This is a genomic window from Crocosphaera chwakensis CCY0110, from assembly GCF_000169335.1.
GTDB classification, from domain to species: domain Bacteria; phylum Cyanobacteriota; class Cyanobacteriia; order Cyanobacteriales; family Microcystaceae; genus Crocosphaera; species Crocosphaera chwakensis.
Genome location: NZ_AAXW01000002.1, coordinates 195,001 through 238,648, shown reverse-complemented (window position 1 = coordinate 238,648; position 43,648 = coordinate 195,001). Strand labels below are relative to the sequence as shown.

Sequence of the window (43,648 nt, the reverse complement as noted above, 5' to 3'; positions counted from 1 at the left end):
TTTTATGTTAGGAGGAGCGATCGCAGGAATTGCAGGGGCTTTCTTTGCTTGGCAATTAACGACTATTTATCCTGATAAATTTGATCCTTTAATTACTTTTAACACTTGGATTATCGTGGTTTTAGGAGGGTCAGGAAGTAATGCTGGAACTATTTTAGGGGCAACCATTTTCTGGTCTTATGATTCTTTGACTCGTTTTCTTTTACCTCAATTAGGAATTTTAAGCCCTAGTCAAGCTGGTTATTTTAGGATTATGATTATTGGTTTAATTTTGATGATTTTGATGGTTTGGCGACCTCAAGGTATTTTAGGTAAAAAAGAAGAATTAACGTTAGGTCGTTAAAGTAGTTAATTAGAACCTTACAAATTATCTAGAAAGTCCTCTAGACTTGTATTTGTTTGTATTAAAATATTTTTTAAAGTGAGAGGATTAAGTTCTTGTCGAGGATGGGGAATAGGAACAGTAATCGTATGAGTTTCTATTTTCTTTAGAATAAAATGATCGCCATTATGCCTATCTTTTTCAAATCCTAATTTCTGAAAGGCTTTAATTGCTTTCCGACTCGATATGTTAGTTAAATAAGATGTAGGTATGGAGGGATAGTTACTACTATTGTTAGTATCGGTTGCATTGCTAATATAGTCTTTACCTTTTTTATAGGTGTCTAAAGCAAATTCTAAACATTTATTTTTTTCAATTTCTGAGTTTAGTTTTTCTTTAATTTCCTTATTTTGTAGCAGTATTTTTTCTTTTTCTTTTTCTATAGTTTGCGCTTCTTCAAACGCATATTCTGATTCTAACTTAATCAAATTAATTTGTCTTTCAAACTCTTTTTGGATCATTTCTTCTCTTTCTTGAATCGATGTTTCGTTAGATAACTGAACTGTTTGCAAATCATCTATTTTTTCTTCAGCTTCCTGTTTTTGAGCCATTAAAAGTTTGATTTTTTCTCTGAGGGAGTTAATTTGTTCTTTACTTTTTCTTTCTAAATTTTCGTATTCTGATAATTCTACTAATAAGTTATTTTTTTCTTGTTTAATTGTTTCTAATTCTTGAGACCTTTCTTGCCATACTTCTAAAATTAAAATTTCTTGTTCATATTCTTTAATAATCTTTTGGAGATTTTTAATTTTTTGAGTTTGCTTATTTTCTAATTCTTCTAATTTTTGCTGTTCTTTCTCTCTTTCCTCAATCAAACGCGAATTTTGATTGATTTTTTCTTTCAAGTTGTTTTGAAGAATAGCTATCTCTTTTTGCAATTTACTTTGTTTATTTCTCAATATATCTTGATTCTGATCAGCGATTTTTCTTTTTTCTATCTCTTGTTTTACTAATTCTTGCTCTAGTTCAAGTCTTCGGGATAGTTGTTCTTTTTCCCTGTGGGTTAAAATTCTATAAGTTAGGAAAAACTCTGTAAAACTCCAAATAAATAGCCCGCCAATAATAAATAATAATATTGTTAAATTATAAACAGGAAAACGACTATTATTTTGAAGAGGATTATTTAACCATTGCCATAATTCCTGTTGAAAGCTTTCTGAAATTATGTTGATATAATAAACTCGACCAAGTAATAAGTTTTCGTCTTTTAAATTCTCTACATCATTAATCGTTTTAGAATTATTGAAATAATAATTCCAAGCTTTTTCTGAAGAAGGATTTAACAATAAATTATAAGGATAATTTCTAAGACTTTGGTGAGATATATTGCTAATCCACTCTCTTTCCCTGTTAAGATTTTTTTGAGAATAATTAATCACTTTCTCACCCTCTTCATCGGTCATAACCAGTTTCCATGAACCATAATCATTGCTTAAAATCTGGTTGATTTGATCTGTTTGATTATTAGTTATGGCATAAGATAAAGCTAGAGGCAATGAAGGGAAAAAATTATTATGAGCTACACTTGGCGATTGAGAAAAACTATGATATTCATAAGTATAATAATGCTTACTAACCGCTAATATCCCAAATCCCAATAATAAGAACTCGATAATAATTAATCGGCCAATAATAACCGCAACCTGTCGACACGATAACTGCTTTCTTAAGATACGAAAAATCATGCTCTTAAGATTTAACTATAAACTATAATTTTAGTCATGAAATCCACAAAATTCAAGGTTTCTTTATATTAATTAACTTATTAATGAATTGTCTTGAAATTCTCTAACGAAGACGGTATTAAATCTGACAATAGACTATTCTCCTGTAATCCAGTGACAGTCTATGTAAAAATGGTAAAGTTGTAAACTATCCCCATAATAGCCTTAATAGGAGGATCATAGAGACTTAATGAATATGAAAATTGGCGATCGCGTCCGTGTTATAGAATCTGTTATTGTTTATCATCATCCTCAACATAAGAAACAACCATTTGATATCAAAGGAATGGAGGGAGAGATAATCGATATCGTTACCAACTGGCGGGGAAGGCCCGTTAGTGCTAACCTACCCATATTAGTCAAGTTTGAAAAACGATTTCGAGCGCATTTTCGTGACAATGAAGTAGAAGTCATCGAAACAGCTTAGAAAGATAGGGGTTAAGGCGTTGAGACTTCTCCCTTATCTCCCCTTAATCCACATCTGAACTCAACCAACCAGTAGCTCAAAGTATGAGAACTCAGTAACCCATGAATTCTTTTGTCAAAAGACTTTCTGCGCTCATTCCTTTTGCCATTCCTGTCGCTTTTTGTCTATGCTTAATTTTGGTGACTATCGTTCCGAGTTTAAATGCTGCACCTACAAAGGTTACCCTACTCATGCAAGCATTAGAAGCAGCCCAATGGGGACCCTTCCTACAAGAATTTAACGAACAACACCCCGACATTGAATTAGAAATTATTGAAGGACCGAACGCAACTAACCAAGTAGAAGACTTATATACCTCCTCATTTTTATTAGGTAATTCTCCTTACGATCTCGTATTTATGGATATTGTTTGGGTTCCTAAATTTGCAGCAGCCGGATGGTTAAAAAGTTTATCGGACTTAGTGGATAGGGACAATATAAACCTAGAGGCATTTTTAGACGGAGATATTGATGGGGGAAGATACAATGGAGAATTATATCGGATGCCTGTGCGTTCTGATGGAGGAATGCTTTATTATCGCACCGACTTATTAAACCAAGGTGGATACCAACCCCCTAACACCTTCACTGAATTATTAAATATCTCTCAAACCTTACAAACAGAAGACCTAGTAGAATGGGGTTACCTATGGCAAGGAAAACAGTATGAAGGGTTATCGGCCATGTTTGTTGAAGTTTTAGCCGGATATGGGGCGTTTTGGGTCGATCCAGACACCCTAGAAGTCGGTTTAGATAGTCCCGAAGCCATAGAAGCAGCAGACTTTTTACGCACAACCTTACAAAAACGAGTGTCACCCCCTGGTATTACCACTTACGCTGAAGAAGAAGTCCGCCGTCTGTTTCAAAATGGTGATGCTATTTTTATGCGTAATTGGCCCTATGCGTTTGGACTTTTATCTGCTGATGATTCTCCTGTTCAGGGTAAATTTGCCATTAAACCAATGGTTCACACCCCTAACTACTCTAGTGGTGCTTGTCTAGGGGGTTGGGGTCTTGGCATTACCGCCAGTAGTCAACATCCCGATGCAGCTTGGGAAGTGGCTAAATTTTTTAGTAGCGAAGATATACAACGCAGATTTATCCTAGCTACAGGATATGTTCCCAGTCGTCGCTCTTTATTTAATGATCCTGAAATTTTAGCTAAATATCCCCATTATTCCCAATTATTGGAGGTAGTCGAAAATGCAGCATTACGTCCGCCTATCGCTCAATATGCCCAAGCTTCCGATATTTTGCAACGTTACTTGAGTGCAGCCATAACAGATCAGATGACTCCAGAACAAGCCATGAACAAAGCAGCTAATGAGACAAGACGGTTATTAGGGAAATAATGTATTGTCAAAATTTCCCGACTAGATCGACTTTCTACAGATAATTAGTCCAGAGTATATTTTAAAGTCTTCCCAATTATTAAGAACTTGTTTATTCTCTATAAAATTTTTATAAAAAAATAATTAATTATTTTTCTATCTAGGCAAAATTACATAAGCATCTAAGTATTTCTAGGGATAGCGTAGAAATAATAATTTCATTTTTATTAGTAGAAATAATGAAATTTTTAGTAGAAATAATAATTTTTTGCTAACAGCAAGACATTTGTTTTTTCTTGATATAAACTGGTGACATAAAGTAGTTTCAATAAGTATGTAACTGATTAAATATACCAGGATTTAATTAATTTGCCTGCCTGGAATACAGATATTTCCAAGCTTATTTTTCATTGATTAGAATTATTACATTTTTTTGGTAATAAAAAAGGTTATAGAAAATGTCAAAATTAATATTCAACCCAAAAATAAGAAAATCCATTTCACCGATAATATCATTGGGAGTAATCGCTCTATGCTCATTGCCAGCTTCAGCAGAATTATTAATTGAGCCTTTTGAACTATTAAATATTGATCCTGATGCGACCGAGCCGTCTAGCATCACATCAACCAATCCTTCTTCTTCTCAATTTTCCAATGGTGTCAATCCCAATTTATCTAATTTGAGTATTAGTGGATCTTCTTCTCCATTTGTAATTGGCGGTCGAAGTTCAGGAAATTCTTCTAATCGTAACGAAGATGATAATAGTGAAACAGAAACCAGTGACATTATTTCACCAGATTCTAGTAGTAGTAGTTCTAGTGACTCAATTCCACAGAATACTCAGATGGCTGATGTAGTTACAGTCGCATCCATGTTACAATCTAATGGCAATAATCCAAATAATTCGGACTCCGATAATCCGGACATCAATAATCCGGACATCGATAATCCTGGCGGGGATGATCCAGGAACCTCAACCCCTACTTCCATTCCTGAACCTAGCTCAGTAACTGCTTTAGCTATCATCGGGTTAGTTGGTGTTTTAGTTAAACATAACCGAAGTAATTGCTCATAGTTATAGGGGTTTCCTGTTCTTTATGTAATCAAACAAGATAACGTTGTTTTTCTATTCTTCAAAAGGAAAATCGCTGAAGTTCTTAAGTTGATCTTGCACTTAATAGATATTCTATGTTAATATAGGTAATTGTGTCGAAATTTTATATAAATTTATGCCTAAACTAAAAACGCGCAAAGCTGCCGCCAAGCGTTTTCGAGTAACAGGAAGCGGCAAGAAAATTGTTCGGCGAAAAGCTTTCAAAAATCACTTATTAAATCATAAAAGTGCTGAAAGAAAGCATCGCCGTTTATCTCACACTGCTTTAGTGAGTGAACAGGATGAACCAAACGTTCGCTTGATGCTGCCTTACATCTAAACATCAACTTAATCGCTTACGTCCATTAATATAGAAACAGGGTAACTATGACAAGGGTAAAACGGGGCAATGTTGCCCGTAAACGTCGTAAAAAAATCCTTAAACTCGCTAAAGGGTTTAGAGGAAGCCACTCTCGACTATTCCGTACCGCTAATCAACAGGTGATGAAAGCATTACGAAATGCTTACCGCGATCGCCGTAAACGGAAACGGGATTTTCGTCGCTTATGGATCACTCGGATCAATGCTGCAGCCAGACAAAATGGTTTAAGTTACAGTCAATTAATTGGTCAAATGAAAAAAGCCAATATTGAGATCAATCGTAAGATGTTAGCACAACTAGCAATTCTTGATCCTCAAGCTTTTGCCAAGGTAGTAGAAACCGCTAGTGCAGCCAAATAATGGATAATTGATAATGGATAATGGATAATTGATATTTCATTATCAATTATTCATAGGAAAACCTTAGTGCTTCGCAACAACTCATGGGACAATAGAAAAGGCGATCGCAGTAGGCAAACCATGAGTCAGCAACCAAAAATTATTGTCTTAGATGATGATCCTACAGGTTCCCAAACGGTACATAGTTGTTTACTGTTGATGCAGTGGGACGTTGAGACATTAAGATTAGGATTAAGGGATGAAGTTCCCATTTTCTTTATTTTGACCAATACAAGGGCATTAACCCCTGAAAAGGCAGCAGAAGTTACAGGGGAAGTGTGTCAGAATCTTAAAATTGCCCTCGAAGCAGAACAGATCGAAGATTTTTTAATTGTCAGTCGTTCTGATTCTACCCTCAGAGGCCATTATCCTATAGAAACCGATGTCATTGCCGAAGAATTGGGCAGTTTTGACGCTCATTTTTTAATTCCTGCCTTTTTTGAAGGGGGAAGACAAACTCTTGACAGTGTTCATTATTTAAACATTGAAGGGACATTAACCCCAGTTCATGAAACGGAATTCGCTAAAGATTCTGTTTTTGCTTATCATCATAGTTATTTGCCGGACTATGTAGAAGAAAAGACAAACCGACGTATTAAAGCAACAGAAGTTGAACGATTTTTATTACAAGATATTCGACAAGGTAATTTAGAAAGATTAATGCAACTACAAGAAAATCAATGTGGAGTAGTTGATGGAGAAAAACAAGAAGATTTAGATCAATTTGCTCAAGATTTATTAACCGCAGCAGCATCAGGAAAACGGTTTTTATTCCGTAGTGCTGCTAGTATTTTAACCTCTTTGGCCCAACTGGGTAAACAACCCATTCCAGCCGAAAAAATGGCAGAATATAAACCAACGGATAAACCGGGGGTAGTGTTAGTGGGTTCTCATGTGAAGAAAACCACCCAACAATTACAGGATTTATTAACTCAAGCAGATGTAGTGGGGATAGAAGTTGATGTTAAACAATTACGAGATCATCCTGATAAAAAAGATGAATTATTAAACAGTATTTTAGAACAAGTTAAAAGCGTTTATGAACAAAATAAAACCCCCGTCGTTTATACCAGTCGGGAAGAATTAACCTTTGAAACTGTACAAAAAAGGTTAGATTTTGGAGTCGCGGTTTCTTCTTTATTAATGGAAGTGGTTCAAGGTTTACCCCCTGATATTAGTTTTTTAATTAGTAAAGGGGGGATTACCTCTAATGATGTTTTAAGTATTGGTTTAAAATTACAAGCAGTACGATTATTAGGACAAGTGTTAGCCGGCTGTTCAATGGTAAGAACCGAAAAAGATCATCCTCAATTTCCTAATTTACCTGTCGTTTTATTCCCTGGTAATGTGGGGAATGCTCAGGGGTTAAGTACCGTTTATTCTCGTCTTAAAAAATAAAAAATCAATTATGTTATTTTAAGATTCAAAGGAAAACAAAAATTATCAACCCCTGTTTTGAGAACATATAAAACCACAGGTAAAACTAAAATATCTGGGCCGATTTTAGTGGTCATTAAATGATTAATAACCGGAATAATATGACCTTCAGACAGTTCGTTGATCAGGTTTTCTTGACAAATTTCTACCCGATATCGTTTTGCTAGTCCCTCTAACCAGTCCGTGCGATCAGGGGTTTGTCCGACACTTAAAGCAAGGTTAATGGCCGCATCATCTAAGTCCCCATCACAAACAACAATTTCATCTAAAGCAGTAATTGCATCAGGATAGTCAGCAAGTTGAGAACGATAATAAGTAATTTCTGAGAGGGTTAAAGAGGCCATGATTTACGATAAATGAGAAACAAAGTGGATGATGAATTTAATTTTTTTTATAACTATTGCTAACTTTTCAATATTATTTAGATAAAATAATAATTATTATACAGGAAAATCAAACAAAATGATTAAATTAAAATCTTGGCAATGGGTCATATTAGCAAGTCCCCTAGTCATTATTGTTAGTTTTTTTATCATTGCAGCTGGGCTACAGATTCATCAATGGGGAATTAATTGGATCTGGGGAATTTTTATCTTAATGTTGTTGGGTTGGCGTTGGTTGTTGGTGAAATGGACGAAACCCGTAGAACAACAAATTGAAACCCTCATTACTCAAGTTAACGAAGAAGTTGATAACGAACAAAAAGAAATTGCTGCAACCATTGAGGATAAGGAAACTTTTAACAAAATAGAGAGTATTTTGGCTGAGATTATCCAAGAAACTCGCAACGATCGCCCCTTTTGGGAAGACTGGGCAACGTTTTGGCAACGATGTCAAAATTTAGTTAGTGCGATCGCTCACATTTATCACCCAGAAATCAAATATCCTCTACTCAATATCTATATTCCCCAAGCTTATGGACTGATCCGAGGAACCGTTGACGATCTTGATCGCTGGATGCAAAAATTATCCCCTGTTCTCAGTCAAGTAAGTATCGCTCAAGCATACCAAGCTTATGAAGTGTATCAACAATTAGAACCCAATGCCCGTAAATTATGGCGAGTCTGGAACTGGAGTCAATGGATACTCAACCCTGCTGCAGCAATAGCGAGACAAACTAGCTTACAAGCAACAAAACAAGCCAATCAACAATTATTAGTGAATTTAGGGCAAACCTTCCGAGAAACTGCCTTAAAAACCCTGGCCCAACAAGCGATCGCCCTTTACAGTGATAAAAATCTTCTCCTCTCAGACGCTTTATCTGTCCAAGAAAAAAGTCTTTCTACTTCTAAGACTGAAACCCTAAGAGACATCATTGCTAAAGCCAAACCTGTCAAAGAAATAGAAGCCAAACCCGTTAATATTTTACTAGCAGGGCGAACCGGTGCTGGAAAAAGTAGCCTTATCAATACCTTATTTAAAACAGACAAAGCAGAGGTCGACATTTTACCCAGTACGGATAATTTTACTGCTTATCACTGGGATAGTCCCACAGGAGACTATTTAACCCTTTGGGATACGCCGGGATATGAACAAATTAACCGTCCTGAGTTTCGAGAAGAGGTCTTAAATTATTGTACAAAGGCTGATCTACTGTTATTAGTTACCCCTGCACTTGATCCCTCTTTAGACATCGATATAACCTTTTTAAAGGCAGTTAAAGAGGTCATTGCAGACTTACCTATCATTGTTATAGTAACCCAAGTGGATCGCTTACGACCAGTGAGAGAGTGGCAACCCCCTTACAACTGGCAACAGGGAACGTTATCCAAAGAAGTGAGTATTAGAGAGGCGACAACATACCGTATAGAGGTATTTGGGGAAGAATGCGATATGGTTTTACCCCTTGTTACCAGTGACGCAACCACAAACCGAGACAGTTGGGGAGTCGAAGCTTTAACGAATACTTTATTAGAGTTTATTGAACCGTCGAAACAATTAAGGTTAGCTCGTTTTTTACAACAACAAAAAGCTCGCTCTGTCGCTGCAACTAAAATCATTGAAACTTGTACTTTAAGACTGAGTACCACTCAAGGAATAACCGCTTTATTAAAAAGTCCTGTATTGCAGTTTATTTCTACCTTAAGTACAGGTTCACCTGGGTTAGCTTATGCCTTAGCTGAACAGATTCCCGTTGAACAATTACCCATTGTCATTGGTAAATTGCAAATGGCTTACGATCTCTTTTGTTTATTTGAGGATGATGATAATAAGCAAAAGTTTGATCTGTTATCTTTGTGGCCTTTATTATTAGATACTTCTGGGGATATTCAAGGCAATGCTTGGGCATTTGGTCAAGCTTTTGTAGAATTTTTAACCAAAGATTTAACAACTGAACAGTTAAGAAAGCGGTTTAACGAGTATTTAGAGTCTTAGTTTATTGGTGTTTCATGATCATTAATTTAACGGTAGAAACACAAGGTGATCGCTTGGATGTTTGGTTATCCAATCATCTAACAGACATCTCTCGATCCTATGTCCAAAAACTAATAGAACAAGGTAATATTATTCTCAATGACGAAGTTTGTACGAATAAAAAAATAAAAGTAAAAATAGGTGATCGCTTACAAATTAATCTACCTAATCCTAAACCGTTAGAACTCAAACCCGAACCCATACCACTCGATATTTTATACGAAGATGAGCAGCTAATTATTATTAATAAACAAGCTAATTTAGTTGTTCATCCAGCACCAGGACATGAAACAGGAACCTTAGTTCACGCTTTACTCTATCATTGTTCTAATTTAGCAGGAATTGGTGGCGTACAAAGGCCAGGAATTGTTCACCGTTTAGATAAAGATACCACGGGAGCAATAGTAGTTGCGAAGACAGATTTTGCTCATCAAAACCTACAAGCACAAATCAAAAATAAAACAGCGAAACGAGAATATTTAGGGATTATTTATGGTGTTTTAACCAATAAAGAATGCGATTATGATAATAATCAAGGGATAATTAACTTACCTATTGGTCGCCATCCTATTGATAGAAAAAAAATGGCTATTGTCCCTACAGAAAAACGAGGAAGAGAAGCCATAACCCACTGGGAAGTTGTAGAAAGATTAGGGAATTATAGTTTAGTTAAATTTACATTAGAAACAGGTAGAACCCATCAGATAAGAGTCCATAGTAGTTATTTGGGTAATCCTATTGTCGGAGATCCCTTATATAGTGCAAATCGTTCTCTAAAAATGAAGTTATCAGGACAAGCATTGCACGCCTATAAATTAACATTAACCCATCCCATTACTTCGGAGAAAATAGAAGCGATCGCCCCTTTGCCCCATGAGTTTACTAAATTATTAAACTATTTAAGACAAAAAAATAATTAAGAAGACTTCAAGATTTAGCAGAATGAGAAAAATTGTAATAGATTAATCGTTAAAATTGAGTTATCCTAATAATTAATTCTTAATAAGCAACCTCTATGAGAATTATCGAAACCCAAACCAATATCACAGAAGATCACCGACTAACTGTACAACTTCCTGACGACATTGAAGCAGGAGAATATGAAATTGCTATCATCATTAACCCTCAATCACAACCCCCCAAAACTAACCTTAATCAACTTCAAGGAAAAATAAAAGCCTTCCGAGAAATTGACCCCGTAACATGGCAAAAAAAAATTAGAGGTGAATGGGATGAAACTAGATTATCTGATTGATACGAATATTTTTATCTCATTATTCAATGACCAGTTATCTGAACCCATTCCCGACAGTCAATTAGGCTATTCCATTATTACAAAAATCGAGTTACTCTCCTTTACTTCTTTATCTGAAGAAGAAGAAAAACTAATCCGAACCAGTCTTAAAAGCTTATCAGAAATTTCCTTAAATTCTAATATTGCGGATATTGCGGAGAAAACCATTCAACTCAGACAAAAATATAATTTAAAAATTCCTGATGCGATCATTGTATCAAGTGCATGGGAAACCCAAAGCATTCTAATAACCAATGATCAACAATTAAAGAAAATTAATGAGATAGAAATAATTTCTTTAGGGACAAAAACACCTTAAAAAGATGTTGTCAGCAAAGGTTATTTATCTATCTTTAATTTAAAAGAACGACGATGATGAAAACAAAGCCCATATTGTTGTAAAGCAAGGCGATGTTTTTTAGTTCCATAACCTTTGTTATTTTCTAAGTCATAGTGAGGATATTTAGCGGCTAAACGAACAATTAATTGATCGCGCCAAACCTTAGCTAAAATACTAGCAGCAGCAATTAAAGGAGAAGATTTGTCACCCCCGATAATCGTTTCTTGAGGAATAGTAAGATTAGGAACTTTTTGGTTACCATCTATTAAGCATAATTGAGGAGTAATAGATAGTTTTGTGATAGATCGTTTCATCGCTAATAAAGAAGCATTGAGAATATTTAAACGATCAATTTCTTGAGAAGATGCGTAACTAATATGATAAGAAATTGCTCTATTTTTTATTGCTGTGGCTAACGTTTCACGACGTTTCGCTGAGAGTTTTTTACTGTCTTTAACCCCGATTTCTTGAAGTTGCGGAATACTACTCTTTTCCAACACTACCGCAGCAGCAACCACCGGGCCAAACAAACAACCTCGCCCCACTTCATCAACCCCTGCTATTAAGATTTGTGAATGAGAAAATAATTGAGCAGACATCAAGCTAGTTTGATATAATTTAGGAATATGTATGAATTTTAGACTTTTTATTATGGCATTCTTTCGTCAATACATTGCTCCGATGTTAATTGTTTTAATATTTTTAGTGGCTTTAGTGGCAGTGACAGCCCGCGCCTTCTTACCGTCAGATTTATCAGCTCCTGCGCCCGTAGATGATATCAGTTTTTTGTTATCAGTCCTTTAATTTCTTCAATGAAACTTACCCCAACTCTTTAAGAAAATAGACTGAATATTAGATAGTTTTATTTTTTTCTTTGCTATGGTGGAATTAGGAATGACAATTGCTGTTAACTTTTATGCTAATTTTATTCTAATTTTTTAGTTTTATTATCAATGACAGTCTATTTTGAAGTTTATCAACCCTCTGGGATGGTTGATGGGACAAAAGCTCATCAGTTTCGCCAACAAGTTCAGAAATTATTAGAAAAAAATCCCAAAGTTATTGTCATCGATTTTAAAGACGTTAGCTTTATGGATAGCTCAGGTTTAGGAGCTTTAGTTTTGTCTTTAAAAATGGTTCGGGCAGCTGGTGCTAAACTATTTTTATGTTCAGTCAATGAACAAATAATGATGTTACTTGAATTAACAGATATGTACAAAGTCTTTAGAATTTTTGAGAGTCGAGAAGAGTTAGAAAAAAATATTATGAATTTATAGAATCTATTTTTAAAGATTTTCAGTAAAATTCACTTCGATAATTGATAAATCGTCATCAAATTTTTTCTTCAGATTGCACGATTTTAGATATCCAATTAACTGATCTAAATTGTGAGAATCCCGTTTTTGATAATTACGGATCATTGCTAAAAAAGTGGTTAATCCAATTAGTGTACCATCTTTTTGTTCAATTTCATAGAGGCCATCACTAAAGATATATAACCTAGATAAACTATCAATAAACAAAGACTTATTCGTATAATTAGCTTCAGGAAACATTCCTACGGGTAAACCAGGAGTTTTTAGTTGAGTTTCAAGTAATTCTTCTTCTACATTGGGAGTGAATAAAATAGCAGGAGGATGACCAGCACTAGCATAAATAAGTTCATGATTTTTGCAATTATAAACCCCATACCAAATAGTAAAATATTTATCATTAGTATCAGTCATTTGAAAGGTTTTATTGAGTTCATTTAAAACCTCATTCGGCTGATAATAATCAACTTGACTTAAATTTTTAAACCGAAGTAAGTTAATCACAGCCAAAGCAGGTAAAGCAGCCCGAAGTCCGTGACCAGAAACATCTAAAAGATAAAGGGCTAAATGATGATCATCTAACCAAAAATAATCAAATCCATCTCCTCCCAACTGACTTGAAGGAAGAAAACGGGAATTAATCGTTAAACAATGATGCTCAAGGGGTTTAGGTAAAATAGAGCTAACATATTCGGCTGCTTCTGCTAGTTCCGCTTCTAAAAGTCGCTTTTGTTCGGTTAAATCTTGACTTAACTGATGTAATCTTAATCCGGCTCTAATCCTAGCAATAAATTCGTTCATTTCAATGGGTTTACAGAGAAAATCATCAGCCCCTGCATCCAACCCCTTGACACGATCTTCGACAGATCCCAACGAAGTCAGTAAAATAAAAAAAGTAGTCGCTAAATCAGGAATACTCTTCACCTGACGACACACTTCTAACCCACTTATACCAGGCATCACCCAATCGCAAATAATCATCGCCGGGTGTAACTCCTTAGCCTTAACTAAACCTTCTTCCCCTTCACTAACACAAACTACATCATAACCCTGGCGTTCGAGGTTTTTCTCCAAAAGCAAGCGAATACTGTGATCGTCATCAATTAATAAGATTTGAACCATAATTGATAGTTATGAGGAGTTTAAGCAAGAATTGAGCCTTGAGATTGAAGTGCAATCCAACCATATCTGAACGACTATTTTAGAAGTCGAAAGTAACAAAATCAGAAAAATACCAGCAATATCGTAACAATCCAGGTAAACTAAAGCTAGTAATTAGAATAGAGATATCTGAATCTCTAGTCTATCTGTGTCAACTATAGTTGATTGTAGAGGCTTTGAATCATTGAGCGTTCTCCAACAGGTTTCGTTCAAAGTAAAGAGCGACCTAAAAGCACTAGATGAAGTTTTAAGTAACTTTGACAACATAAATCAACCCTGGATTCCTAAAAAAGATTGGTTGCAATGTCAACTGGCTTTAGCAGAAGGCTTTACCAATGCAGTACGCCACGCCCATAAAGACATAAAGACGGATGTTTTTATAGAAATTGAAATTAAACTTACCCCTGAGAGCTTAGAAATAAGGATTTGGGACTCTGGCCCTTTTTTTGACCTGGAGAACTTCCTTAAAATTAAGTCTAATCAAGATCATGGTTTTGCTGGTCATGGCCAAGGCCTTGCTATTTTACAAAAAATCGCTGCTCAATTGAGTTATCAGCGCACTGATGATGGGCGTAACTGTTTATTAATTATCAAAAAGTTTTTCCTTCCCTAAGCTCATCAGTCTAAAATATTATTATGTCTAATGTAAATCCTGTTATTTCTAGTGAATGGCTAACTGGTCAACTTTCTAACCCCAATCTGGTTATTATTGATTGTCGCTTCCGTCTCGGAGATGGGAACTGGGGATATGAACAATATCTTACCAGTCACATCAAGGGAGCTTATTATTTAAACTTAGATCAAGATTTATCTTCTCCTGTCAATACTCATGGTGGCCGTCATCCTCTTCCCGATGCCTCGACTTTTGCGAAAAAATTAGAGTCGATGGGAATAACATCGGGGGAAACTTTAGTGATTGCTTATGATGATTTGCGCTTTGCCTTTGCGGCCCGTTTATGGTGGTTATTGCGCTATTTTGGTCATGAAAAAGTCGCGGTTTTAGATGGTGGCTGGCCCAGTTGGCAAGGGAAAGGTTATCCAACGGATACTGTCACTCCAGAGGCAAAATCAGGGTGTTTTGTCCCTAAACCTCACACCAACTGGATTGTGGATATTGATACCCTCAAACAACGCAAAGATTTACCTAATGTTACTTTGATTGACTCCAGGGACAGCGATCGCTATCGAGGAGAAAGAGAACCCATCGATCCTATCGCTGGCCATATTCAGTCCGCAGTTAATTGTCCTTGGAAGCGCGTTACTAATAATGAAGGTTATATTCTTCCTAAAGCTAAGCAAGAAGGCTTATGGCATGATTTTTTTGGGTCTAAAGAAATAATCGTTTATTGCGGTTCAGGTGTCACTGCTTGTGTCAATCTTTTATCAATGGAATCAGTCGGGATTAAAGGAGCAAAATTATATCCTGGGGGTTGGAGTGATTGGTGTTCCTACTTAGTTTCTCATTAATTCCTTAGATTTACTTAAATATAATCAATCCTACAAACTGGTAAACTTTTAAGGTAAAATTTTAGTTAAGTAACCTTATTAATTTAAACAATTAAGCTACTTATCTATTTCTTTATTTCTATTTATACTTAGGTCTTAATTTTATGGATGCTACGAATACTTGTATGTGTCAGAAAGAGCGTCTTTCTATATTTGTTGATGGCAATAATATGTTCTACGCGCAACAAAAAAACGGTTGGTTTTTCGATCCTAGGCGAGTTCTAGATTATTTTACCAATGATCCTCATGTTTCTTTAATTAATGCTTTTTGGTACACTGGCTTAAAAGATTCTCAAGATCAAAGAGGGTTCCGTGATGCCTTAATTAGTTTGGGATATACGGTGAGAACTAAAATTTTAAAAGAATACTATGATGATACTTCTGGAAGATATTCCCAAAAGGCCAATCTTGATATTGAAATTGTCGTAGATATGTTTAATACTGTTGAGCAATATGATCGTGTTATTTTATTTAGCGGAGATGGGGATTTTGAACGAGCAATTGAATTACTAAGATCAAAAAATACCCATATTACTGTTGTTTCTACAGAAGGGATGATCGCTAGAGAATTACGAAATGCTACCGATCGTTATATTGACTTAAATGATATTAAAGATAGTATAGAAAAGCAAGATTACTGACTGACCCATTATTATGGAATCTCCTAAGAAGAAACGTAGAAGAACCCTCGCTCGAAAAGTTGATGATGAAGTAGAAAAAATTATTTATAAAGTCATGACCAATGAGGGCTTAGAACAAACCATTGCTAGAGCAGTCATTAAAGGATTAATCGCTTTAATTCGACGCTATTTTTTTCTTGCTGTGGTAAGTATTTTGCTATTATTAATATTACAATCAATTTTAATTAGTTTATCCCTTAAATTTATTTTAGGGTTGAATTAAAGCTGTGAGTAAGCAATATCAATTTACTGCCATCTTTAGGCTTCTCACTTTCTTTAATCTTACATCAATACCTCTTAAGGATCGCAACGAATTTCTACCATAAAACCGTCAGGATCATAAAAATAAATACCTCTTCCTGTGGGACGACTAACGGGACCATGATCAATCATAACCTGATTATTCTTTAATACTTCAACAGCTTGGTCAAATAAATCAGCATCAATATGAAAAGCTAAATGATTTGCTCTTGTAAATTGTTGTTTAGGATCAACATTAGGGGGTGATAAATTAGGCTCTGAAAATAAGTCTAAAATTAATCCATCGGGAGTAATAAAATTAGCAACTTTTCCTTGAGCTACCAAATCTTTTAAGGTACTAGGAACTTCTTTGCCTATTAATTCGTGGAGTCCTAAAATATTACCATAAAAATGACGAGAAGCTGTCATATTTTTAACATTTAAAGCAATATGATGAACTCGTTTTAAAGTTCCGATGTTTAATCCCTGGGTTGTCTGACTTTGTTGAACTGCCATAAGATAATATACAATATCACAATAAGTTCTATAATAACGAATTATATTTAAGTTGCACTACACTAGATGGTAGTCCTGTAGAGATAGTAACTAAAAAGAATAATTAAGAATTTTATCAGATAAGAAAAATGTGGAGGAGATAAGATAGAGAAATAACAACCAGAAACAGGCTCATTGATTATTCGGGTAATTGTCCCCCTACACTAATTCCAGTGTGAAAAATTTGCGCGTCATCAATGGTTAAAGCCATCATCGATGCACCAGCAACATCAACATCATAAACCATCGCTTTACTAAGGTTAACGTTGTCAAGAATGCTATCATTAAGAGTAGCATTGGTGATCATAGACGCAGTTAGATTTGCTCCTTCTAGATTTGCTCCTGTAAGGTCTGCTCCTTCTAGGTTAGCTTCGATAAGAATCGCTCCTTCTAGGTTAGCATCTCGCAAGTCCACTCCGATTAAATGAGCAGCAGTTAAATCTGCCCCAGATAAGTCGCAACCTTGACATTCTCTAGTAGATAATAACTGTTGAATATGATCAGGGTTAGCTGCTTGAACGACAGGTGCGAATAAGATAGAACTAAGCAATCCCAAAACAGCAACAATTGACGATTTCATGGCTTGTCTCCACAAAATAAATTTGATAATAGTCTATTATAAAAATATTGACGGCGTGTCCATAACATGAGTTCCTTAAACTTTAAAGCTAAATTTATTATATTTTTTTGCTTTTTTTCCAAGAATTTACGATTGACATGATCTTAAATGTGTTAAAATAAAACTTGTTTATTATAGAAACTAATTGACATTAAATAAATTTAAGAATAAAAAAAAATAAGGCTTTTAAAAAATTAGCTATTTTATTTCTTAGAATTTACCAATTAAATTAAACATAGGAAAATCAAAATGATAGAAAAGAAGACAAATATTGATATTGCAGATTATATTGATCATTCCTTACTAAACCCTACTACTACCCCAGAAGATATAGAAAAATGTTGCAGTGAAGCCCAATATTTTGGCTTTCGTGCAGTGTGTATTTATCCTAGTGCCGTATCTCAAGCGGTTAAATTACTTCATGGTCAAAAAATTGTTATTTGTACTGTTATTGGCTTTCCGACAGGAGCGAATACCTCTGCTGTTAAACTTTATGAAGCCCAAGAAGCCACTGAAAATGGTGCCAAAGAACTTGATGTTATGCTCAATTTAGGACAAATTAAAGCAGGAAATTCTGAAGCCATTTATAACGAAATTTCAGCCATTTGCGAAGCGACAGGACAAACTATTAAAGTGATTTTAGAAACCAATTTATTAACAGATACAGAAAAGCGTTTAGCAGCAGAAATTTGTATGGATGCAGGGGCAAATTACCTGAAAACCTGTAGTGGATGGTTTGGGGGAGCAACGGTGTCCGATGTACGTTTTCTTAATAATATATCTCAAGGTAGAGTAGGAATTAAAGCATCAGGGGGAATCAAAACCTTAGAACAAGCTTATGCTTTAATCGAAGCTGGAGCAACTTGTTTAGGTACTTCTCATGGAGTGGCTTTAGTTCAGAGTCAAAATGGATAATCTTTTTATTTCATTAATTATTTTATTAGGGGTATTTATTCAAAGCCTTTCTGGGTTTGGGTTGGGGTTAGCTGTGATGCCTTTACTAACTTTAATTATCGATGTTCGGTTGGCTTCCCCGTTAATGAATTTAATTGCTTTATTGACGTTATTAATTATTTCTTTTTATTATCGAAAAAAGTTAGAAGTTAGAGAAATTTTAGGATTAATTATTGCTTCGAGTTTAGCTATTCCCTTTGGAGTTTATTTTCTAAAAAATCTGAATCAAACGGTTATGTTAATGCTTTTAGGAATGGTGGTATTAGGATATGCTATTTATTCCCTTTTGGAGTTACCTTTACCTATCATTCGTTCCCAAAAGTGGGGTTATGGCTTTGCCTTTTTCTCAGGATTATTATCCGGTGCTTACAATACAGGGGGACCTCCTATTGTTATTTATGGGAGTTGTTGTCGATGGACACCGGAACAGTTTAAAAGTAACCTAAATTTCTTCTTTTTTTGTAATGTTATTATTGTTTTAATCAATCACTTTCTGCAAGATAATTTTACCCCAGAAGTTTTGCAACTGTTTCTGAGAAATATTCCTATTATTTTTATGGGTTTAGTTTTAGGATTCTTTTTATCTAATCGAGTTAACTTATTATTGTTTCGTAAGTTGGTTTTAATTTTATTAGTTATGGCAGGATTACAATTATTAATTAAAGTTTTTTTGAGTTATTAGCTTAATGAACAGTGACTGATAAGTGATCACTGTCCACTGAAAACTGTTGAACTATTTAACCTCTAATAATTCCACATCAAAGATTAAGGTTGCATTGGGGGGAATAACACCACCAGCACCCCTTGCACCATAACCCAAGTCAGAAGGAATGATTAAAATGCGTTGGCCACCAACTTTCATCGAAGCAACCCCCTCATCCCATCCTTTAATCACTTGCCCTACCCCAATTTTAAACGAAAAGGGTTTATTGCGATCGCGGGAACTGTCGAACTTTTTGCCATTTTCTAGGGTTCCAGTGTAGTGTACTGTAACCGTTTGTCCCTGGGTTGGACTTTCTCCGTCCCCTTCTGTAACATCAATGTATTTGAGACCAGACTCTGTGGTAACGGCGTTTTCTAAGTCCATATCGGTAATTTCCTTATTATTAATATTTAAAGCCATTAACGTATCTTTGGTGATGTCGGGGGTATTTTCCGAGGCGATCGCCGTTTCTTTGTTGGAGTTACCAAAAATAAAACTAAAGAGTAACAATAAACTAAAAGCAGCAATAATCCCGAAACTAATAAGAATTTCACGCATGGATCGTTTTTTCCCTTTACTAACTGTCTTTAACGCCATAATTTGTTTTCTAAGTCCCTAACTTGTCGTTCTAAGCGATCAATTCTTCCCCGTAACTCATCCATTTCATTTTGACGGGGAACACCTAAGTCTCGCAACATATTACGCAGTTGACGTTCCATGTTGTTTTCAAAGTTACCCTGACCGGTTTTGATCTGGTCCATGATATCGTCAACGAAACCTTGAGCTTGATCTGGGTTAATTTTACCTTCTTTGACCCACTCTTCGCTGACTTCTTTTAATTTTTCCGCAGCTAGTGAGGTTGTACCAATACCCATGAGGACTAGCTGTTTAATCCAGTCAGTATCGTTTCTGTTGTTTCTATCTTCTGCCATAATGGTTACTTTTGGGGCTATTTTATCTTCTTTTTTAATTTAGCAAATAATGGAGGAGAATTTAGAATTTAGAATTTAGAATATCGAATTAGTTCATGTCTATCTATTAGATTAAAAGACTTTAACCCATCATTCGCTTAATCAATTTTTCTAAATTGGGTAGACTTTTACTAATAGCTAAAATATCAGTCCAACCGGCAGGAGACTTAAGAACCGCTTGAGAAAAGATTTTTAATGAATTGATATTATCTTCAATTTTACTGAATTGCCAGCGAGCATTTTGATCAAGGGTTCTCATATTAAATAATAGATAATCTTTACTAAGATTCACTAGAATTTTCTCTGATGGGATAAACCTATTCAAATACTTGGGATCATATTCTAAGATCAGCATCACCACTCCATTATTGAGTAAGCTTTTCATTCCTTCTAAAACCTGAAAGTCGCTGCCTTCAGCATCAATTTTAACCAATAAAGGGGAAGTAATTTGATGTTGTTTAATATAGTCTTCAAGTCTTATACTTTCTACCACCTGGCACGAAGCTAACTGTAGCTCAGGATAAAATTGACGCAAATCCTGGACACTATTGCATTCTGAATGCTCTGACATACTTTTAATTACTTGGGGATAATTTTTGTCGCTAATTGCAATTTTTTCTGGTTGGATAATATCAGAAACTTGATTGATTTTAGTATTGACTTGGAAAAGTTCGTAAACAAAACCTGGTTCAAAGGAAATAATAGGATTTTTCTGACCATATTTTTTGAAAAATTTAGCTGCAGGGATAGCAGTATTTCCGTAATTAGCCCCAATATCAATAAATACAAAATCAATATTATTGAGCCATAAATGTAAGAAAAGAATGTACTTTAATTCATATTCATGAAGATTAGGATGATTCAATGATAATTGATTATAATCTTGTAATAAATCACCTGTATTAATATAAGATTGGTTAAAATCTTCAGCCGTTGGCGTATAATTTTTAATGACTAAAGGTTCAGGGGAACGAGAAATCCACTGATAAGAAATATCTTGGGTGTACCAAAAATAAAGAGAACCATAGTAACGAATTAGATCAACTTCTTTCAGCACCGCATAATTATATAGTTCCTGTAATCTTGTTACTTCTTTCTGATGTTGTTCTAAAGTATTTTCGAGTCTATTAATTTTGTCGTTAAGTTCAATAATTTTTAGTGCTTGGTCTTGTTGTAAAGTATATTCAAGAACGTTAATTCTATCATGAATTCCTTTAATCCCAAATGCCTTTTTAAGTTGTTTTTTTAACTGAGTAGGGAGAAACTGCTTAACCATATTAATAATATACTTGCTAATTAAAATAGTATTGATAATTACTTTATATTAACATAGAATCTGCCCTAAATTTAATAATATTATAGGAACTTTTTACCAAAAAACTCCCGTTAAGATAATCCTTAACAGGAGTTTATTTATACTCTAGATACTATATAGAACTGCTTTGGGCGGACAGCAGTTTATTGCATTATTGAGTCACTTTTTCTCGATCTTTTTGAGCTAAGAATTTTTCTAACTCTGTCAAAGCATCTGCATCGACTTTTGTTTGCATCGGGCAGAATTTCGGTCCACACATCGAACAAAATTCAGCCGTTTTGTAAATATCCGCCGGTAAGGTTTCATCGTGATATTCCTTCGCCCGATCCGGATCTAACGATAACTCAAACTGACGGTTCCAATCGAAATTATAACGAGCTTTGGATAGTTCATCATCCCGATCCCTGGCCCCTGGACGATGACGCGCAATATCGGCTGCGTGTGCTGCTATTTTATAAGCAATCAAACCATTTCTCACGTCTTCAGCATCAGGCAACCCTAAATGCTCTTTCGGAGTCACATAACATAACATGGCGGTTCCATACCAACCCGCCATAGCTGCACCGATCGCCGAGGTAATATGATCATAACCTGGAGCAATATCGGTTACCAAAGGACCCAACACATAGAAAGGTGCTTCGGAACACTCTTCCATCTGCTTTTTAACATTAAACTCAATTTGATCCATCGGTACATGGCCAGGCCCTTCCACCATCACCTGTACATCATGTTCCCAAGCGCGACGAGTCAGTTGACCTAGCGTTTTCAACTCGGCCAGTTGTGCTTCGTCAGACGCATCATGGGTACAACCAGGACGTAACGAGTCCCCTAAACTAAAAGAAACATCATATTTCTTGAATATTTCGATAATTTCATCAAAATGAGTATAAAGCGGGTTTTGTTTATGATGATGTAACATCCAACGCGCAATAATACCACCCCCACGAGAAACAATACCTGTTAGACGATTTCTCACTAAAGGCAAGTGTTCAATTAAAATACCTGCATGGATAGTCATATAATCTACACCTTGTTGGGCGTGTTTTTCTATAATGTGGAGAAAATCATCAGGGGTAAGGTTCTCTATATTACCGTGAACACTCTCTAAAGCTTGATAGATGGGAACCGTCCCAATCGGAACCGAAGATGCTTTAATAATAGCCGTACGAATGGTGTCTAAGTCTCCCCCACCGGTGGATAAGTCCATAACGGTATCAGCCCCATACTTAACCGCTAGATTGAGTTTAGCCACTTCTTCATCAAGATCAGATGAGTTAGGAGAAGCACCAATATTTGCATTAACCTTACACTTAGAAGCAATTCCAATACACATCGGTTCTAAGTTAGTGTGATTGATGTTTGCAGGGATAATCATCCGTCCCCGTGCTACCTCTTCACGGATTAATTCGGGGGGTAGGCTTTCCCGTTTTGCCACATAGTCCATTTCTTCAGTAATAACGCCTTGACGAGCGTAATACATCTGAGAGACATTACTTTGTCCCCGTCGCTTGGCAACCCATTGTGTTCTCATACTTTGATTCCTCTATAAACAGCTTCCCTACGCTGGTATTACCCAGTCTCAGGTTCTAAGGGTATTTCTCAGCCTTATTCCACAGACACCCCTAGCTATGGATTATATTTTAGCATTTATGCCTCTCTGTTTTTATCTTCTCACCTAGTTTAAAAAATATTTAGATAACCTCTTGCATTGCTCAAAAATATTTGCTATGCTTGTTAAGCACTAAATAAATAAGTGCTTTAGCCGGGATAGCTCAGTTGGTAGAGCAGAGGACTGAAAATCCTCGTGTCGGCGGTTCAAGTCCGCCTCCTGGCATTTAACTATAATCAGTATAACCCACGATTGATAAGGGTTTTAAGGACTTAAGGGAGGAGCTTTTTCCTGTGAGTCCTTGAATTTTTGGGTATTTTTAGACACATTTAGACAAAAAATTGGTGTAAAAACAGTCGTTCAGTTTCGAGAGTCAGCAGTGGTGTCCGAAGATGGGGTAATCGTAAAAGTAGAACTAATTAATGACATACAGTTTGTTGATCAACTTGTCCCCCCGTAAGTTGATAGTCTTTCAACAACCAGAAAATAATCGTTATTTAAAACAATTTAACTTTACTCAAGAGATTATTTCTCCTTTAGCTTTTAGGGACATCCAGATAAACAGTCGAACAATTATAAACTGATAACTGATGACTAATCACTTATAATTGTTACAACCTAGAATTATTCAACGCATATTCAACTAGCTGACCTAATTTACTCCTTAAAGTTTCTAACCCTAATCGTTGACTGGCAGAAATAAACACAGCTAAAGGATACTCTTCTTGGGCAACCCGTAAAGTTTCTCCATCTACCGTATCAATCTTATTAAAAACTAATAAAATCGGGCCAGGAACTAAAGGCATTTCTTGTAAAATAGTCATCACCGACTGTATATGATGTTGCCAAGCAGGATGAGATAAATCAACCAAATGTAATAAAGCATCCGCTTCTGTTACCTCTTCTAAAGTTGCGCGAAACGCATCCACCAAAGATGGAGGTAACTCATGAATAAATCCTACTGTATCTGTTAACAAGAAAGTGTAAAGTTGTTGTGTATCACTATCAATACCCGATAAACGGCGAGTGGTCGGATCAAGCGTCGCAAATAATTGATCAGCAGTGTACACTTCTGCATTGGTTAACGCATTGATCAAAGTGGACTTACCCGCATTGGTATAACCGACAATGGCAATAGTAGGAACTTCCTGTTTTTGCCGTTGTTGACGCAAACGAGAACGATGAGACTGTAACTTATTCACCTCTTGTTGCAAACGAGAAATACGCCGTTGAATGCCTCGACGTTCTGTTTCTAGCTTGGTTTCCCCTGGTCCTCTGGTTCCGATACCACCCCCTAAGCGAGACATGGCTTGACCTCGACCCACTAACCGAGGCAACATATACTCTAATTGGGCTAACTCAACTTGTAATTTACCAGCACGAGACTGGGCCCGTTGTGCAAAAATATCTAAAATAACTTCAGTCCGATCAACCACTTTAACCCCTAACTGAGTCTCTAAGTTACGGACTTGAGCTGGAGATAAGTCAATGCTAAACACCACTAAGTTAGCTCCCAACGTTTGCACCCGTAAAGCCACTTCTTCTACTTTACCCTTCCCGACAACAGTTTGAGGATGGGGATGAGAACGTTTTTGTTGAATGGTTTCGACAGTTTCCCCTCCGGCGGTTTCCACCAGTCTTTCTACTTCAGCTAACTCCTCAGCAAAAGTGCGATCGCTCATTTTTTCGGTTTGTAGCCCGACAATCACAACTCGTTCGTGATCACCTTCTACTTGCTGTGCTACATATTCCCGACGAAACTCTGCTTCTAACCCTTCTACTAACCCTAAAAAGTCTTGTTCTGAGAGGGTTTCTAGGGTCATAGAAGGAGAAACAGTCCAATAATAGTTATGATTAGGATTAAACTCTGAAGCAGGCAATAAATGGGCAATATAGGCTTCTTTAACGTATCCCGTTGCCCCACCTCCCCGTCGCATTTTCCCTTCTGAGGTAACGGATAACATTACCAACGTATCGAGACGTTGCAGTACCATCGCCGTTAAACTAGATTCTTTCGGAGGATCAGCCTTCAGTTGAGTAGCAATGCAGCGAATACCGCAAAGCCGTTCAGCTCCATAACGAGGTAATTCTAGGGGAGGTATTTGAGTTTGTCGAGGAGTACCCACTCCCACACGAATCACTTGGCCACGACGATTAATATAAGCGCATACCCCTTGACCGAGATCAGAACTCACCGCGGCTAGCCGTTGGGCAAACTCTGGAGACGTGAAGCGATCGCCCCGTAGTTTTTGATGATAAAGTCGCTTTAACTGCTTAATTTGATTGGGTTTTAATCCTTGTAGGTTTCCGTAAATGGTATCGATAGGCCAACCTCCTTACTGTGGTTAGTTATTTTCTCTAATTCCTCTATTATAGTGTTCCATTTCTACACTTTGCTTCCCATAGACCCCTTCAATTTGTTGATGACAACATTCGATAGCAAATTCATTAAACTCAGAGGGATCAATATCGTACATTTGTTGAAAAATATCAGATTGTACTCGACAAAAACGAGGACGTTGTTCATAAATTGAACATTTTCGAGTTTCATGGTCAAAATGAATACACCAGCCGTCTTTTCCGATTAAACTTAAATAATGCTCTAATTCTTCTGGGGTCAAATAGTCTTCTAAGTCAGGGCGATCACCTGGATCTAATTGACAACAAGCTCCACATCCCTCTACACATTTCCATCTTCCTAGTGTCGTTTTCATGAATTTTCAACAGTTAATCTTCTTTACCTATTTTAAATAGAAATAGAGTTTTTTAACTATCTTAGAAATATTGTTGGGCAATTAAATATTAATTTACATTAACATCTGTTAATCTTTTTTTAACGAAAAATTAACATTTCAGGGGTTAAAAATACGATGATTTTTGCTTAAATTTAGTTACTATTCCAATTATTACTTAAATGAATTTATTATTTCGTTACATAAATTCATTTAAGTAATGATACTCAATATTCAGGTGCTTAAATAATCGAGGAAATAAAAAATGTTTAATAAACAACTTGGAATTATCGGCACTATGTCTATCAGTTTCATTACAGGAATGACCTTACCGACTTATGCAGCCGATTTGAACTATTTTTATAATCCTTTTGATACTGCAGCGAATAATAGTCTTAATGCTGATAGTAATGCCCTGAACGTAATTAATTATTACGAAGCATTACAGGGTGATTTATCAACAGAAGCAGAAACGATTATTACCGAAACATTTAGCAATCTTTCGGATTATATGGGATCTGATGGAGTTGATAATGCTATAGCAGCAGGTTTCCGCCCTTTTACTCCTATATTTAAAGGTCACGGCGTTCATTATGTCAAACCATTAAATATACTTGATCCTGCTGTTGCTACTGATCCCTTGGGTTTAAATTTTGATGAACACGGCAATTTAGTGGCAGCATTTTATTTTCAGGAACAATATCTAGTCAATAGAGCAGGTACAGGACTTTATAGTACGCTCGAAGGTGTTGAATCCAATGAACTTTTAACCCATTATCAAAACTTTAAAGAGAATAATACTACAACTGCCCCAGATATTTTTGAAGATTTTGGCAGTTTAGCCTCTTGGCATACTCATAACGATGTAAAAATTGATAACATTGGGTCTTTAGATTCAGAAGAAGTCATTTTTGGTCAAGATTTATCCGATGAAGAGTGGGTAAATGCACTTTTATTGGGACTGAGTAACTCTGAGATTCAGCTTGCCGTATACGAAGAGTTTGACACATCTGATCCCTCTAAATACCCTTTTTATAATACTCTTATGACTCCTGGATTTCATATGATTCATATGTGGTTAGGAGCAGAAAATCACGATGGTCTATTCGCAGGGACTCATGATAATGTCGCTCCGAATGCTGTGGACGAACATGGTGGCCATGGTAGTCACGGAAAAGGGGAGATTCCTCCAGAATCTCAAGATCCTACCAGTGTTCCTGAACCCTCTGTTTTAGCAATGTTAGCAACTGGTGGATGGTTGGGTTTAGTATCTGCTTTCAAACGCCGATTAAACAAAGCCAAATAAGTAGTATGCAACAACATAGGGATTGTCTTTAGATTATTTATCTATTTATATTTAACCAACCCAAGTTTTCAATAACCATCCTAGAATAATACCTAACCCACCAAAGCGAATAATTTGCCAAAAAACTTCCCCTAATAATCCTTGACGAATGCCTTCCCATAATAGGGTTTTTACGTCTTCTTCGGTTAATAAATTGCTTTCTAAAGTGATGGTTAACTGTTGTAGTTCTTCGTTAATTTTTTCTATTTCTGCGGTATCTTGTGGAGATACAGTATTTAGTCTTTCTTCTAAGTCTAATTTTTGCTTTTGTGCTTGCTGAACTTGTTTGTAGCGTTCTTTTAGCTTTAGGAGCGATTGCTCCACTTCCATTAAAGCGGTTTCAAATTCTTCGTCAGGGTTTGGGGACTGATTAGATTCAATGGAAGACATTCTTCGCTACGATAATTGGTTAAACTTAAAATAGAGCAATCTTAAGGTTGCTCTGTTACTATCTTAAACTGAACGATGTCTTCTATGTCTCAAGTTTTCCAAACCGAGTCTTTACAATCTGATTCGTCTCTAGAACTGGCTCAGATTTTAGCACAGCAGTTAAGTATTACCCCTAATGATTGGCACCGTCTTAAAGGCGATCGCCAAGCACAAGCTAAACAGCAACTGGCAACGGCTCTAGTCTTTTTACTCAAAAATCAACCCGATGAAGCTTTAGGCCACATTAATCAGGCTGCTGGATGGTTAGATCGCTCCGTTTCTCCTCTTCCTTGTCCCGGCCACGGAACTAAAAGTTAACAATTCAGATTAATTCTCATCTGAATTTCCAAAAGGGCGGGCTAAGGGTTCTCCAATAAAGATTCCTTGCCCAACCCAAGCGACACTTTTCCAATAAGCGTGTAATAAGGTATCTCCTTGCAAGTAATGATACATAACAACTCCAGGATGGGGAAATTTTTGTACAAAATTACAGGGTTCAACCACTGTTCCATAACTGCCAGTTGCACCAGCCTTTAACCATTCAATACTACTCATTTGACTACTATCCGTTAGTTTTCCTCCGAAGGACGTGAGATGATCAGCGATCGCTCCTGGTAAAAAAATATTAGTTTCTAACTGTCTTACTCTAGTTGTACCAGTAAAATAAAATAAAACATCGTTTTTATCGTTTAAAACATTCCCTTTAATGACTTCAATCGGTATTTTTGCAGATAATTGTTTAATAATGGTTGAATACATACCAGAACGCACGTTACGGGCTTTGTCTTTAGTATCCATTAAATAAGCAGTCCCTTGAGGATGACTATTATCTGAAGCAATTCCGCGATCAATTAAAGCTTTTGCTTTGTCGAAACTTGTAGCAGCGATCGTCATAGTAGGACGAATCCCAAAATCAAGAAAAGGTTGAGAACGGTTACTATTAAAGTAAGGATTAGAAGCGATCGCTTGACATCCCTTAGCACAATGACTGGTATCAAATCCTAACGCAAAGGCACTGGTAATGGACATACAACCAACTCGATAGGGTTTTGTCCAAGTTAAAGCGTATCCTTTGACTTCAAAAGGAGTTAAAGCATCTACCTCTTGTTTAATGCGAATGAAGTCTTCAGGGGATAAATTAGTGTCACTCGGATCAAAAATAACTTCAATGACATGATCAGCCGGAATATTGCGCTTTTGGCGATAATATTGACCAATTTGAACACTTAAAGGGTCGGCATGGTTAATAATAATTGCTAATTCTTTATTTTTCTCTTTTATTGGCCACCATTGGCAACTTATTAATCCTAATACTATTCCCACAAAAGAGACACTTCGTAATAATTGTCTATTCATACAAATTTTTAAGTTCTGTACTGCCATAGCAAAAATAAATAAAAAAAAGAGATTGGGTAATACTACCAAACCTCCTAATATTTTGAGACTAGCTTAAAGACTAAAAAACAGTTAATTGCTTCTAATCTTTATCTTGATCCTCTTGCGAGTCAACAGACCAGGGGGGATCAGCTTCAGTGTAAGCACGGGCAATATTATCGTCTAAGATCATATTCTCGTCCACCTCATCAAGAGTAGCCCCAATTAAGCGATTGGGGGGTTTTTTATCACTATTTTTGTTGTCACGATCGCTTTGTCCGTAACGGTTATTAAGACTTTCTTCCCCATTATCGAGGGTTCCCATGAGCATTTCTTCATGAGCATTAAACCCTGTCCCTGCAGGAATTAAACGGCCAATGATCACGTTTTCTTTTAGACCCCGTAACCAGTCAGATTTACCTTCAATCGCTGCCTCAGTTAAGACACGAGTCGTTTCTTGGAAAGAAGCAGCACTAATAAAGCTATCGGTGTTCAAAGAAGCTTTGGTTATCCCTAATAAAACAGGGGTATATCTTGCCGGCGCACCTCCAGTAATAGCCATAGCTTCATTCACCTGTTCAATTTGCCGTAATTCCACCAATTCTCCTGGTAGCATGGTAGTATCACCCCCATCATCTACTCGCACTTTAGCAGTCATTTGACGGACAATCACTTCAATGTGTTTATCAGAGATATCAATTCCTTGGGACTGATAAACACTCTGGACTTGATCGACTAAGAATTTCTGTGCTGCTTGTAAACCGATTAAGGCTGCTTCATAAACCCCTTTCTTATCTACATAGTAGTCAAAGAAGACTTCTAATAATTCGTGAGGATTTGCTGGACCATCAGTTAAATGCTCACCGACATCGACCCGTTGATTATCAGAAACAATGACGTTTTGATTGAGTAGAATGGGATATTCGCTGACAGTACCATCATCTTCAATGACTTTAACATCAACGCTTTCGTCTTCTAAATATTCCACCTGACAAACCCCTGGTTTGCGAGAAAGAATACAAGCTTCTTTAGGCTTACGTGCTTCTAATAATTCCTCAATTCTCGGTAAACCTTGGATAATGTCACCGGTTTTTGCCCGTTCGTACACCAGTAACACCAAGTTATCCCCTCGTTGTACCAGATCGCCATCGGCAATATGTAAAATGGCTCCAGGAGAAACACGATAAGGACGAGCTAAGCGCAATCTGATCGCGTAACCTTCTTCAACTTCACTAATGCCTACGACTAAACCTGACTCTTCGGCTATAACTCCTGGAGCTAACTCAGTACCAGCAACAATTAAATCGTCTTTGGTTACCGTTGGTTTTTTATCAATGGTAACAATCTCCAAGTCTTCATCTCGAACAATTAAAACTCGACGAACAGCCTCTAACCCACTTCTGATCCCTCGAACTTCTCCTTCTTCTCGACACTGAATTTCAGTTTTGGCCACTACGTCTCCTGGAGCGATTTGATCCCCATCGGTGACTAACACACTGGTTTTAATAGTGCCACCATGAGGATCGGTGTCGAGATCCCGACGCAAAATTAGAGATTCTAGAATAACCAATTGTAGTCGTTGACAATCTTCTTCTTCGTCATTTTTCAGTTCAATATCTGCAGCTAAATTAGCTGCAGCTTGTTCTGTTTCAGTCTCAATTTCTAGAACTAATTGGGTACTTAATAAGTGAATTCCATCTACGGATTTTACCCGTTCCCCGTCTTTGAAAAAGAGTCTTTGTACTGATCGCAGTTCAATGTGCCGTCCCGCTTCTTCTTCATTGATTGATCCTTGAGAAGGGGCTGCTGGTTCATTACTGACGGGATATTCTTCAACCGGACGCAATAATAAACCTAATCCTTCGGTACTTTCAATCCATTCGACTTGGCGTAGATCCTCTGTCACAACACCAGGTAAGACTTCGGTTCCGGGAGGAATTAAGTCTTCGTTTTTATAAGACACTTCATCAGGATCAACGTCTAAATGAAAATCTCCTGGTTTAATAATAATTTCTCGGAGAATATCATTTTTCTGTACAACTTCGATCGCCCCTGAACATTGGCAAAAGATGTCTTTGACCACTTCGGTTCCGGCTTCGACATATTGTCCGTCTTCGACCACTAACAAGGAAATATCTTTATTAACTTCGTGGGTTTCTTCGGGAACCCATAGTAAGGTTCCTCCTTGCATTACTTCATAACCTGTTTTACGACTGCCTTTGGCCACTTCAATGCCACCGTACCTTAACATTCCCCCGGTACTGGTTTGATAGCGATCGTCGATTAATTCAGCAATAATGGCGTGGTTTTGTACTTTGGTTTCAGGGGTAGCTTTTAACAAGAACCGTTGACCATCTGCTGTATAGATGACGTATTGTTCGTGGCCGCCGGTACTTTCTTTGCGAACCTCAGCTTGATCTAACAATACAGAAGCAGTGATGATATCAATTTCACGACTTTGGTTTTGATAACGAACCACACCTCCATTAATAGAAACTAACTTTGTTTCTGCCAATACCGTCCCTTCTGTCACGTCATCCCCATTGGACACAACAGGTTCAGCACCTGGGGGTAAGTTATAAACTTCCCCTGATAATACCCAAACCAGTCCCCCTCTTTGGGCAATATGAGTGGTATTTCCCTGGCGGTCAGTTTTTTCTTCTGCGATCAAGTTAGCAAAGAATACTTCCCCTGCTAAGTCAGTGGATACGTCTTTTGTCGCTCGTTCTGTTGACCGAGTTGACTTAGCTGCAGTTACTTCAGCTAACATTTTATCTTTTTCCACTGTGTCCCCATCTGCTGCAAACAGAACTGATCCAGGGGTCACAGAATAGGTCATTTTTTTACCACTACCGGTGGGAGTCCAAATTAAATCTCCTGCTAGTTCAACTTGGAAAGCGTCTTCTCCGTGACGGGTTCTAACTTTACGGGTACTTAATCCTTTACCCCATTTGACGGTTCCATTATCAGGAGCTTTAATTTGTTCAGCCACTTCTCCAGTGAATACCCCCCCTGTGTGGAAAGTCCGCATGGTTAACTGGGTTCCAGGTTCTCCGATGGACTGGGCTGCAATAATACCGACTGCTTCTCCTAGGTCTACTGCTCGTCCTGTGGCTAAACTCCAACCATAACAACAACGACAAACCGACCGCGCTGCTTCACAGGTTAGGGGCGATCGCACTATAACCGAGTCTACGCTTTTGCCGATTTTCGCTGCTAAAGCTGCATCAATGGATTGGTTGCGAGAGGCGATGACTTCATCCCCTACCATCACATCTTCAGCTAAAACCCTTCCTAGAAGGCGATCGCCTAAAGCAATTTTGACGCGATCGCCATCTTTCATGGCGGTTACTTTTAAGCCTCTACGGGTTCCACAGTCAATTTCTCTGACGATCACATCTTGGGAAACGTCTACTAGCCGTCGGGTTAAATACCCTGAATCTGCTGTTCTTAAGGCAGTATCTACCAGTCCTTTGCGCGCTCCATAGGAAGAAATGACGTATTCTGTTACGGTTAACCCTTCACGGAAGTTCGTTTTAATGGGTTGGTCAATAATCTGTCCTTGGGGATCTGCCATTAACCCCCGCATTCCTACTAACTGACGCACTTGGCTCATGTTACCCCGCGCTCCAGAAAAGGCCATCATATACACGGAGTTCAACGGATCAGTTTGTCGAAAGTTCCTAACTACTTCATCTTTTAGTTCTTCTGAGGTACTATTCCAGGTATCGATTACTTTTTGGAAACGTTCAACTTCAGTAATTTCTCCACGAGCATATCTCGCTTCTGTGCTGTTAATTTCTTTTTCAGCACTATCGAGCATTCCCCGTTTGGTGGGAGGAACGGTTAAATCGTCAATACTAATAGAAACACCTGCTCTTGTGGCATAGCGAAAGCCTAAATCTTTTAAGTTATCTGCGACTTGAGAGCTACGGGCTGCACCGTAATTCCGATACGCCCAAGAAATTAATTTCTTTAAACGGCCTTTGTCAACAATTTGGTTATAGAATGTCATCTCGGTTGTTAATTAATAGTTGATAGTTGATATTTGATAATTAATAGTTAATAACTGATTTTAATTTTCACCATTAACTATTAATTATTCACTGGTCACTGCTAACTGTTTACAAAAAGTGCTTAGTCTAAAGCCTCGCTTTTTAGGGCGAAAAGTTTTTGGGGGCGGAATAGAAATCTTTATTCCAAAAACTGTTTTTGACTTTTGACTTCTGACTTCTGACTTCGTTAAACTTCTTCTTCTTCAAGATCCTCGTTGCTCAAAGATTCGTAGGTAGGACGGTTCGGTGCGCGACGTTGACTATCAATCATCAAGTCAACTTCTACATCCCGACTGGTTCCGTCATCAGCAGTTTCTACTTTATGAACGGCAATATCTAGTCCCAGAGATTGTAATTCTCGCATTAATACCTTAAAGGATTCAGGGGTTCCTGGACGGGGAATGGGCTTACCTTTAACAATAGCGTTTAAGGCTTCATTTCTTCCCTGCATATCGTCAGATTTGACGGTTAGGAGTTCTTGCAGGGTATAGGCAGCACCGTAAGCTTCTAATGCCCATACTTCCATTTCTCCGAACCGTTGTCCTCCTTGTTGAGCTTTACCACCGAGGGGTTGTTGCGTGACTAAGGAGTAAGGTCCTGTAGAACGAGCATGGATTTTATCATCGACAAGGTGAACCAGTTTTAGCATATAGGCTTGACCCACCGTCACGGCACGATCAAATTTTTCTCCGGTTCGCCCATCGTAAACATCAATTTTTCCTGGATGGTCTGTATCATAAACCCAGTCTTTACGGGGCTTTTTAGCTGCTTTTTCTAATAAACCATGAACGGTTTTCCGAGACGACTCTTCTCCATACATTTCGTCAAAGGGAGTAATTTTAAACCGTACCCCTAAGTTTTCCCCAGCCCAACCTAGTAGGCACTCAAACACTTGTCCCACGTTCATCCGAGAAGGTACACCCAAGGGGTTTAAGACAATATCCATCGGACGGCCATCGGGTAAATAGGGCATATCCTCGATAGGTAAAATACGGGAAATAATCCCTTTATTACCATGTCGACCTGCCATTTTATCCCCAACTTGGATTTTGCGTTTTTGGGCAACATAAACCCGTACTACCATATTTGCCCCTGGGGGTAATTCGTCTCCTTGTTCACGGGTAAATACTCTCACATCTACGACGCGACCTTTTTCTCCGTTGGGAACTCTTAAGGAGTTATCTCGTACATCTCTGGCTTTCTCCCCGAAAATGGCTCTCAGTAGTTTTTCTTCTGGAGGTTGATCAGACTCCCCTTTTGGAGTTACTTTACCGACGAGAATATCTCCTGCTTCTACCCAAGCACCAATGCGGATAATTCCCTGTTCGTCGAGGTTTCTTAAAGAATCTTCCCCAACATTAGGAATTTCACGAGTAATTTCTTCAGGACCTAGTTTGGTTTGACGGGCTTCAATTTCAAATTTTTCAACGTGAATACTGGTATAAACATCGTCGTACACCAATCGTTCGCTAATTAAAATTGCGTCTTCGTAGTTGTAACCTTCCCAAGGCATATAAGCGACTAAAATGTTTTGACCTAAAGCGAGTTCTCCTCCTTCTGTGGCCGAACCATCGGCTAACACTTGACCTGGCACTACGTCTTCGCCAACAAACACCAGAGGCCGTTGATTTAAACAGGTATCTTGGTTAGACCGTTGGTATTTTTGTAGGATGTATTGAATTTCTTGACCCACTTTTTCGTGACCTTCTGGCCCAGTTACCCTTACTCGAATTTCATTAGCATCGGCATAAGTAACAATTCCTTCTGTTCTCGAAACAATCACCATTCCTGAGTCTCTGGCTGCTTGAGCTTCTAATCCAGTTCCCACCAAAGGACGTTCTGGACGTAACAAAGGTACGGCTTGTCGTTGCATATTCGATCCCATCAAAGCACGGTTGGCATCATCGTGTTCGAGGAAGGGAATCATCGAAGTTGCTACAGAAATAATCTGTACAGGAGAAACTGCCACATAATCCACCTGATCGGGGCTGGTAATAAAGAATTCTTGCCGATAACGAGTTGGCACTGCATTCCCTAAAATATTACCCTCTTCATCGGTGCTAATATCTCCGGGGGCAACCCGTAAATCGTCTTCTTCGTCGGCGGTTAGGTAAACTGGGTCTAAATCCCGTCTCACCCGACCATCTTCGACTCGATAGTAAGGGGTTTCAATAAATCCGTATTGGTTAACTCGTGCATAGGTAGCCAACGAACCAATTAAACCAGCATTAGGACCTTCTGGAGTTTCTACGGGACAAATACGCCCATGATGGGAGGGGTGAATATCTCGCACGGCAAATCCTGCTCTTTCTCTGGTTAGTCCTCCTGGTCCGAGAGCGGAAATCCGTCTTTTATGGGTTAATTCTGCTAATGGATTGGTTTGATCCATAAATTGAGACAATTGAGATGACCCAAAGAACTCTTTAATGGCCGCTACCAAGGGTTTAGGATTAACTAAAGACGCAGGAGTTAGACTATCTGATTCACTGACAGTCATTCTTTCTCGAATAATCCGTTCTAAGCGATTTAACCCTACTCTGACTTGGTTTTGTAGCAGTTCTCCTACAGACCTAACTCGACGGTTTCCTAGGTGATCAATGTCGTCAACAGTACCAACATCAAATTCTAAATTAATCAGATAGTCGATCGCTGATAAAATGTCTTCTTGACGTAAGACGCGAATGGTATCTGGTGCATTTAGGCGTAATTTTTTGTTGAGCTTATAACGACCGACTCGCCCTAGATCATAACGTTTACTGTCAAAAAAGCGAGATTCTAATAGTTGTTGTCCTCCGCTAACAGTGGGGGGTTCCCCTGGTCTTAATTTTCGATACAATTCCAGCAAGGCATCTTCTTCTGAGGGGTTGCCTTCTTTATCTAAGGTTCGTTGATAAAATTCGGGGTGACGCAGAGAATCTAAAATTTCGTTATCACTCAGACCAATGGCTTTTAAAAGGACTTGAGCGGATAATTTTCGGGTTTTATCAATTCTGACCCAGACTAAGCCGTTTTTATCTGTTTCAAATTTTAACCATGCGCCTCGATTGGGAATTAAAGAAGCTGAGTAGGTTCGTCGTCCGTTTTTGTCGGTTTCTGCTTTATAATAAACTCCTGGAGAACGAACAATTTGATTAACGATCACTCGTTCTGCACCATTAATAATGAAGGTTCCCCGATCAGTCATCAAGGGTAAGTCCCCAATAAAGACTTCTTGTTCTTTGATTTCTCCCGTTTCTTTGTTCATTAAACGGGTAGGAACATACATTTGTACGGAGTAGCTTGCGTCTCGTCGTTTCGCTTCGTCTACGTCGTATTTTGGTTCTTTTAATTTATAGTTTTCTCCTAAAAAGTGTAACTCTAATTTTCCTGTATAGTCTGTAATGGGGGAAAAGCTATTGAGTTCTTCGATCAGACCTTCTTCAAGAAACCAACGAAAACTTGAATGTTGAATTTCAATCAGGTCAGGCAGTAGATTATAGTTATAGATGAGATTAGTCATAAGTTGCTCAATTCGCCGTTTTTATGGGGTATCTTTGTCAACTATTAAGGGATAAGTTAAATAATTGACAAGCGTTATCTGTGGTTTGTTGGGCTAAGGTTTCGATGGGAACGTTGCGTAATTTTGCCAAAAATTCAGCGACATGGCGAACGTTGGCTGGTTCGTTGCGTTTTCCTCGTTTTGGCACGGGCGCGAGAAAGGGACAGTCGGTTTCAATTAAAAGGCGATCGCTTGGTATAATTTTGGCACTCTCTTGGATGGTTTTGGCATTTTTGAAGGTAACCACTCCACTGAAACTGATATAAAACCCCAGGTCTAAAAACCATTTTGTTTCTTCTGGTGTTCCACTCCAACAGTGCATAACGCCTCTAACTTCACCTGTTTGTTGCCAAAATAATTCTAAAACATCTTTCAGTTTTTGTGCTGCATCTCGACAATGGATGATAATGGGTTTTTGCAACTGGTGAGCAATCTTGAGTTGAGCTTCTAGCACTTGCTGTTGTTGTCGGTGGTTACTGGCTTTATAGAAGTCTAACCCCATTTCTCCAATGGCTACCACTCGCTGGTCGGATTGAGCATATTCTAATATTTCCGTTTCAGTGGTATTCGTCCATTTTTGAGCGTCTAGAGGATGTAACCCAACAGCAAATGATAGGTTACCCAAGTGATCAGCTAAAGCTTGAATGCTTTTAAACTCTTTTGGCTCTACACAAGAATGAACCAAATGGACAACTTCTGCTTGTTGCCAACGATTTTTGATGTCTTCGAGATCAGGCTCAAACACATCAAAATTAATATGAACATGGGTGTCTATAAGTTGCATTAGCTTCCTCTGATTTGGTCATATCATTTGATAATTGATAACTAATAATTGATAATTGGGACTTTGATACATTTTGTCTCGTTACTATCAATAGAGCTAACTATCGCTTATCGGTGATCTTAAGAAGCCCAATGAATATGGTTTAATCCCATTCTATTGTAGCTTTAAAAACGACCTATGAACCGAGGTTTGACCTTGTTACGAGGCTTCGGCAACTTTTTGTAGGGCTTTGGCTAAACGAGATTTCTTTCTTGCTCCATTATTTCGATGGAATACGTCACGTTTAACGGCTTTATCTATTTTACTGTAAGCTTCTGCCATCCTTTGATCCACCACTGTTTTGTTTTCTGGTGTAGGAGACGCAGTATATTCTTCTACTGCTTGGAAATATTTTTTCATGAGGGTTCTTACAGCCGACTTATAGCTTTTATTTCGGAGTCGGTTGCGTTCAGATGTTCTAATGCGTTTCAGTGCAGACTTTGAATTAGCCACAGTCTTTATCCAGAAGAAGTTTGCTAGTTACAATAGTAATTATTGCTATCGGATTAAACATTATAGCAAACCATCCTCTCTTTTAGCAACTTATTTTTTGCTTGCTTTACAGAAACACTTTATTTTTTAGATGTCAATTAAGCTTGTAGAAGAAATTTTTACGAATAAGCCACTTTTCTTTGTTTTATTTTAGCAATCTTAACTATTGATATTATATTATCGTGATTAAAAGACTATTTAATTATTTTTGATTGTTTCCGAATACAATAAATATTATAAAGTAACAAACCGTAGGATGTAAAGCCTTAATTGGGTGTATGAATAGACAAGTTTCTCTTTGGCGTAATCGTTTAATTTGTGTTGCTTTAACCTTGGTTATTTTAATCATTTTATTAGTTGCAGAACCTATTTTGCAATCTTCAGGAAAGATTATCGCATCTCCTACCTTTACAGAAAGACGGGGAGTTTGGTTAACTAATGTTGCTAGTCCTATTTTATTTGTTCCAGGTAGTGTTAACCGTGCCATTCAACAGTTGTCTGAACTTCATTTTAATACAGTTTATCCTGTTGTTTGGAATCGAGGTCATACTTTTTTTCCAAGTAGTTTAGCAAAGGAAATGATTGGAGAATCGCAAGAACCTTTATTAAACTGGACTAGAGGTAATGTTAATGTATTAAGTGTCATTCTTGAAGAATCTCATCAACGGGGTTTAGAAGTTATTCCTTGGTTTGAATATGGATTAATGATTCCTAAAAGTTCATTAATCGCAAGAAAACATCCAGACTGGTTAACCCATAGTCAACAGGGTGCAGTGAATATATTTTTTCAGGATGAACTAAAGACAAAAAATAAGAGCAAATCAATGAACTTTTTAAAAAATTGGAGTCAATATAATTATCAAAAACGAGCGAGCCAATTAGTTTGGTTAAACCCTTTTCATCCTGAAGTACAACAATTAATCAAGGGTTTAATGTTAGAACTTATTATGCAGTATAAAGTAGATGGTGTGCAATTAGATGATCATTTTGGCATACCAGTTGAATTAGGATATGATCCATTGACTATTCAACTTTATCAACAAGAACATAAAGGTAAAAATCCACCGAATGATCCTTATAATACTCAATGGATGAGTTGGAGAGCCAAAAAATTAACAGCTTTCATGACAGATTTAGTAACAACTCTTAAAATAGTAAATCCTAATATTTTGATTTCTTTATCCCCTAATTCATACCCCTTTTCCTATCAAAATTATTTACAAGATTGGAAAACTTGGGTAAAACAAGGTTTGATTGATGAGTTAGTCTTACAAGTTTATCGCAATGATACCGATAGTTTTAGTCAAGAATTACAAGAATCAACTGTAAAGTTAGCTCGTCAGAAAATATCGGTTAGTATTGGTATTTTATCGGGTACACTCAATAATCCTGTCAAAATAGAACAAATTAAACAACAAGTTGAAAAAGTTAGACAAGAAGGGTTTGATGGGGTTTCTTTTTTTTATTGGGAGTCCTTATGGAGTTATCTCTCTCCTGAATCTCCTTATAAACGTCGTCGTGTGTTTGAGGAAATGTTTAGGGAGTAGCTTGTGAAAACAAAAGTTTTAATGAGTATTAATAAACGTTAACCTTTTAACTTCTGAATGTTACAACTTAAGTTATCGAACGCAGGGAAACCATAGCTTATATAAAATAGCGATCGCTTTTTCTATTATGACTGTTTTGAGAATTGCACCATCCCAAGCATCGTTTTTGATGTTTCTGTTGAGATAGAATAATCTTCTATCTTGTTGGGTTTCGTTCCTCTACCCAACCTACAAGATCAGCGATCGTACTATAGATTTGTCAACAGATCAATGGAAAAAAAGACATGACACCCCAAATCACGAAAAAGTTAGAGAGGTTAAATTTCGCTATAAAGGGGATCATAATTGTAATAATTTACAACCGAGTTATCGTCCTGCGCTAAGACCAAATAATGAAAAAGAATTAACCCCAAATAATTTGCCTTTACCAGTGCCTAATCCACAACCCACGAGTCCCCAGATTCCTAGAATTCCATGGTAAGGATTCAGGTCTAGAAGTTAGGAATTAGGGAAGGAAACAAACAATTCGGATGACCGACTTTGGCTATTAATGACTTCTCGAAAAAATCAATCACCGAACGTTCTTGACGACGACAAGTTTGAATAACCGTCAATAAGTTAGCTGTTTGTTTAAATCGTTCCATGCTTCTTGAACCCCCACTAACTTTCCGTTTCGTGATGGCTAATCTTAAGGATCTTTCAGCAAGATTATTATCAGGGGGGATCTCTGGATGCTCCAGAAAATACCACCATTGCTCTGCCTTTTGCCGAAGGTTTCGCAAAAGTTTTCCGGCTTCATAACCGGCTTTAGGCTTCCATTCTTCTGTGGCTATCTTTATCTTATCTTTGAATTGTCTTGCCCAAACTTGATAACCATGCCTATTCTTATCGTTTTGCCAAATACGATAATGACGGAAAGCTTCATCAATTAATTTGAGAAAAGTTTGACCGATGGTTTTGTTATATTGACCTGGAGTTTTTATTAATCGCTGAAAGTGACGGCGTAAATGTGCCAAACATTTCTGTTGAGCAACAACAGTATAACCATTGTAAACTCCCAAATCATCACTACTTAAAACACCACCATATTCATGGCCTAACTGATCTTCTAATTCCTTACGCCCCCTAGTATCAGCAGCCCGAAACAGGCAGAAAAGTTGATTGGTAAATACCCACAACCATTCTTTGACTCCCTTCACTGGCCAGGGTGTTTCATCAACATGAATTGGGGGTTGTTCTACTTTGACCCACTTGGATAATTGTTCAACCGACGGATTAATGGCTGTTTCTACTCGTTGATTGGTGGCTACGATGGTCCCCATACCTATCTCAATTTGCCCTAACTCCCACAACATCTCTTGTTGCTTTTCATAAGGTAGATGTCCATAATTCCCTAACCATCCCAGAAAAGCTGTAACTCACTCTAATCTGTCTGGGACGGTCTTGGGCGACCAATTCGCTTTGGTCACTTCACCACAATGCCCACAGCGACAATGATGACGATGATATTCTACTACCTCAATGGGTTTATCTACCAGTTGTGCTACCTGCTGAGAATCAACTTTCACTGGTTCTATTAATAATTCTGTTTGACCACAGTGACTACATATTGATGGTTGCAAGATTTGAATTCTGTCAATTCTCCCAAAGCCTTTCCTTGTTTTTCCCTTATGTCCAGGTTGTCCCCCTGGTTTTCTTTTCTTATCCTTATCGTCTTCAGTTGTTTTAGCCTTCTCAGACTTTTTCAATAAGTCTGTTGATGGGGGTTTTGATGAGGTTTGGCTATCTAAATTACGACTGAGCTTTAATTTTTCTATTTCTTTTTGTAGCTGCTCGATAAGTTTCTGTTGAGCCAAGATAATTTGTACCAACCCAGATTTTGACAGTTGGTTTAATTCGTCTGGATTTAACTGTACTCCTGGTTCAGTTTGACTCATACCGTTACTTTAGCGCAGTCAGCCTGTTTGTCAATATTTGCCACCTGAATCCTTACGAAAATTATATTTCCTTGTGATGGTTGTCTTGAATCGCCCTTAATTGATGCGATTATTTTCACCGCAAAAAAAATAGGCGATACTGGCTGCTATATCTCTTTGTTACCAACAGAATATCCATACAGACCTAGTAACAAATCTGGTACCTGTTATGTTCCCTTATCAGAATTTCTTAGTTTCTATTCTGGAATGGAAGAAGAAGATATACAAAAAAGGGTCAACTCAGAAGTAAATATCTATTATTTTCCTCTTGTTATTTATTCTGGTTCAGGTCAATGGGGAATCATGACAACAGAGGAACATTATGGATTACTAGGAGGTTCGTTAGATTTTATTGAAGAAATAAAAACTTATGTTCCTAATTTAGACCAACAGGTTTATGGTTGTTTAGAACGGCTGAGACTCCTTCTTGTTTCTACAGAAAGAAAATATCCTGATGTTACTATAAATAAATGGGTTCCAGAATTATTAACTCATGTTTATGGACAACAAGAAGCAGAAAAAATATTACAGAAGTTCCATAGCATGCCCCCTGGATACTGGAATATAGAACGTTAGCTCGGTCGTGCAGTAAATCTGTTGATGGCTATACAATCTCCCTATGAAACGGTTCTGTTGCAAAGATCAGCGAGGGGCAATCTAGATATTTTTGGTTGGTCAGGTAATCAATTATCCGTTTATTTTCAAACACTGAACCGCCCGTCGTTTCGTCTCCTCCCCCCTTCTATCATACTTAGCCGTCGTCACCGGAGAGCCATGACCCACCAACTTCTGCACCGTGACAATATCCACCCCTGCATCCAATAAATCACTACAAAACGTCCGCCTGAAATCATGAGGGGAAAACGACTCAATCCCCGCCATTTTTGCTCGTTTCTGTATAATCCGCCAGACCGTATCCGAGTGCATCTGGCCTAACTTTAAATGACCCCCTCGATGGATACGACAAAACAAACATCCCTCCTCTTCCTCTCGCACCCCTAACCATCGCTGAATATAGGAAATCGCATCAAATGGTAAATAAACCCGTCGACTTTTCCCCCGTTTCCCCTTACGCACCAACACCTCCCACGTACTCTCCTCCAAATCCTTGCTAGTACAAAAAACCAAAAACCAAAATTTCTCAAGTTTAGATACTTGGATATATAGACAGTAAGGTGGGTCAGACGGGGACATCTTAGAATCTAACACGACATCTAATGCTCCGTCGTCACCCATTATTTTAAGGATGGAAGTAGGATTTAAGCCATTTCCAAAAAAAGTTTTTTGCTTGTAACCCTTGCTCTAACTAGGTTTCAAAGAAAGAGGAAAATTATTTTAGAAAAAAATCAAAAAAAGGGTTGACATTACCTGGTGGATTGGTTATATTTGTAAATGCGCGGTTGAGAGCTAAACGCAAACGACGCGCTCCGAACCTGGAAAATTCTATAGTTTGAAAGCTGATAAAAAACACAGCCCTTGTTAATTGAAACAATTATATTCTATTTGTTCCTAGTTGTCTAGGAAACTGTAGAAAAAAATCAATTCACCCTCTATTTTTCGAGTAATCGGAGTATAGAGTCAAGGAAAAAAATGGAGCCTATGCTTCAAACTTTCCACCACGGAGAGTTTGATCCTGGCTCAGGATGAACGCTGGCGGTATGCCTAACACATGCAAGTCGAACGAAGTCTTCGGACTTAGTGGCGGACGGGTGAGTAACGCGTGAGAATCTGCCTTCAGGATGGGGATAACAGTGGGAAACCAATGCTAATACCCAATATGCCGAAAGGTGAAAATTATTTTGCCTGAAGAGGAGCTCGCGTCTGATTAGCTAGTTGGTGGGGTAAGAGCTTACCAAGGCAACGATCAGTAGCTGGTCTGAGAGGATGAGCAGCCACACTGGGACTGAGACACGGCCCAGACTCCTACGGGAGGCAGCAGTGGGGAATTTTCCGCAATGGGCGAAAGCCTGACGGAGCAATACCGCGTGAGGGAGGAAGGCCTTTGGGTTGTAAACCTCTTTTCTCAGGGAAGAAGATCTGACGGTACCTGAGGAATAAGCATCGGCTAACTCCGTGCCAGCAGCCGCGGTAATACGGAGGATGCAAGCGTTATCCGGAATTATTGGGCGTAAAGCGTCCGCAGGTGGTTTTTCAAGTCTGCTGTCAAAGACCAGAGCTCAACTCTGGGCCGGCAGTGGAAACTGGGAAACTAGAGTTCGGTAGGGGTAGCGGGAATTCCCAGTGTAGCGGTGAAATGCGTAGATATTGGGAAGAACATCGGTGGCGAAGGCGCGCTACTGGACCGAAACTGACACTCAGGGACGAAAGCTAGGGGAGCGAAAGGGATTAGATACCCCTGTAGTCCTAGCTGTAAACGATGGAAACTAGGTGTGGCTTGTATCGACCCGAGCCGTGCCGTAGCTAACGCGTTAAGTTTCCCGCCTGGGG

The 43,648-nt window shown here is 37.8% G+C and carries 42 protein-coding genes, 1 tRNA gene, 1 rRNA gene, 2 pseudogenes and 1 riboswitch (1 of these 47 cut by a window edge); of the genes and pseudogenes, 26 read left to right on the top strand and 20 right to left on the bottom strand.

The features are described 5' to 3' along the window. Positions 1 to 343 (top strand): ABC transporter permease subunit (locus CY0110_RS02270; RefSeq protein ID WP_408605565.1); only part of this gene is annotated, 343 nt, incomplete at its 5' end. Positions 344 to 360: 17 nt separating this feature from the next. Here the strand turns inward: CY0110_RS02270 and CY0110_RS02265 are convergent. Continuing rightward, positions 361 to 2,067, bottom strand: coding sequence for a type II toxin-antitoxin system HicA family toxin (locus tag CY0110_RS02265; RefSeq protein WP_035798255.1), 1,707 nt, complete (start codon positions 2,065 to 2,067; stop codon positions 361 to 363). Positions 2,068 to 2,302: 235 nt separating this feature from the next. Between CY0110_RS02265 and CY0110_RS02260 the strand changes: the two genes are divergently transcribed. From CY0110_RS02260 to CY0110_RS02235, 6 genes are all read left to right on the top strand, one after another. Continuing rightward, positions 2,303 to 2,533: a ferredoxin-thioredoxin reductase variable chain gene (locus CY0110_RS02260; RefSeq protein WP_008273631.1), complete on the top strand. Its 231-nt coding sequence runs from the start codon at positions 2,303 to 2,305 to the stop codon at positions 2,531 to 2,533. Between the two features lie 101 nt (positions 2,534 to 2,634). Beyond that, a complete protein-coding gene (locus CY0110_RS02255) occupies positions 2,635 to 3,924 on the top strand; it encodes an ABC transporter substrate-binding protein (RefSeq protein ID WP_035798254.1) in 1,290 nt (429 codons plus the stop codon). A 518-nt stretch (positions 3,925 to 4,442) separates the two neighbouring features. After that, positions 4,443 to 4,979 (top strand): hypothetical protein, encoded by a 537-nt coding sequence (locus CY0110_RS02250; RefSeq protein ID WP_232285674.1) that lies wholly within the window; start codon positions 4,443 to 4,445, stop codon positions 4,977 to 4,979. Between the two features lie 154 nt (positions 4,980 to 5,133). Continuing rightward, complete coding sequence (rpmI, locus tag CY0110_RS02245) at positions 5,134 to 5,337, top strand: 50S ribosomal protein L35 (protein ID WP_035798249.1); 204 nt, start codon at positions 5,134 to 5,136, stop codon at positions 5,335 to 5,337. 47 nt (positions 5,338 to 5,384) lie between these two features. Further along, entirely contained in the window at positions 5,385 to 5,738 is a 354-nt protein-coding gene (gene rplT / locus CY0110_RS02240; RefSeq protein ID WP_035798247.1) for a 50S ribosomal protein L20, read from the top strand. A 120-nt stretch (positions 5,739 to 5,858) separates the two neighbouring features. Continuing rightward, positions 5,859 to 7,175, top strand: coding sequence for a four-carbon acid sugar kinase family protein (locus tag CY0110_RS02235; RefSeq protein WP_035798245.1), 1,317 nt, complete (start codon positions 5,859 to 5,861; stop codon positions 7,173 to 7,175). Between the two features lie 8 nt (positions 7,176 to 7,183). On the opposite strand, the gene CY0110_RS02230 is transcribed toward CY0110_RS02235, so the two are convergent. Then, a complete protein-coding gene (locus CY0110_RS02230; RefSeq protein WP_035798243.1) occupies positions 7,184 to 7,558 on the bottom strand; it encodes a hypothetical protein in 375 nt (124 codons plus the stop codon). A gap of 118 nt (positions 7,559 to 7,676) precedes the next feature. On the opposite strand from CY0110_RS02230, the gene CY0110_RS02225 reads away from it, so the two are divergent. The 4 genes from CY0110_RS02225 (at position 7,677) to CY0110_RS02210 (ending at position 11,242) form a co-directional block, all read left to right on the top strand. Continuing rightward, complete coding sequence (locus CY0110_RS02225) at positions 7,677 to 9,590, top strand: GTPase family protein (protein ID WP_008273618.1); 1,914 nt, start codon at positions 7,677 to 7,679, stop codon at positions 9,588 to 9,590. Positions 9,591 to 9,604: 14 nt separating this feature from the next. Further along, positions 9,605 to 10,549: an RluA family pseudouridine synthase gene (locus tag CY0110_RS02220; protein ID WP_035798241.1), complete on the top strand. Its 945-nt coding sequence runs from the start codon at positions 9,605 to 9,607 to the stop codon at positions 10,547 to 10,549. A 95-nt stretch (positions 10,550 to 10,644) separates the two neighbouring features. Continuing rightward, positions 10,645 to 10,884 (top strand): hypothetical protein, encoded by a 240-nt coding sequence (locus CY0110_RS02215; RefSeq protein WP_035798239.1) that lies wholly within the window; start codon positions 10,645 to 10,647, stop codon positions 10,882 to 10,884. Next, complete coding sequence (locus CY0110_RS02210) at positions 10,862 to 11,242, top strand: type II toxin-antitoxin system VapC family toxin (RefSeq protein WP_035798237.1); 381 nt, start codon at positions 10,862 to 10,864, stop codon at positions 11,240 to 11,242. Before CY0110_RS02215 ends, CY0110_RS02210 begins: the two co-directional genes overlap by 23 nt. 20 nt (positions 11,243 to 11,262) lie before the next feature. Here CY0110_RS02210 and CY0110_RS02205 read toward each other — a convergent pair whose 3' ends face one another. Continuing rightward, entirely contained in the window at positions 11,263 to 11,862 is a 600-nt protein-coding gene (locus CY0110_RS02205) for a ribonuclease HII (protein WP_008273608.1), read from the bottom strand. Between the two features lie 31 nt (positions 11,863 to 11,893). Here CY0110_RS02205 and CY0110_RS29770 point away from each other — a divergent pair, with 31 nt between their 5' ends. Both CY0110_RS29770 and CY0110_RS02200 read left to right on the top strand, forming a co-directional pair. Then, positions 11,894 to 12,067 carry a hypothetical protein gene (locus CY0110_RS29770; RefSeq protein ID WP_157464515.1) on the top strand — a complete coding sequence of 58 codons (174 nt, stop codon included), beginning with the start codon at positions 11,894 to 11,896 and terminating at the stop codon, positions 12,065 to 12,067. Between the two features lie 149 nt (positions 12,068 to 12,216). After that, a complete protein-coding gene (locus CY0110_RS02200) occupies positions 12,217 to 12,540 on the top strand; it encodes an STAS domain-containing protein (RefSeq protein ID WP_035798235.1) in 324 nt (107 codons plus the stop codon). A gap of 9 nt (positions 12,541 to 12,549) precedes the next feature. On the opposite strand, the gene CY0110_RS02195 is transcribed toward CY0110_RS02200, so the two are convergent. Next, entirely contained in the window at positions 12,550 to 13,698 is a 1,149-nt protein-coding gene (locus tag CY0110_RS02195) for a PP2C family protein-serine/threonine phosphatase (protein ID WP_035798232.1), read from the bottom strand. Positions 13,699 to 13,921: 223 nt separating this feature from the next. Here CY0110_RS02195 and CY0110_RS02190 point away from each other — a divergent pair, with 223 nt between their 5' ends. The 4 genes from CY0110_RS02190 (at position 13,922) to CY0110_RS02175 (ending at position 16,146) form a co-directional block, all read left to right on the top strand. Beyond that, the gene (locus CY0110_RS02190) at positions 13,922 to 14,350 is read left to right on the top strand and encodes an ATP-binding protein (protein ID WP_035798288.1); all 429 of its coding nucleotides are present in this window, start codon (positions 13,922 to 13,924) and stop codon (positions 14,348 to 14,350) included. A 23-nt stretch (positions 14,351 to 14,373) separates the two neighbouring features. Beyond that, positions 14,374 to 15,204: a sulfurtransferase gene (locus CY0110_RS02185; RefSeq protein ID WP_008273595.1), complete on the top strand. Its 831-nt coding sequence runs from the start codon at positions 14,374 to 14,376 to the stop codon at positions 15,202 to 15,204. Positions 15,205 to 15,347: 143 nt separating this feature from the next. After that, positions 15,348 to 15,884, top strand: a complete 537-nt coding sequence (locus CY0110_RS02180) for a LabA-like NYN domain-containing protein (RefSeq protein WP_035798230.1) — start codon at positions 15,348 to 15,350, stop codon at positions 15,882 to 15,884. A gap of 13 nt (positions 15,885 to 15,897) precedes the next feature. Continuing rightward, positions 15,898 to 16,146, top strand: coding sequence for a hypothetical protein (locus tag CY0110_RS02175; protein ID WP_008273592.1), 249 nt, complete (start codon positions 15,898 to 15,900; stop codon positions 16,144 to 16,146). Positions 16,147 to 16,220: 74 nt separating this feature from the next. On the opposite strand, the gene CY0110_RS02170 is transcribed toward CY0110_RS02175, so the two are convergent. Together CY0110_RS02170 and CY0110_RS02165 are read right to left on the bottom strand one after the other, a co-directional pair. Next, positions 16,221 to 16,679 carry a VOC family protein gene (locus CY0110_RS02170; RefSeq protein WP_008273590.1) on the bottom strand — a complete coding sequence of 153 codons (459 nt, stop codon included), beginning with the start codon at positions 16,677 to 16,679 and terminating at the stop codon, positions 16,221 to 16,223. Positions 16,680 to 16,857: 178 nt separating this feature from the next. Beyond that, on the bottom strand, positions 16,858 to 17,298 hold the full coding sequence (locus tag CY0110_RS02165; RefSeq protein WP_035798228.1) for a pentapeptide repeat-containing protein: 441 nt from the start codon (positions 17,296 to 17,298) through the stop codon (positions 16,858 to 16,860). A gap of 288 nt (positions 17,299 to 17,586) precedes the next feature. Here CY0110_RS02165 and deoC point away from each other — a divergent pair, with 288 nt between their 5' ends. Further along, positions 17,587 to 18,252 carry a deoxyribose-phosphate aldolase gene (gene deoC / locus CY0110_RS02160; protein WP_008273580.1) on the top strand — a complete coding sequence of 222 codons (666 nt, stop codon included), beginning with the start codon at positions 17,587 to 17,589 and terminating at the stop codon, positions 18,250 to 18,252. Further along, positions 18,245 to 18,973, top strand: a complete 729-nt coding sequence (locus CY0110_RS02155) for a sulfite exporter TauE/SafE family protein (protein ID WP_035798226.1) — start codon at positions 18,245 to 18,247, stop codon at positions 18,971 to 18,973. The genes deoC and CY0110_RS02155 overlap by 8 nt, the downstream gene beginning before the upstream one ends. Before the next feature lie 51 nt (positions 18,974 to 19,024). Here the strand turns inward: CY0110_RS02155 and CY0110_RS02150 are convergent, their stop codons facing one another. The 4 genes from CY0110_RS02150 to thiC form a co-directional block, all read right to left on the bottom strand. Continuing rightward, positions 19,025 to 19,552: an FKBP-type peptidyl-prolyl cis-trans isomerase gene (locus CY0110_RS02150; RefSeq protein WP_035798286.1), complete on the bottom strand. Its 528-nt coding sequence runs from the start codon at positions 19,550 to 19,552 to the stop codon at positions 19,025 to 19,027. A gap of 29 nt (positions 19,553 to 19,581) precedes the next feature. Further along, positions 19,582 to 19,926, bottom strand: a complete 345-nt coding sequence (locus tag CY0110_RS02145) for a phasin family protein (RefSeq protein ID WP_035798224.1) — start codon at positions 19,924 to 19,926, stop codon at positions 19,582 to 19,584. 121 nt (positions 19,927 to 20,047) lie between these two features. After that, positions 20,048 to 21,241 (bottom strand): FkbM family methyltransferase, encoded by a 1,194-nt coding sequence (locus CY0110_RS02140; RefSeq protein WP_035798222.1) that lies wholly within the window; start codon positions 21,239 to 21,241, stop codon positions 20,048 to 20,050. 190 nt (positions 21,242 to 21,431) lie between these two features. Further along, on the bottom strand, positions 21,432 to 22,811 hold the full coding sequence (thiC, locus tag CY0110_RS02135; RefSeq protein WP_008273561.1) for a phosphomethylpyrimidine synthase: 1,380 nt from the start codon (positions 22,809 to 22,811) through the stop codon (positions 21,432 to 21,434). Between the two features lie 7 nt (positions 22,812 to 22,818). After that, positions 22,819 to 22,914, bottom strand: a riboswitch (TPP riboswitch). A 127-nt stretch (positions 22,915 to 23,041) separates the two neighbouring features. On the opposite strand from thiC, the gene CY0110_RS02130 reads away from it, so the two are divergent. Then, a tRNA-Phe gene (locus tag CY0110_RS02130) sits at positions 23,042 to 23,114 on the top strand. A 386-nt stretch (positions 23,115 to 23,500) separates the two neighbouring features. Here the strand turns inward: CY0110_RS02130 and hflX are convergent. Both hflX and CY0110_RS02120 read right to left on the bottom strand, forming a co-directional pair. Further along, positions 23,501 to 25,213 (bottom strand): GTPase HflX, encoded by a 1,713-nt coding sequence (gene hflX, locus CY0110_RS02125; protein WP_035798220.1) that lies wholly within the window; start codon positions 25,211 to 25,213, stop codon positions 23,501 to 23,503. Positions 25,214 to 25,234: 21 nt separating this feature from the next. After that, the gene (locus CY0110_RS02120; protein WP_035798219.1) at positions 25,235 to 25,603 is read right to left on the bottom strand and encodes a YkgJ family cysteine cluster protein; all 369 of its coding nucleotides are present in this window, start codon (positions 25,601 to 25,603) and stop codon (positions 25,235 to 25,237) included. A gap of 283 nt (positions 25,604 to 25,886) precedes the next feature. Here CY0110_RS02120 and CY0110_RS02115 point away from each other — a divergent pair, with 283 nt between their 5' ends. Beyond that, positions 25,887 to 26,927 carry a PEP-CTERM sorting domain-containing protein gene (locus tag CY0110_RS02115; RefSeq protein WP_035798217.1) on the top strand — a complete coding sequence of 347 codons (1,041 nt, stop codon included), beginning with the start codon at positions 25,887 to 25,889 and terminating at the stop codon, positions 26,925 to 26,927. 51 nt (positions 26,928 to 26,978) lie between these two features. Here the strand turns inward: CY0110_RS02115 and CY0110_RS02110 are convergent, their stop codons facing one another. After that, the gene (locus tag CY0110_RS02110) at positions 26,979 to 27,356 is read right to left on the bottom strand and encodes a hypothetical protein (protein WP_035798215.1); all 378 of its coding nucleotides are present in this window, start codon (positions 27,354 to 27,356) and stop codon (positions 26,979 to 26,981) included. A gap of 75 nt (positions 27,357 to 27,431) precedes the next feature. Here CY0110_RS02110 and CY0110_RS02105 point away from each other — a divergent pair, with 75 nt between their 5' ends. Then, a complete protein-coding gene (locus CY0110_RS02105; RefSeq protein WP_008273541.1) occupies positions 27,432 to 27,713 on the top strand; it encodes a DUF6439 family protein in 282 nt (93 codons plus the stop codon). A gap of 9 nt (positions 27,714 to 27,722) precedes the next feature. Here the strand turns inward: CY0110_RS02105 and CY0110_RS02100 are convergent, their stop codons facing one another. The 5 genes from CY0110_RS02100 to rpsT form a co-directional block, all read right to left on the bottom strand. Further along, entirely contained in the window at positions 27,723 to 28,751 is a 1,029-nt protein-coding gene (locus CY0110_RS02100) for a TIGR03790 family protein (RefSeq protein ID WP_083794044.1), read from the bottom strand. A 121-nt stretch (positions 28,752 to 28,872) separates the two neighbouring features. Continuing rightward, complete coding sequence (locus CY0110_RS02095) at positions 28,873 to 32,784, bottom strand: DNA-directed RNA polymerase subunit beta' (protein ID WP_035798212.1); 3,912 nt, start codon at positions 32,782 to 32,784, stop codon at positions 28,873 to 28,875. 227 nt (positions 32,785 to 33,011) lie between these two features. Next, positions 33,012 to 36,323 (bottom strand): DNA-directed RNA polymerase subunit beta, encoded by a 3,312-nt coding sequence (rpoB, locus tag CY0110_RS02090; RefSeq protein WP_035798210.1) that lies wholly within the window; start codon positions 36,321 to 36,323, stop codon positions 33,012 to 33,014. Positions 36,324 to 36,360: 37 nt separating this feature from the next. Continuing rightward, positions 36,361 to 37,146, bottom strand: coding sequence for a TatD family hydrolase (locus tag CY0110_RS02085; protein WP_035798208.1), 786 nt, complete (start codon positions 37,144 to 37,146; stop codon positions 36,361 to 36,363). A gap of 198 nt (positions 37,147 to 37,344) precedes the next feature. Beyond that, the gene (gene rpsT, locus CY0110_RS02080; protein WP_035798206.1) at positions 37,345 to 37,638 is read right to left on the bottom strand and encodes a 30S ribosomal protein S20; all 294 of its coding nucleotides are present in this window, start codon (positions 37,636 to 37,638) and stop codon (positions 37,345 to 37,347) included. 317 nt (positions 37,639 to 37,955) lie between these two features. Here rpsT and CY0110_RS02075 point away from each other — a divergent pair, with 317 nt between their 5' ends. Beyond that, positions 37,956 to 39,224 (top strand): glycoside hydrolase family 10 protein, encoded by a 1,269-nt coding sequence (locus tag CY0110_RS02075; protein ID WP_008273489.1) that lies wholly within the window; start codon positions 37,956 to 37,958, stop codon positions 39,222 to 39,224. 256 nt (positions 39,225 to 39,480) lie between these two features. Next, positions 39,481 to 39,705: a hypothetical protein gene (locus CY0110_RS02070; protein ID WP_035798204.1), complete on the top strand. Its 225-nt coding sequence runs from the start codon at positions 39,481 to 39,483 to the stop codon at positions 39,703 to 39,705. Between the two features lie 10 nt (positions 39,706 to 39,715). Here the strand turns inward: CY0110_RS02070 and CY0110_RS02065 are convergent. Then, positions 39,716 to 41,161, bottom strand: a pseudogene (locus CY0110_RS02065) (IS66-like element ISCysp3 family transposase). 246 nt (positions 41,162 to 41,407) lie between these two features. Between CY0110_RS02065 and CY0110_RS27835 the strand changes: the two are divergent. Beyond that, positions 41,408 to 41,776, top strand: coding sequence for a hypothetical protein (locus CY0110_RS27835; RefSeq protein WP_050779944.1), 369 nt, complete (start codon positions 41,408 to 41,410; stop codon positions 41,774 to 41,776). A gap of 111 nt (positions 41,777 to 41,887) precedes the next feature. Here the strand turns inward: CY0110_RS27835 and CY0110_RS02055 are convergent. After that, positions 41,888 to 42,301: pseudogene (locus CY0110_RS02055) on the bottom strand (tyrosine-type recombinase/integrase); the annotation flags it as partial. A gap of 514 nt (positions 42,302 to 42,815) precedes the next feature. Here CY0110_RS02055 and CY0110_RS02050 point away from each other — a divergent pair. After that, positions 42,816 to 43,648 (top strand): 16S ribosomal RNA (locus CY0110_RS02050) (it continues 654 nt past the right edge of the window).

Coding starts and splice junctions, on each gene's coding strand:
- CY0110_RS02265 (WP_035798255.1), bottom strand. CDS start 2,067: ATGATTTTTCGTATCTTAAGAAAGCAGTTATCGTGTCGACAGGTTGCG.
- CY0110_RS02260 (WP_008273631.1), top strand. CDS start 2,303: ATGAAAATTGGCGATCGCGTCCGTGTTATAGAATCTGTTATTGTTTAT.
- CY0110_RS02255 (WP_035798254.1), top strand. CDS start 2,635: ATGAATTCTTTTGTCAAAAGACTTTCTGCGCTCATTCCTTTTGCCATT.
- rpmI (WP_035798249.1), top strand. CDS start 5,134: ATGCCTAAACTAAAAACGCGCAAAGCTGCCGCCAAGCGTTTTCGAGTA.
- rplT (WP_035798247.1), top strand. CDS start 5,385: ATGACAAGGGTAAAACGGGGCAATGTTGCCCGTAAACGTCGTAAAAAA.
- CY0110_RS02235 (WP_035798245.1), top strand. CDS start 5,859: ATGAGTCAGCAACCAAAAATTATTGTCTTAGATGATGATCCTACAGGT.
- CY0110_RS02230 (WP_035798243.1), bottom strand. CDS start 7,558: ATGGCCTCTTTAACCCTCTCAGAAATTACTTATTATCGTTCTCAACTT.
- CY0110_RS02225 (WP_008273618.1), top strand. CDS start 7,677: ATGATTAAATTAAAATCTTGGCAATGGGTCATATTAGCAAGTCCCCTA.
- CY0110_RS02220 (WP_035798241.1), top strand. CDS start 9,605: ATGATCATTAATTTAACGGTAGAAACACAAGGTGATCGCTTGGATGTT.
- CY0110_RS02215 (WP_035798239.1), top strand. CDS start 10,645: ATGAGAATTATCGAAACCCAAACCAATATCACAGAAGATCACCGACTA.
- CY0110_RS02210 (WP_035798237.1), top strand. CDS start 10,862: ATGAAACTAGATTATCTGATTGATACGAATATTTTTATCTCATTATTC.
- CY0110_RS02205 (WP_008273608.1), bottom strand. CDS start 11,862: ATGTCTGCTCAATTATTTTCTCATTCACAAATCTTAATAGCAGGGGTT.
- CY0110_RS29770 (WP_157464515.1), top strand. CDS start 11,894: ATGAATTTTAGACTTTTTATTATGGCATTCTTTCGTCAATACATTGCT.
- CY0110_RS02200 (WP_035798235.1), top strand. CDS start 12,217: ATGACAGTCTATTTTGAAGTTTATCAACCCTCTGGGATGGTTGATGGG.
- CY0110_RS02195 (WP_035798232.1), bottom strand. CDS start 13,698: ATGGTTCAAATCTTATTAATTGATGACGATCACAGTATTCGCTTGCTT.
- CY0110_RS02185 (WP_008273595.1), top strand. CDS start 14,374: ATGTCTAATGTAAATCCTGTTATTTCTAGTGAATGGCTAACTGGTCAA.
- CY0110_RS02180 (WP_035798230.1), top strand. CDS start 15,348: ATGGATGCTACGAATACTTGTATGTGTCAGAAAGAGCGTCTTTCTATA.
- CY0110_RS02175 (WP_008273592.1), top strand. CDS start 15,898: ATGGAATCTCCTAAGAAGAAACGTAGAAGAACCCTCGCTCGAAAAGTT.
- CY0110_RS02170 (WP_008273590.1), bottom strand. CDS start 16,679: ATGGCAGTTCAACAAAGTCAGACAACCCAGGGATTAAACATCGGAACT.
- CY0110_RS02165 (WP_035798228.1), bottom strand. CDS start 17,298: ATGAAATCGTCAATTGTTGCTGTTTTGGGATTGCTTAGTTCTATCTTA.
- deoC (WP_008273580.1), top strand. CDS start 17,587: ATGATAGAAAAGAAGACAAATATTGATATTGCAGATTATATTGATCAT.
- CY0110_RS02155 (WP_035798226.1), top strand. CDS start 18,245: ATGGATAATCTTTTTATTTCATTAATTATTTTATTAGGGGTATTTATT.
- CY0110_RS02150 (WP_035798286.1), bottom strand. CDS start 19,552: ATGCGTGAAATTCTTATTAGTTTCGGGATTATTGCTGCTTTTAGTTTA.
- CY0110_RS02145 (WP_035798224.1), bottom strand. CDS start 19,926: ATGGCAGAAGATAGAAACAACAGAAACGATACTGACTGGATTAAACAG.
- CY0110_RS02140 (WP_035798222.1), bottom strand. CDS start 21,241: ATGGTTAAGCAGTTTCTCCCTACTCAGTTAAAAAAACAACTTAAAAAG.
- thiC (WP_008273561.1), bottom strand. CDS start 22,811: ATGAGAACACAATGGGTTGCCAAGCGACGGGGACAAAGTAATGTCTCT.
- CY0110_RS02120 (WP_035798219.1), bottom strand. CDS start 25,603: ATGAAAACGACACTAGGAAGATGGAAATGTGTAGAGGGATGTGGAGCT.
- CY0110_RS02115 (WP_035798217.1), top strand. CDS start 25,887: ATGTTTAATAAACAACTTGGAATTATCGGCACTATGTCTATCAGTTTC.
- CY0110_RS02110 (WP_035798215.1), bottom strand. CDS start 27,356: ATGTCTTCCATTGAATCTAATCAGTCCCCAAACCCTGACGAAGAATTT.
- CY0110_RS02105 (WP_008273541.1), top strand. CDS start 27,432: ATGTCTTCTATGTCTCAAGTTTTCCAAACCGAGTCTTTACAATCTGAT.
- CY0110_RS02100 (WP_083794044.1), bottom strand. CDS start 28,751: ATGAATAGACAATTATTACGAAGTGTCTCTTTTGTGGGAATAGTATTA.
- CY0110_RS02095 (WP_035798212.1), bottom strand. CDS start 32,784: ATGACATTCTATAACCAAATTGTTGACAAAGGCCGTTTAAAGAAATTA.
- rpoB (WP_035798210.1), bottom strand. CDS start 36,323: ATGACTAATCTCATCTATAACTATAATCTACTGCCTGACCTGATTGAA.
- CY0110_RS02085 (WP_035798208.1), bottom strand. CDS start 37,146: ATGCAACTTATAGACACCCATGTTCATATTAATTTTGATGTGTTTGAG.
- CY0110_RS02075 (WP_008273489.1), top strand. CDS start 37,956: ATGAATAGACAAGTTTCTCTTTGGCGTAATCGTTTAATTTGTGTTGCT.
- CY0110_RS27835 (WP_050779944.1), top strand. CDS start 41,408: ATGGAAGAAGAAGATATACAAAAAAGGGTCAACTCAGAAGTAAATATC.